General features: G+C 57.7%; 50 protein-coding genes and 1 pseudogene (2 of these 51 only partly in view). 12 read left to right on the top strand and 39 right to left on the bottom strand.

All coding sequences use genetic code 11. The annotated features are described in order from the left end of the window. Together ACGK9W_RS01475 and ACGK9W_RS01470 are read right to left on the bottom strand one after the other, a co-directional pair. On the bottom strand, window positions 1-454 hold the 5' portion of the coding sequence (locus ACGK9W_RS01475) for a glutathione S-transferase N-terminal domain-containing protein (protein WP_053115543.1). The gene continues 317 nt to the left of window position 1, outside the view; the window shows 454 of its 771 coding nt (coding positions 1-454); it begins with the start codon at window positions 452-454; its stop codon lies beyond the left edge, outside the window. Between the two features lie 32 nt (window positions 455-486). Then, window positions 487-960, bottom strand: a complete 474-nt coding sequence (locus ACGK9W_RS01470) for a sterol desaturase family protein (RefSeq protein ID WP_041645015.1) — start codon at window positions 958-960, stop codon at window positions 487-489. Between the two features lie 329 nt (window positions 961-1,289). Between ACGK9W_RS01470 and dacB the strand changes: the two genes are divergently transcribed. Further along, a complete protein-coding gene (dacB, locus tag ACGK9W_RS01465) occupies window positions 1,290-2,846 on the top strand; it encodes a D-alanyl-D-alanine carboxypeptidase/D-alanyl-D-alanine-endopeptidase (RefSeq protein ID WP_405418835.1) in 1,557 nt (518 codons plus the stop codon). A gap of 64 nt (window positions 2,847-2,910) precedes the next feature. Here the strand turns inward: dacB and ACGK9W_RS01460 are convergent, their stop codons facing one another. Next, entirely contained in the window at window positions 2,911-3,951 is a 1,041-nt protein-coding gene (locus tag ACGK9W_RS01460; RefSeq protein WP_008176092.1) for a fasciclin domain-containing protein, read from the bottom strand. 155 nt (window positions 3,952-4,106) lie between these two features. Then, window positions 4,107-4,295: pseudogene (locus ACGK9W_RS01455) on the bottom strand (DUF2798 domain-containing protein). A 195-nt stretch (window positions 4,296-4,490) separates the two neighbouring features. On the opposite strand from ACGK9W_RS01455, the gene ACGK9W_RS01450 reads away from it, so the two are divergent. After that, complete coding sequence (locus tag ACGK9W_RS01450) at window positions 4,491-5,369, top strand: DUF6279 family lipoprotein (protein WP_008176096.1); 879 nt, start codon at window positions 4,491-4,493, stop codon at window positions 5,367-5,369. A 71-nt stretch (window positions 5,370-5,440) separates the two neighbouring features. Here the strand turns inward: ACGK9W_RS01450 and ACGK9W_RS01445 are convergent, their stop codons facing one another. From ACGK9W_RS01445 to ACGK9W_RS01425, 5 genes are all read right to left on the bottom strand, one after another. Further along, complete coding sequence (locus ACGK9W_RS01445; protein ID WP_008176098.1) at window positions 5,441-6,211, bottom strand: SDR family oxidoreductase; 771 nt, start codon at window positions 6,209-6,211, stop codon at window positions 5,441-5,443. Between the two features lie 17 nt (window positions 6,212-6,228). Beyond that, window positions 6,229-6,918: a histidine phosphatase family protein gene (locus ACGK9W_RS01440; RefSeq protein ID WP_405418832.1), complete on the bottom strand. Its 690-nt coding sequence runs from the start codon at window positions 6,916-6,918 to the stop codon at window positions 6,229-6,231. Beyond that, window positions 6,918-7,982 (bottom strand): phosphotransferase family protein, encoded by a 1,065-nt coding sequence (locus tag ACGK9W_RS01435; RefSeq protein WP_008176102.1) that lies wholly within the window; start codon window positions 7,980-7,982, stop codon window positions 6,918-6,920. The genes ACGK9W_RS01440 and ACGK9W_RS01435 overlap by 1 nt, the downstream gene beginning before the upstream one ends. 52 nt (window positions 7,983-8,034) lie before the next feature. After that, entirely contained in the window at window positions 8,035-8,853 is an 819-nt protein-coding gene (locus ACGK9W_RS01430; RefSeq protein WP_053114653.1) for an SDR family oxidoreductase, read from the bottom strand. A gap of 172 nt (window positions 8,854-9,025) precedes the next feature. Next, window positions 9,026-10,237 (bottom strand): acyl-CoA dehydrogenase family protein, encoded by a 1,212-nt coding sequence (locus tag ACGK9W_RS01425; RefSeq protein WP_405418829.1) that lies wholly within the window; start codon window positions 10,235-10,237, stop codon window positions 9,026-9,028. 153 nt (window positions 10,238-10,390) lie between these two features. On the opposite strand from ACGK9W_RS01425, the gene ACGK9W_RS01420 reads away from it, so the two are divergent. After that, entirely contained in the window at window positions 10,391-11,284 is an 894-nt protein-coding gene (locus ACGK9W_RS01420) for a LysR family transcriptional regulator (protein WP_104270190.1), read from the top strand. Between the two features lie 3 nt (window positions 11,285-11,287). Here ACGK9W_RS01420 and ACGK9W_RS01415 read toward each other — a convergent pair whose 3' ends face one another. Next, window positions 11,288-11,644 carry a hypothetical protein gene (locus tag ACGK9W_RS01415; protein ID WP_227499699.1) on the bottom strand — a complete coding sequence of 119 codons (357 nt, stop codon included), beginning with the start codon at window positions 11,642-11,644 and terminating at the stop codon, window positions 11,288-11,290. A gap of 29 nt (window positions 11,645-11,673) precedes the next feature. Next, window positions 11,674-12,444, bottom strand: coding sequence for an EAL domain-containing protein (locus tag ACGK9W_RS01410; protein WP_175497333.1), 771 nt, complete (start codon window positions 12,442-12,444; stop codon window positions 11,674-11,676). Window positions 12,445-12,637: 193 nt separating this feature from the next. Here ACGK9W_RS01410 and ACGK9W_RS01405 point away from each other — a divergent pair, with 193 nt between their 5' ends. Continuing rightward, entirely contained in the window at window positions 12,638-13,792 is a 1,155-nt protein-coding gene (locus ACGK9W_RS01405; RefSeq protein ID WP_053114650.1) for an isocitrate/isopropylmalate dehydrogenase family protein, read from the top strand. Between the two features lie 7 nt (window positions 13,793-13,799). Here the strand turns inward: ACGK9W_RS01405 and ACGK9W_RS01400 are convergent, their stop codons facing one another. From ACGK9W_RS01400 to ACGK9W_RS01390, 3 genes are read right to left on the bottom strand one after another with little or no spacing between them, the layout of a single operon-like run. Further along, the gene (locus tag ACGK9W_RS01400) at window positions 13,800-14,372 is read right to left on the bottom strand and encodes a DUF1439 domain-containing protein (RefSeq protein ID WP_053114649.1); all 573 of its coding nucleotides are present in this window, start codon (window positions 14,370-14,372) and stop codon (window positions 13,800-13,802) included. Then, the gene (locus ACGK9W_RS01395) at window positions 14,365-14,556 is read right to left on the bottom strand and encodes a CPXCG motif-containing cysteine-rich protein (protein ID WP_008176119.1); all 192 of its coding nucleotides are present in this window, start codon (window positions 14,554-14,556) and stop codon (window positions 14,365-14,367) included. The genes ACGK9W_RS01400 and ACGK9W_RS01395 overlap by 8 nt, the downstream gene beginning before the upstream one ends. A 9-nt stretch (window positions 14,557-14,565) precedes the next feature. Beyond that, window positions 14,566-15,792, bottom strand: a complete 1,227-nt coding sequence (locus ACGK9W_RS01390; RefSeq protein WP_008176120.1) for a pyridoxal phosphate-dependent aminotransferase — start codon at window positions 15,790-15,792, stop codon at window positions 14,566-14,568. A gap of 239 nt (window positions 15,793-16,031) precedes the next feature. Between ACGK9W_RS01390 and ACGK9W_RS01385 the strand changes: the two genes are divergently transcribed. Beyond that, window positions 16,032-17,015 (top strand): D-2-hydroxyacid dehydrogenase, encoded by a 984-nt coding sequence (locus tag ACGK9W_RS01385; protein ID WP_169702130.1) that lies wholly within the window; start codon window positions 16,032-16,034, stop codon window positions 17,013-17,015. Between the two features lie 75 nt (window positions 17,016-17,090). Here ACGK9W_RS01385 and ACGK9W_RS01380 read toward each other — a convergent pair whose 3' ends face one another. From ACGK9W_RS01380 to ACGK9W_RS01365, 4 genes are all read right to left on the bottom strand, one after another. Continuing rightward, window positions 17,091-17,756: a response regulator transcription factor gene (locus ACGK9W_RS01380; RefSeq protein ID WP_008176124.1), complete on the bottom strand. Its 666-nt coding sequence runs from the start codon at window positions 17,754-17,756 to the stop codon at window positions 17,091-17,093. A 44-nt stretch (window positions 17,757-17,800) separates the two neighbouring features. Continuing rightward, window positions 17,801-19,750, bottom strand: a complete 1,950-nt coding sequence (gene acs, locus ACGK9W_RS01375; protein WP_053114647.1) for an acetate--CoA ligase — start codon at window positions 19,748-19,750, stop codon at window positions 17,801-17,803. 306 nt (window positions 19,751-20,056) lie between these two features. Next, entirely contained in the window at window positions 20,057-21,592 is a 1,536-nt protein-coding gene (locus tag ACGK9W_RS01370; protein ID WP_092030262.1) for a fatty acyl-CoA reductase, read from the bottom strand. Between the two features lie 222 nt (window positions 21,593-21,814). Then, window positions 21,815-23,140, bottom strand: coding sequence for an AAA family ATPase (locus tag ACGK9W_RS01365; RefSeq protein ID WP_092030381.1), 1,326 nt, complete (start codon window positions 23,138-23,140; stop codon window positions 21,815-21,817). A 207-nt stretch (window positions 23,141-23,347) separates the two neighbouring features. Between ACGK9W_RS01365 and ACGK9W_RS01360 the strand changes: the two genes are divergently transcribed. The 4 genes from ACGK9W_RS01360 to ACGK9W_RS01345 all read left to right on the top strand — a co-directional run bounded on the left by ACGK9W_RS01360 (window position 23,348) and on the right by ACGK9W_RS01345 (window position 29,475). Next, window positions 23,348-25,333 carry an HDOD domain-containing protein gene (locus ACGK9W_RS01360; protein WP_008176131.1) on the top strand — a complete coding sequence of 662 codons (1,986 nt, stop codon included), beginning with the start codon at window positions 23,348-23,350 and terminating at the stop codon, window positions 25,331-25,333. A 24-nt stretch (window positions 25,334-25,357) separates the two neighbouring features. Continuing rightward, window positions 25,358-27,532, top strand: coding sequence for an EAL domain-containing protein (locus ACGK9W_RS01355; protein WP_092030265.1), 2,175 nt, complete (start codon window positions 25,358-25,360; stop codon window positions 27,530-27,532). A gap of 233 nt (window positions 27,533-27,765) precedes the next feature. Continuing rightward, complete coding sequence (locus ACGK9W_RS01350; RefSeq protein ID WP_092030267.1) at window positions 27,766-28,419, top strand: class I SAM-dependent methyltransferase; 654 nt, start codon at window positions 27,766-27,768, stop codon at window positions 28,417-28,419. A gap of 48 nt (window positions 28,420-28,467) precedes the next feature. Then, window positions 28,468-29,475: a DUF2156 domain-containing protein gene (locus tag ACGK9W_RS01345; RefSeq protein WP_008176138.1), complete on the top strand. Its 1,008-nt coding sequence runs from the start codon at window positions 28,468-28,470 to the stop codon at window positions 29,473-29,475. Here ACGK9W_RS01345 and murI read toward each other — a convergent pair. Further along, the gene (murI, locus tag ACGK9W_RS01340; RefSeq protein WP_008176140.1) at window positions 29,453-30,316 is read right to left on the bottom strand and encodes a glutamate racemase; all 864 of its coding nucleotides are present in this window, start codon (window positions 30,314-30,316) and stop codon (window positions 29,453-29,455) included. The genes ACGK9W_RS01345 and murI overlap by 23 nt on opposite strands. Next, window positions 30,313-31,128: an NAD(+) diphosphatase gene (gene nudC / locus ACGK9W_RS01335; RefSeq protein ID WP_273069288.1), complete on the bottom strand. Its 816-nt coding sequence runs from the start codon at window positions 31,126-31,128 to the stop codon at window positions 30,313-30,315. The genes murI and nudC overlap by 4 nt, the downstream gene beginning before the upstream one ends. Window positions 31,129-31,281: 153 nt before the next feature. Here nudC and plsB point away from each other — a divergent pair, with 153 nt between their 5' ends. Continuing rightward, window positions 31,282-33,750 carry a glycerol-3-phosphate 1-O-acyltransferase PlsB gene (plsB, locus tag ACGK9W_RS01330; RefSeq protein WP_273017380.1) on the top strand — a complete coding sequence of 823 codons (2,469 nt, stop codon included), beginning with the start codon at window positions 31,282-31,284 and terminating at the stop codon, window positions 33,748-33,750. A 6-nt stretch (window positions 33,751-33,756) separates the two neighbouring features. Here the strand turns inward: plsB and ACGK9W_RS01325 are convergent, their stop codons facing one another. The 6 genes from ACGK9W_RS01325 to ppc all read right to left on the bottom strand — a co-directional run bounded on the left by ACGK9W_RS01325 (window position 33,757) and on the right by ppc (window position 40,768). Continuing rightward, window positions 33,757-34,596, bottom strand: a complete 840-nt coding sequence (locus ACGK9W_RS01325; protein ID WP_062785521.1) for a class I SAM-dependent methyltransferase — start codon at window positions 34,594-34,596, stop codon at window positions 33,757-33,759. Next, on the bottom strand, window positions 34,596-34,958 hold the full coding sequence (locus ACGK9W_RS01320) for a UDP pyrophosphate phosphatase (RefSeq protein ID WP_273017379.1): 363 nt from the start codon (window positions 34,956-34,958) through the stop codon (window positions 34,596-34,598). The genes ACGK9W_RS01325 and ACGK9W_RS01320 overlap by 1 nt, the downstream gene beginning before the upstream one ends. 133 nt (window positions 34,959-35,091) lie before the next feature. Continuing rightward, window positions 35,092-35,787 carry a tRNA (adenosine(37)-N6)-threonylcarbamoyltransferase complex dimerization subunit type 1 TsaB gene (tsaB, locus tag ACGK9W_RS01315; protein ID WP_405418821.1) on the bottom strand — a complete coding sequence of 232 codons (696 nt, stop codon included), beginning with the start codon at window positions 35,785-35,787 and terminating at the stop codon, window positions 35,092-35,094. A gap of 31 nt (window positions 35,788-35,818) precedes the next feature. Further along, window positions 35,819-36,472: an adenylate kinase gene (adk, locus tag ACGK9W_RS01310; protein ID WP_008176153.1), complete on the bottom strand. Its 654-nt coding sequence runs from the start codon at window positions 36,470-36,472 to the stop codon at window positions 35,819-35,821. Window positions 36,473-36,673: 201 nt separating this feature from the next. Continuing rightward, window positions 36,674-38,044, bottom strand: coding sequence for an HDOD domain-containing protein (locus tag ACGK9W_RS01305; RefSeq protein WP_273045787.1), 1,371 nt, complete (start codon window positions 38,042-38,044; stop codon window positions 36,674-36,676). A 78-nt stretch (window positions 38,045-38,122) separates the two neighbouring features. Further along, on the bottom strand, window positions 38,123-40,768 hold the full coding sequence (gene ppc, locus ACGK9W_RS01300; RefSeq protein ID WP_075267667.1) for a phosphoenolpyruvate carboxylase: 2,646 nt from the start codon (window positions 40,766-40,768) through the stop codon (window positions 38,123-38,125). A gap of 104 nt (window positions 40,769-40,872) precedes the next feature. Here ppc and ACGK9W_RS01295 point away from each other — a divergent pair, with 104 nt between their 5' ends. Further along, window positions 40,873-41,106, top strand: coding sequence for a hypothetical protein (locus tag ACGK9W_RS01295; protein WP_008176161.1), 234 nt, complete (start codon window positions 40,873-40,875; stop codon window positions 41,104-41,106). 32 nt (window positions 41,107-41,138) lie between these two features. On the opposite strand, the gene ACGK9W_RS01290 is transcribed toward ACGK9W_RS01295, so the two are convergent. The 5 genes from ACGK9W_RS01290 to cysM form a co-directional block, all read right to left on the bottom strand. Further along, on the bottom strand, window positions 41,139-41,483 hold the full coding sequence (locus ACGK9W_RS01290; protein ID WP_008176163.1) for a hypothetical protein: 345 nt from the start codon (window positions 41,481-41,483) through the stop codon (window positions 41,139-41,141). A gap of 136 nt (window positions 41,484-41,619) precedes the next feature. Then, a complete protein-coding gene (mazG, locus tag ACGK9W_RS01285) occupies window positions 41,620-42,477 on the bottom strand; it encodes a nucleoside triphosphate pyrophosphohydrolase (protein WP_008176166.1) in 858 nt (285 codons plus the stop codon). Further along, window positions 42,474-44,711, bottom strand: coding sequence for a GTP diphosphokinase (gene relA / locus ACGK9W_RS01280; RefSeq protein ID WP_008176168.1), 2,238 nt, complete (start codon window positions 44,709-44,711; stop codon window positions 42,474-42,476). The genes mazG and relA overlap by 4 nt, the downstream gene beginning before the upstream one ends. A 57-nt stretch (window positions 44,712-44,768) precedes the next feature. Further along, window positions 44,769-46,118: a 23S rRNA (uracil(1939)-C(5))-methyltransferase RlmD gene (gene rlmD / locus ACGK9W_RS01275; RefSeq protein WP_008176170.1), complete on the bottom strand. Its 1,350-nt coding sequence runs from the start codon at window positions 46,116-46,118 to the stop codon at window positions 44,769-44,771. Between the two features lie 26 nt (window positions 46,119-46,144). Next, on the bottom strand, window positions 46,145-47,038 hold the full coding sequence (gene cysM / locus ACGK9W_RS01270) for a cysteine synthase CysM (protein ID WP_008176171.1): 894 nt from the start codon (window positions 47,036-47,038) through the stop codon (window positions 46,145-46,147). Window positions 47,039-47,263: 225 nt separating this feature from the next. Between cysM and ACGK9W_RS01265 the strand changes: the two genes are divergently transcribed. Next, on the top strand, window positions 47,264-50,137 hold the full coding sequence (locus tag ACGK9W_RS01265) for an ATP-binding protein (RefSeq protein WP_405418816.1): 2,874 nt from the start codon (window positions 47,264-47,266) through the stop codon (window positions 50,135-50,137). A gap of 12 nt (window positions 50,138-50,149) precedes the next feature. Here the strand turns inward: ACGK9W_RS01265 and pdxJ are convergent, their stop codons facing one another. The 8 genes from pdxJ to ACGK9W_RS01225 form a co-directional block, all read right to left on the bottom strand. Then, window positions 50,150-50,890 (bottom strand): pyridoxine 5'-phosphate synthase, encoded by a 741-nt coding sequence (gene pdxJ, locus ACGK9W_RS01260; RefSeq protein ID WP_088557922.1) that lies wholly within the window; start codon window positions 50,888-50,890, stop codon window positions 50,150-50,152. Continuing rightward, window positions 50,880-51,608 (bottom strand): DNA repair protein RecO, encoded by a 729-nt coding sequence (gene recO / locus ACGK9W_RS01255; protein WP_008176179.1) that lies wholly within the window; start codon window positions 51,606-51,608, stop codon window positions 50,880-50,882. The genes pdxJ and recO overlap by 11 nt, the downstream gene beginning before the upstream one ends. 7 nt (window positions 51,609-51,615) lie before the next feature. Continuing rightward, the gene (era, locus tag ACGK9W_RS01250; RefSeq protein WP_008176182.1) at window positions 51,616-52,533 is read right to left on the bottom strand and encodes a GTPase Era; all 918 of its coding nucleotides are present in this window, start codon (window positions 52,531-52,533) and stop codon (window positions 51,616-51,618) included. Continuing rightward, window positions 52,533-53,222, bottom strand: coding sequence for a ribonuclease III (rnc, locus tag ACGK9W_RS01245; RefSeq protein WP_008176185.1), 690 nt, complete (start codon window positions 53,220-53,222; stop codon window positions 52,533-52,535). Before rnc ends, era begins: the two co-directional genes overlap by 1 nt. Beyond that, window positions 53,219-53,608: a DUF4845 domain-containing protein gene (locus tag ACGK9W_RS01240; RefSeq protein ID WP_008176189.1), complete on the bottom strand. Its 390-nt coding sequence runs from the start codon at window positions 53,606-53,608 to the stop codon at window positions 53,219-53,221. The genes rnc and ACGK9W_RS01240 overlap by 4 nt, the downstream gene beginning before the upstream one ends. Before the next feature lie 26 nt (window positions 53,609-53,634). Then, complete coding sequence (gene lepB, locus ACGK9W_RS01235) at window positions 53,635-54,441, bottom strand: signal peptidase I (protein WP_008176192.1); 807 nt, start codon at window positions 54,439-54,441, stop codon at window positions 53,635-53,637. A 12-nt stretch (window positions 54,442-54,453) separates the two neighbouring features. Continuing rightward, complete coding sequence (lepA, locus tag ACGK9W_RS01230) at window positions 54,454-56,256, bottom strand: translation elongation factor 4 (protein ID WP_008176193.1); 1,803 nt, start codon at window positions 56,254-56,256, stop codon at window positions 54,454-54,456. Between the two features lie 104 nt (window positions 56,257-56,360). Then, window positions 56,361-57,671, bottom strand: the 3' portion of a protein-coding gene (locus ACGK9W_RS01225; RefSeq protein ID WP_405418812.1) for an EAL domain-containing protein. Its footprint extends 1,416 nt past the window's final position; the window shows 1,311 of its 2,727 coding nt (coding positions 1,417-2,727); its start codon lies off the right edge, out of view; its stop codon occupies window positions 56,361-56,363.

Raw genomic sequence — 57,671 nt, 5'->3', positions numbered from 1 at the left:
TGCCCTGGCTGACCCTCAGCCCCCGCATGGCGCTGGTTACCGAGGCTACAGAGCCCAGGACCGGCTGCCAGACCCGACCACGATAGTAGGACGGTACCGACCGGCCGGCATATTGCCGGAACAGATACTCGATGATCTCCTCGGATTCGTACATGACCGTGCCCGTGTTCTGGTCCGCCAGCAAAGGGAACTGTTGGCGGCCTCCCAGCGCTTCCGCCTGGGCCCGGAAAACCGACCCGCCCTTCGGGCAGGGCCGGATTTCCACATCCAGATTAAGGGCAGTCAGGGCTTCACGAACGCGACGGCAGTACGGACAGCCTTCCATGTCATAGAGCACGATCGGCTTTTCCGGCTGGGGAACATTTTTTACCACCAGGCAACCACGCCAGGCAGTGAGCGACGATGTGGCGACCGAGCCCAGCACGTGGACGTTATGAGAAAGCATATTCGACATAAACAAACCTTTTTTTGGAGACCACGCCATTATCACGCAATCTGACGATTTTCCATTGGCTCCCGGGTACCCATGATGTGATCAAACCAGGGTTTGGTCACGCACCAGTTGGCATTGGGGTTGGGTCCCATATGATGATCATAGTGCCAGGGCAAGTTCTTTCTCGCCCATTCCGGGTCCAGATGTGAGCGCTTATGTACCCGGTAGTAATTCCAGGCGCTGTAGTAGAGAGTACCCACAAAAAAGGGTGCGAATGGCAGCAGCGGGGTGACTGCTGCAGCCCCCGCAACGAGGGCAGCCACCTCCTTGGTTTGGGCATTCCAGGTCAGGGGCGGTCTGCGATAGTCGTCATCCAGGAAGCCATTTCGCCGGACATTTCGGTGATGATCGTGCCAGTGAAACGACCAGAAACTTGCCCGGTTCCGGCCCAGCTCATGAAGAACGTGTTTATGGAATACCCATTCCACGCCATTGGCGGTCAAAAGACCCAGTGGAATACCAATCATGGTGTCCTCCTTTTATTGTTTTCGGAACACTTGGTTACACATTCATCAGGAAACGCCTTTTTGGCCGCGAATTCCATGACTCAAACGCCGGAAAAAGCACCCATAAATCCGATAGAAAAGTCATTGACAACCCGAAGGTTAATTTTTATCCACCTAACTCCATGATTCGCAAGGGCACTTACATCGCGTCACAAAAGTTCAATACAAACAACGACACTACTGCCATTTTTTAACGTCATGTAGAGCTTTTCTGCATAGTACAAACCGGCAGGATGGGCTATTGTTGGACTATAGGAACTCACTGGATAGCGATCATGGTAGCCCCGGGTATGCGGCGTTCTGAAAGTAGAGAAAAAACAGGTTCTGGATTCAGACGGTCTCTTTTGGCATCCCTCACGGCCCTTGCCGTGATTACCACCCCGTCCGTTGTGGTCGCCGAAGACGATAATTCCGGTTTCTCGGGAAATCGCCTCTGGACGAACCAGCTTCAGGATTACGCGCTCAAGTCCCTCCAAAATGAAGACGCCATGAGCATGGCCGCCATTCCGCTGAATGGGCCCGGCATCAATCAGTACATCAATGCCGATGCGCTGATGAGCCCCGGTTCCATCATGAAGCTGGTGACAACCTTTGCGGCGCTGGAGGTTCTCGGGCCCAACCACCATTGGGATACCGATTTCCTGACCGACGGTGTCATGGTCGGCGACACTCTCAAGGGTAATCTCTACGTCCGCTTCGGAGGCGATCCCAAGCTCACTATTGAACGCCTCTGGACCACACTGGGTGAGCTTCGCAGCATGGGAATTACCAGAATTGAGGGCGACCTGATTCTTGATGGCACCTACTTTCAGGTAGACGGTGGTTTTCCTGCGTTCGAAGACAACGGCGATAACCCCCACGCGCCCTTCCTGGTAGAACCTTCCGCCTACCTGACCAATCTGAACCTGATGCACTTCCAGGTGCGCGCCGACGAGCGCGGCACCCAGGCCTGGAGCACGCCTTCCCTGGGCGAAGTGGTCATCGACAACCGCGTGGTTGCCACCGCCGAGGGCCCCTGCCCGTCGCGACGAAACTTCGAATGGGAGCCCATAATTCATGAAGACCATCGGGTGACTGTGCGGGTAACCGGCGAGCTGCCCCAGGGCTGCCGGAGCACCACCTACCTGTCGCTGCTGCCCCATGAGCAGTACAGCGCCTCGTTGATCCGTTCCTTGCTGGCAGACCTCGGGGTCGTGGTCTCGGGCGGCGATCTGAACGGAGTCACGCCGGAAGATGCACGGCTGGTGATGAAAACCACCTCGCCAGACCTGGTAACCATGGTGAGAGACATCAACAAGTGGAGCAGCAACGTCATGGCGCGCCAGCTGCTGCTCACCATTGGCGCCGAGAACCGCCTGGAAGATGAGAACGATGACCGGGTTGCCGGCATTCGTGTGATCTATGACTGGCTCGAAGACAAAGGCATTAACACCGCCGGCATGGTGATCGACAACGGCGCCGGTCTCACCCGACACGGCCGCATTACCGCCCGCCAGGGCGCACAGATCCTGCAACATGCCTGGAACAGCTCTTACTCGGCAGACCTGATGGCCTCCATGCCCATTATTGCGATGGATGGAACCATGGCACGCCGCCTGCGCAATACCGGCATGGACGGCGAAGGGCGCATAAAGACGGGTTATCTGGAAAACGTAAGGTCGATCGCCGGATTCACCCGCGACTCAAATAACACCACCTGGGCCGTCGTAGGCATGGTCAATAATGATCCGGCCTGGAATGGCCAGGCCGTGCTGGACCGGATTCTGTATTCGCTGCATTTCCGGCCGCCGACCGGGACTGCGATTTCACATGCATCTTCCGGCACTTCTGATACCAGTATTCAATAAAAAAGCCGGCTGAAACAGCCGGCCCAGCAGTCATGCTTTGAGCAACGAAACAATGCTTCGACTACTAGTCGACTGCAAAAATCACTTTGTCGATCACATGAATCACGCCGTTGGACGCCTCAACTTGGGCTTCGGTGACGTTGCTGCCCTCGATAACCAGAGCGTTGTTTTGTATATCAACGTTCAAAGTGGTGCCAGCCAGGTTCGCTACCGTACCGCCATTCGAAGCGTATGCCGTGAGAGAGTCTATCGTTGTTCCGAGAATATGTTGCTCGAGAATGCCTGGCAGATCTGGGCTGGCAAGCAATTGCTCTGCCGTAAGACCCTGATCAGCTAACAACGTTGCAAAGGCGGCATCTGTTGGCGCGAACACAGTCAAGGCCGCATCCGGGTCCGAGGCTGCAGCGACCAGATCGGTAGCGCCCATTCTTCCGCTTGCTTCTAGGAGTGCATCTAGCAGAATTGTGAACTCAGCATCTTGTTCAGCGTTTGCGAGCGCCGTTACGATCTCCGCAATCGTTGAATCTGTATCACTGAGATCGCTCGGTGGGGGAAGAAGTACTTTGTCGATTAGGTGAATAACACCATTAGTCGCATCGACATCAGTTACCGTTACTCGAGAGGTGTTTACGTATAATACGTTTTCACCACTTTCCTCAGAAATTGAAAGCGCGACGTCTTTACCGTTCACTGTTGGAACGAGACTTTCTGCAGGAGCGTTTTGAGCGACGCTAATAGCAGAGTCTGCCTTCACTTCACCTACTGACGTTGCGAGCACGTGGTAAGGCAGAACCGCGTTTAATAACGCTGTGTTGGCCAACAACTCTTCAGCCGTGATACCCAAGTCATCTAACAGAGCTTGAAAGGCAGCGTCTGTCGGCGCGAACACGGTTAACTCGTCATCTCCACCAAGTAGTTCAGCGATAGTCGGGTCTGCTGCAAGAACGGCCTCTTCAAGGATCGTCGTGTTTTCATTTTCAACGGCGATTTCCAGAATAGTTTGCGTTGCAGCATCTGCTGAGTCGTTATCATCGTCATCAAGCCAACACCCGGACAGCATAACACTGCCCGCCAAAACCATCGGTAAAGCGTATTTTGTATTCATTGTTTCAACTCCCCACTTGTAGAGGTTGTTTACCAGGATTTGAGTGGTTCGAACCTGCACAAATTCAGTCCTTGAATCATGCGTCAATGCATGTACGGGGAGTCAGAAAGAACGGATTTGCATCTTTTAACATTTAAGCTTACATCTGTACGCAGTCAGTGAAGTCTGCGAATGGTGAACTCGGTCATCTTCCCGGCAAGCGGAGCGATGAAGGTTACCAGAGGGAAAGCAACGGCCCAGGCGACCAGGAAAGCCGGCTCCTATCTGTAGTGGAACTCACTGTCGATGCCCGTATTGATGAAAGTGATCACTCCGGACATCAGCAGGGACATGATTCCGGACATGTAAAAGCCGAAGATCAGCTGGTGTAGACGTGAAAGTCTCATTTTGCTCATGACTTCTCCTGAACAGTGCTCCAGCGTTCCTCGGAGCAGCATCTGAAAGGCGTGATATGTCGTACACTGTTAACCAATAAGCGCCGAATGATAGTGAGCTTGCAACCCTTTTTCGATACGCCTTTTTACCAGGACAGGTGAGCCATGGATACCGGTCACGAGAGCGCAAACAGTTTTGCCAAATCCTTTGTTCTCATTCTAGTGCTGGCGTTTGGTCTGGTTGGCTGCAGTTCGACCAAGGTAGCTTATCGATATGCGGACTGGGGAATCGTATGGTGGGTTGAGGATTATGTTTCGCTTACCGCCGACCAGAAGCAGCAACTCAACAACGATATTGCACAACTACGACAGTGGCATTGCAGTGCCGAGCTGCCCCGTTATCAGGCCTGGCTGGATGAACTCGAGTCTGACGTATCTAACAACCCGCCCGATCAGGCCACTGTCGAATACCATCAGCAGCAGCTTTTCAGTTTCTTCCCGAGTCTTCTGGAACGGGCAACCCCGGTCGCAACAAACCTTCTCTCCAGCCTGAGCGATGAACAGGTACAGGAGTTGGCGGACAACATGGCGCAAAGCCAGCGGGAAATGGAAGAAGAATTCCTGGCCGATTCCCCGGAGGCGACAGCCGAGGCCCGGGCCGACAGAACCGCAGAGCGGGTCGAACGTTGGCTGGGGGAGCTGAACAGCGAGCAACGAAACATCGTGCGGCAATGGTCAGCCAATCGAGGCGCCCAGACTGAAATCTGGCTGCAGGGCCGCAGGAACTGGCAAGTGGCACTACTGGAAATACTGGAAGGAAGAGACGAGCCCACGTTCGAGGCGGAACTGGAATATCTGATTCTCAATTCCGAGGAAGTGCGGGGAGAGGCCTACAAAGCCATGATGGCGGAGAGTCGCGTAGCCATGGCGTCCCTGATGCATGATCTGATCCTGGCGGGTGACAACACAACACTGGCCCATCTGCAGAATCGGGCAGTAGAGCTCAACAACGACTTTGAAGCATTGACCTGCTCACCGGCCTGATATCCCGGACGAATTGAACCAGGGGCCGGATGAAGACTTTCATCTGGCCCCTGCCTGCCCTGAGACTACACTTAGATCGTCAGGTAACCACCATCGGCGTTGATGCAAGCGCCTGTGGTATAGCTGGAAGCATTGGAAACCAGGTACAACACAGTACCCGCCATTTCACTTGGATCCGCCACCCGCTTCATGGGTATGTGAGCCATCGCCTGCTTCTTAATGGCTTCGTTCGTAGTCAGGGCGCTGGCAAACTTGGTATCGGTCAGCCCTGGCAGCAGCGCATTCACGCGGATTTTCTGCTGACCCAGCTCCATGGCAAAGGACTTGGTCATGGAAATCACGGCGGCCTTGGTGACCGAGTAGATGCCCTGGTAGTGGCCCGGATTTACACCGTTCACGGACGCCACGTTCACAATCGAGCCGCCACCGGCTTTCTTCATCATCTGGGCGCCACGGGCGCACATGAAGAAATAGCCCCGGATATTCACATCCACGGTCTTGTTGAACGCTCCCAGGTCGGTGTCCTCTACCGGCCCGAAGTAAGGGTTGGCGGCAGCGTTGTTCACCAGAATGTCCAACTTGCCGTGGGTTTGCTCAATGTGCCCCCAGATACTTTCAATCTGGTCCATATCACCAATATGGCAGGCGTAGGCTTCGGCGCTACCACCGGCATCCCGGATACTGCTGGCAACGGCCTCGCAACCGTCAATCTTGCGGCTGCTTACGATCACGTGGGCGCCATACTCGGCCAGAGTCCGGGCAATACTCTCGCCAATGCCGCGGCTGGCACCGGTAATCAGGGCAACCTTGCCAGTCAGATCAAACAGATTCTTGCTGCTCATTCGTTCACCTCAATTCGCTATCGGAATGTCACCAGGGCGGGATCATCCGCTTCCAGGTGGCTGTAGTTATTAAAAACGGCCAGGCTGCGCCGGGGGCCTGAATAAAGGACCCGCGACACACTGGTGTTGGCGATCACCTCGTTCAGACCGAGTGCCCGGGCGTCATCAAGACCGAGCAGGTGCTGGGCGATCACGGAAATCGGCCCGCCGGAGGTCGCCACCAGCACATCGCCGCCATCGGCGTAGTCAATCATTTCCTCGAAGGCCGCCATAACGCGGGCCTTGAAGTCCGGCCAGCTTTCCTCGTACTCGTGGTCAAACTCGCCCGAGGCCCAGCGATGCACCGCGTGCACAAAGGCCTCCTGGAACGCTTTGGCCGGTTTGGGAAACGCCTTGAGGTCCCGCGCCATCACCGCGCGGTCACTCCACTCCGGGCGGTACCGGGCCACCACAGTGGTGTGATCAAACTCGTTGAAGCCGGGAACCACCTGCATATCGGGCAGTTTGGATCCGTACCCGGTGGCGATGGCTTCAACGGTTTCCCGGTGGCGTTCCAGATCGCCTCCGAAAACCGCTGCCGGTTCCACTTTGCCCGCCAGCCAGCGGCCAAGCACCCTACCCTGCTCCCAGCCCGTGGGAGACAGTTGATCGTAGTTTTCTTTCCCGAAACTGGCCTGGCCGTGACGAACCAGATAAATCGTCGCCATTACAGGGAGCTCTCCGCAATCAACCGCTGGCAGCGCTTTTCGAGATAATTAGCGGCATGGCCAAAGGCGGCGAAACGCTTGTCCTTGGTCTGGCCATGGTAGAAACGGTAATAGATCTGCTGGATGATCACTGCCAGCCGGAACAGGCCGTAGATCTCATAGAAGTCGAAGTTGTCGACCTTGAAGCCGGACTGCTCCATGTAATATGCCACCACTTCCTTGCGGGTAAGCATGCCCGGGCGATGGGTCGGTTGGCGGCGCAGCATCTGGAACGGGCCTTCGTCGTCCGCCTCAATCCAGTAGGCCAGGCTGTTTCCAAGATCCATCAGCGGATCACCGATGGTGGCCATCTCCCAGTCCAGTACGCCAATAACCTCGAACGGGTTGTCCGGGTTCAGCACCACGTTGTCGAAGCGGAAATCATTGTGGATCACCACCTGGGCAATGTCGTCGGGCATCTTGTCATTGAGCCAGCTCATTACCTGCTCAAAGTCACCCACATCGTCGGTGCGGGCCTTGCGGAAACGGTCGCTCCAACCGCCAATCTGGCGCTGAACGTAGCCCTCGCCCTTGCCCAGCTTGTCCAGGCCTGCTGCCTTGGCATCCACACGGTGAAGATCCACCAGTTTGTCGATCACGTTCAGGCAAAGCTTACGGGTATCGGCTTCACTGAGCTCGAAATCCTTGGGAAAGTCCTGGCGCAGGATAATGCCCTTCAACCGTTCCATCACGTAGAAATCGCAACCCAGCACGTCGTGATCATCGCAAATGGCAATGATGTTGGGTACGTAGGGATAAACCGGTTTGAGCGCCCGCATGACCTTCGCCTCACGCAGCATGTCGTGGGCAGACTTGGCAATCTTGCCAAACGGCGGCCGGCGCAAGACGTAGGACCGGTCGCCGTAATCCACCTGATAGGTCAGGTTTGAGGCGCCACCCGGGTATTGACGAATCTCTGGCTCGCCTTGCAGATCCGGGATCGCCTCTTTCATGAACCGGTCTACGGCGCCAGTGTCCAGCTCCTCGCCTTCCCGGATGTCCACGGCCTCGTCGATCTGGGTCATTCAGGACTCTCCTTTTGAATCTTCAGTTTAAAACAGTAAAAAAACCGCGCATTCAGGCCTTGCTGCCACCCATCTTGCTCATCCAGCGCTTGCTTTCCTGATGCATCAGCCAGTCGAAAGCCTTGGGCGCATGGCGTTTGAGCATCCACATGCGGCGCTCCTTGGCGTGGGGCAGTACCCAGAAGCTCTTGTTGTTGACCGACCGGAAAATATCCTCGGCCACGTCCTCGGCGGTTACCGTGGAGCGCTTCATCAGCTTGTTCACGTTCTGCTGAATGCCGGGGATATCTGAACGCATGCTGCTGGTCAGATTGGTCTGGAAAAATGCCGGGCATACACAGCTCACATGAATACCGGCATCCCGAAGTTCCTGGCTCAGGGTTTCAGACAGGGCAATTACCCCGGCCTTGGTCACATTGTAGCTATCCATCAACGGCGCCAGCATCAGCCCGGCCATGGAGGCCACATTCACAAATGCCCCGGAGCCCTGCTGCTTGAACTGCGGCGTGAACGCCTTGCAGCCGCGAACCACACCCAGCACGTTGATATCGAGAATCCACTCCCAATCCGCCATGGTGGTATCTTCAATGGAACCGGCAGAGGCAACGCCAGCGTTGTTCACCACCACATCAACGCCACCCCATTTCTTCACAAGATCATCGCGTACCTTTTCGAAATCGGTCAGGCGTCGAACATCGCACTCAACGAAGTAGCCCTCGCCTCCGGCTGCGGTAATCTCTTTCTCAACGCCAACACCCTGCTCCGGATTAATGTCGCCGATGCAAACTTTGGCGCCTTCTTTGGCATAACGCAGTGCGATGGCTCGGCCAAGTCCGCTTGCGCCACCCGTGATGAATACTCTCTGTGTCATGGTGATTCCCGTTGTATCGAATTTTTAGTCAGCTTAACTCACAGGTATACGAGAGTGGGCGGGGCTGGCCTTCTGAAACTGTGCGGAGCCATGGATGGCGTAGCCAAGCGTACATGGACGTATTCACAGCGTGTTTCAGAAGGCCAGCCCCGCCCGCTCCAACACCGAGCTATCAGTTCTTGTACTTCCGGAGCTCCAACCGGGCAACCATAGCCCGATGTACCTCATCAGGCCCATCGGCCAGACGCAAGACACGAGCATAGGCGAACAACTGAGTCAGCGGGAAGTCATCGTCGCTGACTCCGGCACCACCGTGAATCTGAATGGCCTGATCCACAATGTTCTGCAACATGGACGGAATCACCGCCTTGATCATGGAGACCTCCTGAAGCGCCCCCATGATGCCCTTCGTATCCAGTGCCCAGGCGCATTTCAGCGTGAGCAGACGCGCCTGCTCAATGGCCATGCGGGCATTGGCAATGATATCCGGATTGCCGCCCAGCTTGGCGATCGGACGCCCGAAGGCCTCACGAGTCGTTGCCCGCTTGATCAGAATCTCCAGCGTGCGCTCCGCTGCGCCGATGGCCCGCATGCAATGGTGAACTCGTCCCGGCCCAAGGCGACCCTGGGCGATCTCGAACCCGCGGCCCGGACCGGCAATGAAAGCGCTCTTGGGCAACCGGACGTTGTCGAACAGAACCTCGCCGTGGCCATAAGGCTCGTCGTATTCACCGAATACCGGCAGCATACGCTCGATCTTGACCCCCGGGGTATCCAGCGGCACCAGCACCATCGAGTGGCGACGGTGCTTGTGGGCATCGGGATCCGTCAGCCCCATGAAGATGGCAACCTTGCAATCAGGGTGTCCGATGCCGGTACTCCACCATTTGCGACCGTTCAAAACAACTTCGTCGCCTTCAATAACGGCGGTGGCTTCCATATTGGTGGCATCGGAGGAGGCTACCGCCGGCTCGGTCATGCAGAAGGCGGAGCGAATCTCACCACTGAGCAGCCGCGGCAACCACTCGGCTTTCTGCTCCTCAGAGCCGTAGTGAATCAGCACTTCCATATTGCCCGTATCCGGCGCGTTGCAGTTGAAGATCTCCGGCGCAATAAAGCTGCGCCCGGTTTCCTCGGCAATCAGTGCGTAGTCGGAGTTCAGCAGGCCGCAGCCGTATTTTTCGTCCGGGAAGAACATGTTCCATAGGCCCTGGGCTTTGGCTTTCTCCTTCAGCTCCCGGATGATCGGAAGCACAACCCAGCGGTTATCCAGTGAGGCAAGCTCCTTGTGGTACTGCTCTTCGATGGGAAAAATCTCATCCTTCATGAACTGCTTCACGCGGTTGAGATAATCCTGGCCTTTCTCGGAAATATTGAAATCCATCGCCGTCTCCTCGCTAACGGTTGCACGGTGGCGTGCACGGAATCATCACGTTGAGACCAGTCTAGGGATAACTTAACTATTACGCGACTGAATTATTCTTATCGTTTATTATTAACCAAACTTATTCAAATTCTCCAGAAACGGATCCCGCTCATGGCCCTCAACCGCCTGGACCTGAACCTGTTGCACGTGTTCGACACCATCTACCGGGAGGGAAGCCTGACTCGTGCAGCCAAGTCACTGCATCTCACTCAGCCGGCTGTCAGTCATTCCCTGTCGAGGCTAAGGGACCATTTTGACGACCCCCTGTTTACCCGTCAGGGCAACCAGATGGTGCCAACACCACTGGCCCGGCGGTTCCTTGAGTCCATGCGACCGGGGCTCACCCAGATCCAGGGCGCGGTAAACCAGTTTCATGCCTTTGATCCGGCCACCCAGCGTAAAACCTATTCGCTCGGGCTACGTGACATTCTGGAATCGACCTTCCTGCCCCGCCTGATGGCGCGCCTGGACGCCTATCCGGAACTGGAAATTGTCAGCCAGAGGATCGCGAGGCGCGACATGGAGACGCAACTGGCGGCCGGCAAACTGGATTTTGCCGTGGATGTGCTGTTGCCCGTGAGTAACCAGACGTCCCACGAACTCCTGAGGCGCGACCGTCTGGTGGTTCTGGCCCGGGAGGGGCACCCGCTGGCAACAGAGTCGCTGGATATGGAAGGGTACCTGTCCGCAAAACACGTGCTGGTATCCTCGCGGACCGAAGGACCCGGGATTGAGGACTTTGAACTATCGCGACTGGGGGTACAACGGAGTATCCGCTTGCGGTGTCAGCACTACTATGCCGCCTGCAGAGTGGTGGAAGAGACCGATCTGCTGCTGACCATGCCGGAAGCTTACGCCAGAATTATCGCCGAGCGGGCCAACATCCGGATTATGGATCCGCCGGCGGACCTGCCGTCTATCGACGTGCACCTGTATTGGCACAAGGCTTACGAGCGGGAGCCGGCGCTGATCTGGTTCCGGGAGCAGTTGAAGGCAATCAGTTGAGCCTCAGTAGGCGCCAACCACCATCAGGAAACCGAAGAATCCGATAGCCGTGATCCCCAGGGACGCCATTACGATGCCGAGGCCCCACCAGACGGCGGCACCATCGGATATCTCCACATCGTGGCCCCTCAGGGTTCGGTAGAAAGCCCAGGGGCCCAGGACAAATGCACCAACCACCGCGAATACCAGTCCGACGCTGATACCGGCAAAGGTCCAGGTGGCCAGAACCATGGCCCGGTCTTTGACCTGGTCGGTGACACCGTGGTGCTCAAGAAATTTCTTGCAGAAAAACCAGATCAGAGCGAACAGGATGATGACAAAAACCAGTCCGCCGACAATGGTGATCATTCGGTATAGCAAGGTGTCGTTCCTGTCAGTTTAGAGGCCCGTCAGGCCGGAAACACGGGCTCCGGGAGGCACTCGAACCCCGGTTTGGCGAATAGATAGCCCTGGTAGAGATTGATCCCCTGGGAGCGCAACCAGAAGTATTCTTCCTTGGTTTCGACGCCCTCAGCAATGATCTGGCCGCCAAGCTGAGTCATCATGGTAATGATGCCTGCAACAACGGCCTGCTTGTTCGGCTGCCGATCAATATCACGGATCAATGCCATATCCAGCTTCAACAGATCGGGCGGACTGGCCATCATGACATTGTACCGTGAGAAACCGGCCCCGAAATCATCAATGGCTGTGCTGAAACCCATCTCCTGATAAGCCTCGATAATCGACACGAGGTGGTCGACAGATGTGGAGGTCAGTTGTTCGTCCTCAGTAAGCTCGAAAATGATTTTCCGGGTATCAAAATTGTAGGTCTTGGCAGCCGCCAGGGTCGTGCGAATACAGTACTCGGCCCGGTACACCGCGTTGGGCATAAAATTAATGCTGAGCATCGGCTCCATGTTCAGCCTGGCGGCAAGCTTGACCGCCTTGACCCGACAAACCTGATCGAAGGCGTAGCGATTCTGCTCGGTTACCTTCGAGAGGACACTCATCGCCCCCTGACCCTCGGTGCCTCGCACCAGCGCCTCGTAGGCGTAAACAGATTTGTTGAGAACGTCAACAATGGGCTGGAACGCGAAGGTAAAGGAAAAATCCAACCCCTCTCCACATGCACATTGCTCGCAACGAGACTCGTCAAACAGTACGGCGGGTTGGTTCACTTCAACTCCTGAATTCACTTCTGGCGGTTTTGCTATGTTTATATGGCGTATTTTTCACCCAATATAGCCGCGATCCCCTCCCCGGTAAAACCACTTTCTGGTTAAAGCGTGTCAAACGGTGGCATCCCCTGCCTACATGACTAAACTGGGGTTTGTCGTTTATACGTGTCTGTCCACAAAAGGAGTTTCCCTAATGGCCCAAACTACCCGCATCGCTGTAACCCCGGGCGACGGCATAGGTCCTGAAGTGGTTGCCGAGGCTGTGCGCTGCCTCGAGACCCTGCGCGCCAAACACGGCCTGGACCTTGAGTGGACTCGATTCCCCTGGCCATCCCACGCCTGGCACGAGGAGCATGGCGAATCCATGCCCGCGGATGCCCTGGCGCAGTTACAGAAGTACGATGCCATCCTTCTGGGTGCCCTTGGCGATCCGGGCCCTATGGACGATCCGGACCGATACCTGCTTCCAGACAGCATCTCACTGGCGCCACTGCTGGACATGCGCAAAGGGTTCGACCAGTGGGTCTGCGAACGTCCGGCCCGGCTTCTGCCCGGTGCCCGCCAGTACCTGGCCGATGAGCGCGCCAAGGACATCGACATGCTGGTGATTCGGGAAAACTCCGAGGGTGAGTACGTCAGCCAGGGTGGACGTCTGCGCAAGGGCACGCCGGATGAAGTGGCCACCCAGATGGAGGTGTTCACACGCAAGGCAACCGACCGGATCATCCGCTATGGGTTTGAACAGGCCCGAAACCGCGCCGCAGACCGGGTTTCGGAGGGTCGCACACGGACATTCAGGACCCTGGATGGCAGAACCTGTGAAAGCCAGGTGTGCCTGGTCACCAAGCGCAATGCCTTGCGCTACTGGGGCGACATGTACACCGAAGCGTTCGAGGAGATAAGCAAGGACTACCCGGACGTGGCCACGCATCATGAGCTGGTGGACGCGGCCTGCATGAAGTTCGTGCAAAGCCCCTGGGCCTTTGACGTGGTCGTCGCGAGCAACCTCCAGGGGGACATTCTTACCGACCTAGCTGCGGTTCTGTCAGGTGGCATGGGCGTGGCACCCTCCTGCAACCTGAACCCGACGGATCCGGATATGCCGTCCATGTTCGAACCTACCCATGGCAGCGCACCGGATATTGCCGGCCAGGGCCTGGCTGACCCCACCGCCATGCTCTTTACCGCCGCCCGCATGCTCGAGTGGCTGGGCCGCAAGGACCCTGCCATTGCCGCAGCTGGCAAGGAGCTGTTCGATGCAGTGGCTGCAGACCTTGCCGAAAACTCGGGCAGCCGACGAGGCACCCACGAGATCGGCTCTGCAATCTGCGAGCGGCTGTCCCGATAGATCAGGGTTACTGGTCGGCCATGACAAATTCGAGCCGGCCAGGCGCTACCCGCACATCTACCGGCATCATACCGAACATACGCTGGGCGAAGTCGGTTTCGTCCAGTCGGTACACCGGCATGGTCTCCAGCATCTGGGCAACCAGCCGCATGACCGTATCGGTTACAGGCTTCAAATCCCCTTTGAAGAACGGAGAGTCAATACTGCTTTCAAGAAGCTGCAACCGCCGTATGAAGATGGCTTTCTCGGTGCTGTCGTAAACCGGCGCCCCTTCGACCTTCAAGGCAATGTCCACGGGCAGCTTCGTCATCAGCGCATTCAGTGCCACCTGACCTCTCACATCGATCACCGCCACATCGCGACCATCTGGCCCAAGGGTAATGTCGGCGTCGTCGAGACTCAGACTCAATGGCGAACCACTATTCAGCTGGTTGCGGTCGAAGTCGCGAACCACATCCTGAAGGTGCCGTTCCAGCTCGCCTTCGGAGATGGAATAGGGCGACAGACTGGCGCAACCGCTGGCGAGCACCAGCAGCAGGGCCAGAAGCGCACGGAGGGCGTAAATCGGCGTTCTATTCATTTTCGGCCCGGGCCTCGACATGAGGCGTAAGAGTGTCGTCAAAAACCACGTGTATCAAGATGGGTCTGCAGCAGACCTGGCAATCCTCGACATACTCCTGTTCCGGTACCGACGGGTCGACGCTGACATCCAGCGTCTCCCAGCAGTACGGGCACTGAATCAGTACCGAATCCAGGGCGGACATGGCATCACCTCAGAACTGTTGCTTGGCCATCCAGGGGATGACGCGATCGAACGCCTCTTCCAGCTTCTCGCAGGTCGTGGAGAAACTGATCCGAACGGCGTTGGTGCATCCCTCGCCAAAGGCGTCACCGGGCACCATGCAGACGCCGGTTTCCTTCAGCATTCGCAAGGCCAGATCAGAGCCATCGACATGAGGTGGAAGGTCAGGGAAAGCAAAGAAGGCACCGCCAGGCTTATAACCGGTCATGTAGGGGGTCTGATCGACCAGCTCGACCACCTTGTCCCGGCGCTCACGGTAGATATCTACCATATCGCGAACGCACTGCTGGTCACCGGTCAGTGCAGCGACGCCGGCAAACTGGGACGGCGTGTTAGCCACGGAGGTGGTGAACATGTGGAAGCGACGCAGAGACTTGATGGCCGCCTGACTGGCAATCACCCAGCCAACCCGCAGACCTGCCATGCTGTAGGTTTTTGAAAAACTGCTGATGCACATGATGTTGTCCAGATCCATCGAGCAGTTCAGCACGCTGGCGAAGTCTTCGTCATCAAAGATCAGGTGGTCGTAGACTTCATCGGCATACACCTGAATTCCCCGATAGGCACATTCCTCCAGGATGGTCTCCACGGTGCTACGCGGGTAAACCGCCCCGGTCGGGTTGTTGGGGTTGTTCAGGATCAGCGCATAAGTCCTGGGCCCCATGGCCTTGATGACCTCATCCGGATCCAGCTGGTGGTTATTCTCTGCCCGGGTCTGCACAAACTTTACTTCACCACCGTTCATGCGAATCAGGGGCGCATAGAGCAAAAACGACGGGTCCGTCACGATAAACTGCCGCCCGGGCGCAGAGGTGGCTGAAATAGCCAGGTACATGGCTTCTGTAGCGCCGCTGGTGATCAGGATATTGTCCCGGGTCAGTTTCCGGTTGTAGCGCTTGCCGTAGTAGTCGCGCAGGGCAACCAGCAATTCAGGCAGGCCGGCATCCATGGTATAGCCGGTCTGCCCCGCGTTGAGCGCATCGATGTAGGCATCGATGACGTGCTTTGGGGTCGGCAGATCAGGCTGACCGATGGAAAGATGAATAACATCCTTCATGGTGGCCGCCATATTCACCATGCGACGGATACCCGGCACCGGGATCGCCTGCATGGCAGGGTTCCAACTGGCCTTGGTTTTCCGGTACTTCACTCTACGCGGTTTTTCCTGACCAGTTTCTTTGTTGGCGGCTTCTGCCATAAACACCTCCTGCAAACGGGGCAAATAAGATCTACCCCTGCAGGTTAGTCAGTATGGATGGCCTCTACAAGACAAAAAATCATATAGATGATGTACGTGAAAGTACCGCCATCAACGCTGTGAGCGGAAATTCCGGTGCCTCGCAAGTTGACCCGACAGAGCCTGCCGACCAGACTGTTATTACCCCTCGGGGCAACGACCAGTTCAACGAAGTCATTCATCAAAAAGGCGGAGGCTCAATGACTCAGCACAGCAAACCTGTTGTTACCGTTCTCACCGCGCCGGGAGAGCAGGAACCGCCGGGAATGGACGCAGTCAGGGCCCGCGCCGATGTGCGCTTTGCCTGTGACGAGCCCACCCTTCGCGACACCCTGCCGGGCACCGATATCATGATGGTGACGGACTTTCGCACGGAGGCCCTCGCGGCCGCCTGGCACACCGCAGACAAGCTCCAATGGATTCACGCCACAAGTGCCGGCGTCGATGCCCTGATGTTCCCGGATCTGATCAGGGGCGATGTAACCGTCACCAACGCGCGGGGCATTTTCGACCGTACCATTGCCGAATACGTGCTGTGCACCATCCTCATGTTCGCCAAGGATTTCCCGAATTCCATCCGGCTGCAGATGAAGCACCAGTGGAAACATCGGGACACAGAGCGGGCAGAGGGCAAGCAGGTTCTGGTTGTTGGCGCAGGCTCGATCGGCCGGCAGATCGGCCGCCTGGTCGGCGCTGCCGGTTTAAAAGCACACGGCATCGCCCGCAAGCCCAGGAAGGAGGACCCCGATTTTGTGGCGGTACACGGCAATGACGATCTTTACGAGCAGCTCGGGCATGCGGACTTTGTAGTGATTGCGGCGCCACTAACACCCCAGACCGAAGGCCTGTTTGACGAAAAAGCCTTCAAGGCCATGAAAAATTCCGCCCGTCTGATCAACATTGGACGTGGCCCGATCGTCAAAACCGATGACCTGATCACGGCCCTCGAAAATGGCGAAATTGCCGGCGCAGGACTCGATGTCTTCGAAGAGGAACCGCTGGCGGAAGATCATCCGCTCTGGGACATGGAGAATGTCACCATGACCGCCCATATGGCCGGCGACTTCATCGGCTGGAAACGTGCACTGACGGATCAGTTCCTGGAGAACTTCGACCGCTGGCACAAGGGTGACGAGCTGTTCAATTTGGTCGACAAGGAATTGGGTTACGCTGGCAGCAAATAACCGTGCCCGGCACTCATCCAAAAACAAAACGGGAGCCAAAAGGCTCCCGTTTTATATTCGAACCATCAAAACCAATCAGCTACCAGACAAGGACTGATCCGATGGATCAATCTCCATCTGCTGGATCGCAATCACCGCCTGAGTGCGGTTCCGCACCCCAAGCTTCCGGAACACCGCCGTGATATGGGCCTTGATGGTGGCTTCCGACACATCCAGATCATAGGCGATCTGTTTGTTCAGAAGCCCCTCGGCCAGCATACCCAGCACCCGGAACTGTTGAGGCGTCAGCGATGCCAGCTTCTCGGAAAAGTCGGTGGCATCTGAATGCATTCGCTCGATCTTGTCGGCCACTCCCTGCGGCAACCAGACGTCGCCTTCCAAAACCGCCTGAATCGCCTCGGTAATGGTTGGCAGCGGCGCCGACTTCGGTATGAAACCGGAAGCACCGTAGTCAATCGAGCGACGCATTACCTGCAATTCCTCGGATCCTGACACAACCACCACCGGCAGCCCCGGGTACTGGCCTCGCATGAAGACGAGCCCCGAGAAGCCGTGGGCACCCGGCATATTGAGATCCAGCAGAACCAGATCCGCATCCGGGTGCGACTCTACCGCCGCCTGCAGTGCCTTGATGCTGTCGACTTCCACCGTCTCGGCATCGGGCACCGCCTGACTGACCGCCTGCTTCAATGCTGCGCGAAACAGCGGGTGATCATCAGCGACGATAATTGTTTGTGCCATTCAACAGATTCCTTACAGGTACATGGCCTGGTAACACACAGGCGTTACTGGTTCGCACGACCGCTGATCAGGTCATCGACTACACCCGGATCTGCCAGCGTAGAGGTATCACCCAACTGGTCGTGCTCGTTAGCGGCAATCTTACGCAAAATACGCCGCATAATCTTGCCAGAACGCGTTTTAGGCAGTCCAGGTGCCCACTGGATCACATCTGGAGAGGCGATGGGGCCAATCTCCTTGCGCACCCACTGGACAAGCTCTTTCTTCAACTCGTCAGAAGGTTCCTGTCCATGTACCAGTGTTACATAGACATAGATGCCCTGACCCTTGATGTCATGCGGATAGCCAACAACGGCAGCTTCTGCGACCTTCTCGTGGGAAACCAGGGCGCTTTCGACTTCGGCGGTACCCAGACGGTGACCTGACACGTTCAGAACATCGTCGACACGACCTGTGATCCAGTAGTACCCGTCTTCATCGCGACGGGCGCCGTCACCGGTAAAGTACATGCCCTTGTAAGTGCTGAAATAGGTCTGAGCGAAACGCTCGTGATCCCCATAGATCGTCCGCATCTGGCCCGGCCAGCTGTCCAGGATGACGAGGTTACCCTCGGTCTTGCCCTCAAGGATGTTGCCGTCATTGTCTACCAGTGCCGGCTGAACACCGAAGAACGGCACCGTGGCTGAGCCGGGTTTCAGATCAATCGCGCCCGGCAGCGGGGAAATCAGGATGCCACCGGTTTCAGTCTGCCACCAGGTATCCACGATGGGGCACTTGCTGTTGCCGATAACCCGGTGGTACCACTCCCAGGCTTCGGGGTTGATCGGCTCGCCCACGGAGCCCAGCAGTTTCAGGCTTTCACGGGTAGTGCCGTTCATGCAGGACTCGCCTTCCGCCATCAGGGCACGAATTGCGGTCGGAGCGGTGTACAGGATGTTGACCTTGTGCTTGTCGACAACCTGCCCCATACGAGAACTGTCCGGATAGTTGGGCACACCCTCGAACAGAACGGTGATGGCACCGTTAGCCAGCGGGCCGTACAGGATATAGCTGTGGCCTGTGACCCAGCCGAAATCGGCAGTACACCAGTACACGTCGCCTTCATGATAATCGAACACGTACTCGTGGGTCATGGAGGCATAGACCATGTAGCCACCGGTGGTATGCAGAACGCCCTTGGGCGCACCAGTGGAACCCGAGGTATACAGCATGAACAGCGGATCTTCGGCGTTCATCGGCTCTGGCTGGCAGTCGGCAGAGGCGGACTTCATCAGGTCTTCGTAACGCTCGTCGCGGGCGTCATTCCAGGGCACTTCGGAATTGCCGGTCCGGGTAACAACCACCACCTTCTCGACATTGGCGGCATCTTCATTCTTCAGGGCCGCGTCCACGTTCTTCTTCAGCGGAATCTTGCGGCCGCCACGAACGCCTTCGTCAGCGGTGACTACGAAGCGGGATTTGCCGTTCACAATCCGGGCACCAAGCGCTTCCGGAGAAAAACCGCCGAACACCACGGAGTGAATCGCGCCGATACGTGCGCAGGCCAGCATGGCGACGGCTGTCTCAACAATCATCGGCATGTAAATGGTGACAACATCACCCTTCTTCACGCCCAGACCTTTAAGGACGTTGGCGAACTTGCTGGTTTCCTCGTGCAGTTCGCGATAGGTCACGTTGCGTGAATCGGCGGGATCATCGCCTTCAAAGATGATGGCTGTCTGGTCGCCGCGCTTTTCCAAATGACGGTCCAGGCAGTTGGCTGAGGCATTCAACTGGCCATCTTCGAACCATTTGATGGACAGATTGTTGTAATCGTAGGTCGTGTTTTTCACCTTGGTGTAAGGCTTGATCCACTCAAGGCGCTTGCCGTGCTCACCCCAGAAGGTATCCGGGTCTTCGACTGACTGACGATACATTTCTTCATACTGTTCCCGGTTCAGAAGGGCCTGTTTGGCCACTTCCGGGCTTACCGGATATACCTGTTTACCAGTCATTGTGCTCCCCCTTTAGTCAGAGTCTGTTGTCATTGTCGGTTTTGGAATTCAGACGTTGAGGCCTCTCCGGCCCTTTAGACGGATAGTGGTAGTTCACCATGCTAGCCACTACACAATGAATTAGACTAACGTCCTAATCCGCCTGAACTTTTAGCCCAAAAAGGTCGGTAACCCGCAAGAAAACAACGGTAAATTGCGCCGAACGAGAAGCTTTTTAAAGGATAGTTGGATTGGAGCCGATGGCAAACCCGGGAAGGAAACGACCACGCATAAAAAAGCCCGGTCGTTGCGACCGGGCTCCTGGGTTCACGCTGCCTTTTTTCGGGCCTTGGCAGAGCGCAGGCTGTAAACCTTGCGCTCCTTGAGGGCGTATCGGTTCAGGCCTGCCAGGTGGATCTTGCGCAGATAGACCGACCAGTCAATCTGGCGGGCATCTACCGGGAACAGCACCTTGTCCAGCTCACCCATCCTCGATGCCAGGGCCAGCAGATCATCATTCCTGAAGATATAGTCTGGCGCGGTGTAGAAACCGAAAATGGTCGCCAGCGAGCGTGTCGTGTCCAGATTCCGGAGCACTTTCAACTCGCGATTCTGGCCCAGCATGCGCAGAACCTTCCCGGTAATGCTCAGTGGAATGCGCACCCCACCTACGACGGCATCGAAAAGTCTGCGATTGACTGCAATGAAGGGTTTGGTCGGCTGTCGGTAGAACAGCTGATCGTATTCGGCGAAGTTGGCTTTGGATTCCGCCATAAGGTGGTCAATAAACTGCCCAAGGGAAACCGGGTTGGAGCTGCCACTGCAACACTGGTAAATCCGGTGACGTGGCGAATCAGCAACGGCTTCAGCCGCCGCCAGGATGATGGCATTGGCCACCAGATCCACGGGAATAACATCGATGACCCCAGCGCGTTTGCCAGGGAAGAGCGTAACCTTCTCGCGGGCATACGCAAGGATAATGGCATCCGCCACCTTCACGCCTTCAATCCAGCCTGGCGCGGGTTCCTCGAGTGCACTTTCAATAATGGATGGGCGCACAATGGTCAGTGCCCGCCCGGACAGGGCCTTGAGCAGGAGTTGCTCACCGAGCCACTTGGTAAAGGTATAGGTATCACTCCAGCCATAATGGTTGGCTTCACGGATGCCAAGGTCCACCAGCTTCTTTTCCAGTGCCTTGCCGGAGTATCGGGAACGCACGTCCGCTATCTTGTCCTCCAGCAGCCGGACAAGTTCTTCGATCTCATAGTAACCTTCAGTGCTCCGGGGTATGGCCTCACCTGCCGGCTTGATCACGGTCTCCGTGATCTGTCCGGAATTCATGCCGTTTACATAGCAGGTGGAAACCTGCAGCACCGCCAGCGACTTGTTCTGTCGCGCAAGCTCGGCCACGTTGTCGAGGCAACGGGTATTGATGGCAAGCGCTTTATCGAGCTCTTCCCGGAAGTTCACACTGGCTGCGGAGTTGACAACCACATCGATGCCGCCAGCCAGCTTTCGGAAACGGTCAGCGGACAGACCAAACAAAGGCTCGGTCACTTCCCCGGTTACGCAATGCACACGATCTTCAATAAAAGTTTCGAAAGCCTCGTTGTCGTCCTGGCGAAGACGATCGAAGACTGACGACGTGGCGATCTCCTCAAAAAAACGATCCCGCGCATCGGGGTGACGTTTGTTTCCACGGATCAGCAGATGAATGCCGCCTATGTCCGGAACGGCGCGAATGAGCTTTTCCAGAACCACCTTGCCGAGAAAGCCCGTGGTGCCGGTAATCAGAACGTGCTTGCCCCGGAGCCGCTCAAGTACTTTTGATGACGCCTCGGGATTCAGCTGCTGTGTTGCCATGGGAGAACTCCTTCTCATTTCAATTCGTTGTCGCCGCATACCCGCCAACCAGAGGAAAGTTTGCGAATCAGATTCGACAGATGTGCTGCATATTGCGGGCCACGATTCAGATTTGTGCTCAATCCTTGCACAACTTTGGTGACAGAGCGGTGACACACAGCAAACTTACGCTACAAAAAGTGTAAAAAAAATGACGGAAAAGAAGGTAGGTTTTTCTGCCTATCAGGAGCTGCTTTGGTCATTGCCGGAGAGAGATCGCAAGAGCTGATCCAGCGAGATATCTGCAGGCTGTTCCTTCAGTATGCGCACCAGACGATCCTGCTCACCAAAGCTGATGCGATCGTAAAACGGCTCGCGGAGGACGGATTGGGGCGGCTCGGCAGGCTCCGCTTTATGTTCGAGGGGTGAAATCTGGTCCGCCAGCTCGCGAAGATGAATGGCCAGATGATTCTTTCGCTCGGGGCTGAGACTCTCCCACTGGAACGACCCGAGACCGGTTTGCACAATCTCGACGGCATCACTGTCCAGCGTGCTCCCCAGCAGTGCAAAAAGACGGGTAAATGCTTCATAACGCAGCATAGGATCGATCGGCCCCGCATTAAAAACAGACTCAATCTCACCCACGGCCTGCAGGCACCGATCTTTCAGGGTATCAGCCTCACTTTCGGTTTCGGGCTCCGGCTTGGTAACTGTTTTGAGCGGGCTCTCGGATCCTCGTTTGGACACCTTGTGCCAGTAGGCTGCAATACCAGCCTTTCGTCTCGGCAACTGGGACAGCCGCACATCAAGCATATCCGCGAGGGTATGAAACTGGCGGCAGGAAGGGTCTGAAACAGGCAGAAGCGCGACCGGCTTCTGGTTGAGAACCGACTGCCGAAGGGTCTCGTCCCGCCAGATACCACCCATATAGTGGAGCGAGATTCCCAGGTGGCGCTGGGCAGCGGCGTCCAGGCGCTGGAACACGGACCGTGCCTGACTGGCGCCCTGGGCCATATTCACCAGAATGCTCGGAATCCGGTTATAGCCCCTGCGCCGGAGAACCTTGATCAGCGAAAAGGCGTCGGTAAGGGACGCGGGGTCCGGGGTCACCACCATGCAGGCCAGCTCTGTCGCGGCAATCATATGCAGCCCGGCAGCCTGAAGCCCGGCAGCCGTGTCGGTAATGACGTAATCGTAGCGGTTTTCCAGGTTATACAGTGCCCGGAGTATGCGAAGGCTCTCCGTTGGCCCCATATCCATGCATTCCTGCACGCCGGAGGCCCCCGGAACAATATGCAGGCCGTAGTCGGTCTTCAAGATGATGTCCTCAAGACGACACTCTCCGGCCATCACATTGGCAAGGGTTTTTCTCGGATAAAGGCCAACCATAATGCTGACGTTGGCCAGATCGGTGTCGCCATCCAGCAACAGAACGCGGTTATCCTGCCTTGCGAGGGTGAGCGCAAGATTCAGGGCGACCGAGGTCTTGCCCACCCCACCCTTGCCACCCGTTATGGCGATGGTGCGAGGTTGGTTCGGATTGTGCTTGACAGGTTCTCTGGCGTTCATCACCGGCAATCTAGGTCCCTGATTTTTCGGTTTTCTGTATTTTAACCTGTAAAAATTCTACACACATCACGAATCAGATAATATATTGCTTAAAAAAAGAGCAATAAGTATTTAATAACGACGGATTATTGTCTAAGCTCTTTTCCGACAATAAGAATGAACGCTTCGTCAGTTAATGAATTGATTCGCCCCACGGCAGGTAAGCCTATGCACATTGCGCCTGATCTACAGCTACCGAGTCTTCCGGAAGTCACCTTGCGGGCGCTCGAGGCTTGCCATCAGGACGAGAGCTACCGGAAAATCAGCGAAATTGTGTCTGCCGATACCGCACTGGTAGCTCGTATCCTGGCACTGGCCAACTCCGCCCTGTACGGCCCTTCTACTCCGATCCGCTCCGTCGACCAGGCACTCCTGAGACTCGGCACCCGACGTTTTCACACGCTGGTCCTGACCGCAGCACTGCGCCAACTGCTATTCGAGCTGGGCGGTGACGAATGGCAACAACTCAGAGATTTCTGGCGACACTCGCTGACCACCGCGTTGACCGCCCGGGCCCTGGCAACGCTGACCCGTTATCCGGAGCCTGACGAAGCCTTCATGTTGGGCATGCTTCACAACATTGGCGAGCTGATCGCTATTAAAACGCCAGCCACCGAGGCGAAGCAACACTATCTTGATCATCAGTCCGACATCGCAGCGGAACTCGTTGCCTCCTGGGGGCTGGGGCCAATGGCCGCCGATGCCATGCGCTACCAGCAGGCACTACCGTCGGAGCTACGGGATGCCGGACATCTGGTGAAGCTGATCAGCCTGGCCACCCGACTGGCACTCTCCGATGCCGCCGGCATTGCAGCGGCAGGCACGGTATTCGGGCTGAACGAGGAACTGACCCGGGAGATAAATCGCCGCATCGGCCACGAAGTCTCGGGTATGGCTGCATCGCTGGGGATTCCTCTGGATGAGAATTACTGCGGCGAGAGCGCCTCGCGACAGCTGAAACAGACAATTCTGCGCCAGGCCATGGCAAACCAGGCGATCAACCTTGCCGATCTGACCGGAGAAACCGAGGACATTCTCGCCGAGACGGTCAACAGCCTCACGCTGATCACCGGCTTGCCGGCGCTGTGCTTTGGGCACACAGGCGAAAACCTTGTGCTCCTGTCCGGGACCATTGGCGACATCCCTGACCTGGCGGTCACCGCCAAGCCCGGCGGCAGCGTCCTTACGGAAGCCTTTATTTCTGGCCTGCCAGTCAGCCTTGGTGATCGATCCCCAACAGTACTCGACCGACAGTTGCTGTCACTGCTCCATACGCCCTCCATACTTGCCGTACCGGTTAACAATGGCGGGGACTGCCCTGGTGTCTTCGCCCTGGGCACAGACAACGAGCATCTGCCAACAACCCTGGAACTGGCCGATATCTTCACGGCTCAGTTGGCATCGGTACTGGCAGACCGGGTGCCGGCCCAAACCGATGCCGAAGCCAGTACAGAGGGCCTGGATCAGGAGATCGCCCGCGACCGGCTGCGTAAACAGGTTCACGAAGTCAGCAACCCACTGACCATAATCCGACAGTATATTTACCAGCTGCGAGGCAGGCTTGAAGATGCTGGTGTCCAGCAGGAGCTGGACGTAATCCGGGATGAGCTGGATCGGGCGGGCAATCTTTTACTGCAAATGAGCCATACTGACTCCGTGGATCAGGGCGATGACGGGGTTGAGCTCAATGCCGAACTGGAAAGTCTGGCTCGTATCCTTGAAGATAGTCTGTTCAGCTCAGATAGCCGCAGCCTTCGGTTATCGCTTTGCAGCGAGCCAACGCGGGTTGCGGCTGGCCCCACGAGGATTCGGCAGATTGTGATCAATCTGGTTCGAAATGCGGCGGAAAGCCTGGCGGATGATGGCGGCACGGTTGAAATACGGACGTCTTCGCCAGTGTGGCAGAACCACCGAACCTGGGTTGAGCTGGAAATCTCGGACACAGGCAGAGGAATACCCGGTGAGGTCAGGGACGCCCTGTTTTCACCGGTGAAAACCACAAAGGGAGAGGGCCACAGCGGTTTGGGCCTGAGCATTGTGAAACAGCTCGTTGATGACATGGAGGGCATCATTGCTTGTCGCACGGGGCAGGAAGGGACCACCTTCAGGATTCTGCTTCCAGCGGCCAGCCACAAAAAGAATGAGACCGACTGACGCAGAAACAACGGACACAGACCGATGGCACCTGAACATACTGATCAGCCTTTCAGTCACGGGTTAACGGCACGGATACTGGTAGCAGATGACGAACCCCGCCTGCTCAATACACTGGCTTCGCTGCTGCGTAGCCGGGGTTATGACGTTGCGGAAGCTCACGGGGGCCGAAAAGCCTGCGAGCTGATCGACCAGCAAACCTTCGACCTGGCCTTGCTGGATCTCCGGATGCCCGAGGTCACAGGTTTCGACGTTATGGCACACCTTGCCATCGGACAGCCGGATTGCGGCGTGATCGTGGTCAGCGGCGAAAGTTCGTTCAGTGCTGTGAGCCGCGCACTGCGGCGGGGCGCCCTGGACTACATCCGTAAACCCTTTGATCCTGAGGAACTGCTGGCCACCGTTGAGAGCGTGATCGGAAAAAAGTCACTCCTCGAAGCCCACGAGCATATCCAGATGCGGCTGGAGAAATCCGAGGCGCTGCATCGTTACATCGTTAACAGCTCTCCTGACATCGTGTTCATGCTTGATCAGGACGGTCACTTTTGCTTCGTGAACAGCAAGGTAGAAAGCCTGCTCGGATATAAGCCAGCGGAACTTTGCGGCCAGCATTTCCGCCACATTCTCGACGACCGGGACGTGACCCGCGGGACACTGGCCCTGAAGGGACCAAACATCACTGCAGATAACCCTCGAACCCTGGAAGTCCGCCTTAAAACCCGTGGCAGCCGGCGAGCAACCCGTCATTTCGAGATAACCGCTTTTCCCATCGATCCGCAAACCTGGCCGCACTCCGGTAACACGCAAGGAGGCGGCAGTGGCAACGGCGCCACCTATTATGGGACCGCTCGTGACGTTACCGAGAGGAAGGAAGCCGAGGCCTTCATCAATTTCCAGGCCTACCATGACCTTTTAACGCGATTGCCGAACCGTGCACTTTTCAAGGACCGACTTGAGCTGGCGATCACCCACGCCAACCGTGGTGGCCAGAAGCTGGCGGTTATGTTTCTGGACCTTGACCGTTTCAAGGTCATCAACGACACCCTCGGCCACGCGATGGGAGATCGGCTGTTGCAGGCAGTGACTCACCGGCTCGAGAAATGCCTGCGCAAGGGCGACACCCTTTCCCGGTTCGGTGGCGACGAATTTACCCTGCTCCTGCCCTCCATCCACAATCACGAAGACGCGAGACAGATCGCCAAGAAGCTGATTGATGCCCTGCGGGCACCTTTTCAACTGGGGGATCACGAAGTATTTGTAGGTGTCAGTATCGGCATCGCAATCTTCCCCGAGGCCGGCGAGACCATGGATCAGCTGATCCAGAACGCCGACATTGCCATGTACCACGTCAAAGGCAAGGGCAAGGACGGTTACCGCTTCTATTCCGACAGCATGAGTATCGATACGGCCAACAGGCTGAACCTCGAGCGGGATCTGCGTCAGGCCCTTGAACGGGACGAGTTGCGAGTGTTCTATCAGCCCCAGGTGTGCTCAACAACCAACCGGGTCGTGGGTCTTGAGGCCCTGGTTCGCTGGCAGCACCCGGAGCGGGGACTGCTTTACCCGAGAGACTTCCTGCCCCTGGCGGAGGAAACCAAACTGATAGGCCTGCTCAGTGAGCGTGTTCTCGACCAGGCCTGCCAGGATGTCGGCCGCTGGATCCGGGAGGGCCACACCCACCTCCGGTTGGCCGTCAACCTGTCCCCCATCCAGGTTGAGCATCCGCAGTTTGTAGAAACCCTGATGCAGCAGGTAAAGGCCCACAACTTCCCGGCCGGTAACCTGGAAATCGAAATCACTGAAAACGTGATCATGAACGATCTGGAACAGATCTCCCAGAAACTCCGGGAACTGGCAGCTTTGGATGTCCGGATCGCGATCGACGATTTCGGCACAGGCTATTCGTCACTGAATTACCTGCATCGCCTACCCATTCACACCCTCAAAGTCGACCAGTCTTTCGTGAAAGCCATCCGCAGTGGCGACGACGGTGCATGCATCGTAAACGCCATTGTCGCCATGGCCCATGGACTCAAGCTGGAGATCGTTGCAGAGGGCGTGGAAACCGACGAGCAACTGGATTATCTGCGGAGCCTGGGTTGCCACCAGGTCCAGGGTTTCTTCTACGGCCCTGCCAGGCCCGCCGCCGAGATTTCCAGAACTCTCGGATCCACCAGGGCCAAAGCTGCCTCATTCTGACATACGATTATCGATTGTCAGACACTCCGATATAAAAGCGCGATAGGGTTTGCAAAGTATTGCAGTACGTTACTTTATGTATCCTGAAATGCGCATTACTGCACATATTTCTCCCACCCTGTTCTCTAAGCTCGAATCCATAGGCGCTGATTACCGGAATGTCCGACATTCTCGGACCAATAACGACAAAAACGGTGACAGCATCCAAGGAACAAGAACAGGCAGCAGTCATCATGCGCGACAAGTACAAATACATCGGTCCCGTCTACGATTTTCTCAGCAATCTCTATAGCGGCAAGAATATTCACCGCTGCAAAACCGCCATGCTGGATGTGGAAACCGTCCGGCCCGGAGACAAGATTCTGTTTGCCGGAGTTGGCCATGGCCGGGACGCCATTCGGGCGGCCGAGCTAGGTGCAGACGTGACCGTGGTGGATTTGTCCGAAACCATGCTGCGGAAGTTTGCCGAAGCTCAGGAAAAAGAGGCGCCACACCTCACGATCCGACGCATCCACAGCGACATCATGAAAGTAGATGAGTTCGAGCAGTACGACATGGTCGTGGCCAATTTCTTCCTGAACGTGTTCGATGAAGACATGATGGTCCGGGTCCTCGAACATCTGATACGGCTGGGCAAAGCCGACGCCCGGGTCGTTGTTGGTGACTTTTCCTACCCCACTGGCAACCTGCTTTCCAGAATGTTCAAGAAGCTTTACTGGTACATGGCCGTCTTCATTTTCTGGCTGTTCGCCAACAATGCATTCCACAAAATCTACAACTATCCCGAGCACATGCAGCGGCTGGGCCTTCAGGTCACGGACAAGAAGCACTTCAAGCTTCTGAACATGAACTGCTACTGGTCCATTCTCGGACGCAAGCAGGCCTGAGCACTTTGCTAGAGATTCACCCAACAAAAACAATCAGGGAGCAGCAGCATGTCGGATCAGATACTCGCACTGGACAGGGTTGGCACACTTGAGAGCGGCTCATTCACGTTTACCGAGCGGGTCGGCTTCCTGAAGAAGTACGGTACCCATTCCCAGTCGTTTTCAACGCTCCAACCGGGCATGCAATATTTTGATGTACCGGGCATGGGGTATATCGCCTACATGCGCAAATGGGGCGGCACCTTCGTGCTCTCGGATCCCGTCTGTGCGCCGGAAGACTTTGGCAACCTGCTGGAGAGCTTCCACCAGCGCTTTCCAAACGCCAGTTACATCCAGGTCTCCAAGCCCGTCGTCGATTTCCTGCACCTGCGATTTGGTCTCTACGGCACCCAGTTTGGCAGCGAATCCCGTATCGATCTGGGCCGCTGGTCACTCAGCGGGAAGAAAAAACAGATCCTGCGAACCGCTTTGAACCAGGCAGAAAAAAACGGGATTACGGTGAAAGAGCGTTTCAGTGACGATCACACCCGTGAAATATCCGAGGCCTGGATTCGAACCCGCAAATGCAAGAGCAATGAAATCCGCTTTCTGATCCGTCCCATGGAAATGGACTATCGCGAAAACGAACGGCATTTCTACGCCTATCAGGACGACAAGGCCGTAGGGTTTATCTATTTTGACCCGATTTATCGCAACAACGAGATTATCAGCTACGTGCCCAATATCTCCCGGGCCAACGCCGATTTCCGACAGGGCATTTTCTATACCCTGATGGCTCATGCGATGGAGGTCTTCAAGGCGGAAGGCGTGCCTTATCTGGATCTCGGACTGATACCCCTGTCACTGGATCCTGCAACAGAGCATCAGGAGAGCAGGCTGTTGAAACGCCTGTTGCACGGGCTCTACGAGAAGGGCAATTTTCTATACAACTTCAAAGGCTTGGAGTTTACAAAGTCGCGCTTTAGGGGAGACAACTTCAAGACCTACTGTTGTCACAAACGGTCGATTCCGGCGCTGGAGTTTTTCGCCATGTTCAAGCTGACCCGGTTGCTGTAGCCCCCAGGGGCTCTCCAGGCCAGTGTTCGCTCACCCGTTTGGCCTCCAGCCCCAGGCCCGCCATGAAGGGCGCGATGCCCTTTGGTGCCGGCCCTGAAAACAGCGCAGCGCTCACAGGTTGTTTCCCTGCGCTGGCAACTGGGCCTTGAGCAACATCAAGCCGACCGGTCTGTTCCAACAGCCAGGCTACCCGTCGGGCAATGGCCTCACCCGAGTCCACCCAGAAACGAACCGTCGGCAGACTCGCCCTCAGACTCTCCAGTAACAGTGGATAGTGAGTGCAACCAAGCACCACGGTGTCCACACCGGCCTCTTTAAAAGGCCTCATGGCTTCGCTCAGCTCGGCAAGCGGAACCTCGATTCCGGAAACCAGGTCCTCTGCCCAGCGCACCAGCCCCGGATGGCCAATACGCTCAATCCTGCAATCGCCAGCGAATTCCTCGACCAGCCTGTCGAGATAAGGTCTGCGAACCGTTGCCGGTGTCGCCAGCAGCCCCATTCGCCGATTCACGGACTTTGCTGCCGCCGGTTTGATGGCCGGCACCACCCCCACAACCGGCACCGCCGTCATCGCACGTAAATGCGGCAGGACCACGGTACTGGCGGTATTGCAGGCCACCACGATGGCGTCTGACGGGTAGAGCTCAAGCGCTCTGGTGATCAGACCGCAACAACGGTCGATCACAACCGCCTCGGATTTGTCGCCATAGGGAAAGCCTGCGTTGTCTGCCAGATAGACGATCTCCAGTCCCGGCAGTTGCCGGTGAATGCAGGCCGCAACGCTCAGACCACCGACACCGGAGTCAAACACCAGAACCCTTGGAGGTGACTGCCTGCTCAAACCGGAATGCCTCCCCGGGAAATCTCGTGTTCCATGGCCCGGATCAATCGGCCAGAAATGGTGGTTTCCGGTGGTACCGGTGGCGTATCGCCCGGCAGGAACCAGTCGGCATCGGCAAGCTCGTCCTCCTGGAGAACCAGCTCGCCTCCTGCGTAATCGGCGAAGAAGCCGACCATGAGCTGATGGGGGAATGGCCAGGGTTGCGAGGCGTGGTAGCGGATATTGGTGACGTCCAGCCCGGTCTCCTCTCTCACTTCACGGTGCACAGCGCCTTCCAGACTCTCACCCGGTTCAACAAAACCGGCGATGAGGCTGTAGAAGTGCCGTTTGACCCGCGAGGACTTCGCGAGCAGAAGCCGATCATCCCGGCGTATGACGACAATCACGCAGGGCGCCAGCCTCGGGTACCAGGGAATGCCACAGGGTTCGCACCACTTGGCCCGCTCACGCGGATGGAAACCGGTTTCCTCGCCGCAGCGGCCACAGAATCGGTGGTCGCGCCACCATTGCCAGACCTGAAAGCCGGTACTGAGCATATCCGCCGGCGCATCGCTAACCATCAAAAGCGCATCCCGCAGCGGTACAACCTCCTGATTACCGACGTCGCTGTCCGGCAGTTCGGTCACGAATACACCGCACCCATTGTAACTGCCCAGAGATACGGAATCGGACAATTCGCCCCGGAAAAGGCTGCTGTCGCCGCTGTGCAGCCAGCCGTTATCGGGCTTGACCACACCCGATCCCGACAGCGCAAGGATCAGATCGCCGTTTTCCGGCCGGCGGGTCGTCCAGCCCGGTATCCACTGAGTCATTGCGATCACCATTCGATGCATCAACTGGGTTATTGGAAGATCAATCGGGAATGTACCACATTGCCGCACCGGCCAAGAATGAAAGGTCCACCTTTCCGCACTGTACTCAACCAAGTAAACTTGGCACCTGTTTCGTCAACGGAGTTGCCATTTATGCGTCTTTACCAGGGCATTCGCAGCCTGATCCTGACCCTTTTCCGAAAGATACTGTTTATCTGGGTCCGGACTGATGTCAGCGGCAACAGCGTTGAAGCCCTCGCCCTGGATCCCGACAAACCGGTTTGCTACGTGCTGCAATACAGCTCGCTGTCGAGCCGCCTGGTTCTGGAGCAGGAAGTTATCCGTGCAGGACTTCCTGGCGCCACCGAAGCCCTTCCGGTGAAGAACGGCCCGTCCCACTCCTTCTTTTTCCTCTATCGCCGGATCGGTGGCTTTTTCAGGGGGCGTCAGGCGCCGGCACCCACGAACGAGTTTCAGGCCCTGGTTCGCTACGGTCTCGAACATCCGGACCAGGACGTACAGATTGTTCCAGTGTCCCTGTTCTGGGGGCGCTCCCCGGACAAGGAAAAGTCCCTGGTAAAACTTTTGCTGTCCGACACCTGGTCCATCGCCGGCCGGCTTCAGAAGTTACTGATCATCATGGTTCATGGTCGCAACACCTACGTTCAGTTTAACCAACCGCTCTCACTGAAACAGGTGATCGACGAATACCGGCACAGCGAGGAGCGGGCCAACCGCAAGCTGGCCCGGATCCTGAGAACCCACTTCCGCCGGGTTCGCCAGGCGGTACTGGGGCCAGACTTGTCCCATCGCCGTACCCTGGTGGCAGGTCTGGTGCGCACCCAGGCGGTCAAGGAAGCCATCCGGGAGACCGCTGCCAGAGACGACATACCACCTGAGAAAGTCCGCGCCAAGGCCTACAAATATGCGGATGAGATTGCGGCGAGCATGTCCGTTGTCACGATTCGATTCATGGAGGTGCTGTTGTCATGGCTCTGGAACCGGATCTACAACGGCATTGCCATCAACAATATCCGGGTGGTGAAGGAAGTGGCGCAAGACAATGCCGTGGTTTACGTGCCCTGCCATCGTTCACACATCGACTACCTGCTGCTGTCCTACGTGCTTTACAAGAATGGCCTGATGCCTCCGCACATCGCCGCAGGGATCAATCTCAACATGCCCATTGTCGGCCCGATCCTGCGCCGTGGCGGGGCGTTCTTTATGCGCCGCAGTTTCAAGGACAACCCGCTGTACGCCACCGTGTTCAATGAGTACATGCACGTGATGTTCTCCCGGGGCTATTCCGTCGAGTATTTCATCGAAGGCGGCCGAAGCCGCACAGGCCGCATGCTGCAGCCCCGCCCCGGCATGCTGGCAATGACCGTACGCAGTTTCCTTCGGGACCATCGCAAACCCATCGTATTCGTGCCCGTGTACATCGGCTATGAGAAAGTGATGGAAGGCCGCTCCTACCTGGGTGAACTTCGTGGCAAGAAAAAGGAAAAAGAAAGCGTATTCGGTCTTGCCAAGACCGTTCGCAAACTCAGTAACTCCTTTGGTCGGGTTTCAGTCAACTTTGGCGAAGCCATTCATTTGTCTGAGGTTCTGGACGATGTTCACGGTAGTTGGCGCGACGAGGCCTACGACGCCGAGTATCGTCCGAAGTGGCTTAACAGCGCGGTTTCAGAGCTGTCCTTCCGGGTAGCGTCGAACATCAACGCGTCAGTTGCGGTAAACCCGATCGGCATGGCCGCCACGGTTCTTCTTGGCACCGAGCGACTGGCCATGGACGAGGGACAGTTGATCCGCTTGATGGATCAATACGCCGCCCTGCTAAAGGCTTTCCCGTATGCGGAAACGGTAACCCTGCCCGAGGGGGCCGGCAAAGACTGGATCGCCTACTGTGAAGGCATGGGCCTGGTGACGCGCCAGCCGCAGAAGCTGGGTGACATTATTGCCCTCGAAGGCAGCAACGCAATCCTGATGACCTATTACCGGAACAACATCCAGCACCTATTTGCGCTGCCCTCACTGATCGCCAGCCTTTTCGAGAACAAGGATTCGCTGGGCCGGGACAAGATTGTGTTCCTCGCCAGCGTAGCCTACCCCTACCTGCAATCGGAACTGTTCCTGAAATACCAGCCCGATGAAGCCAGGAAGGTCATCAATCAGTGGATTGATGTTCTCATCGAACATGACTTGCTGAAGCCCCTGGACGATGACCGGATCGGTCGACCCGAGGAAGGTACCGAAGCCATGCTGAGGCTCAGGGTTCTGTCCCGCTTCATCATCCAGACGGTAGAGCGCTACCACATCGCTCTGGGCATTCTCCGCAAATACGGCTCGGGCAAGATCAGCGCCGCCGAACTGGAAGAACAGAGCGCGCTGCTGGCCGAGCGGATGTCGATCCTGTTCGGCCTGAATGCGCCGGAGTTTTTCGACAAGAGCCTGTTCCGCAACTTCATTGCCAATATGCAGAACAATGGCGTTATCACCACCGATGACAATGGCCTGCTCTGCTATGGGGAGGGGCTGGATGAGGTGGCGGACGATGCCCGCCTGGTGCTGAGTGTCGAGAAGCGACAGGCAATCCAGCAGGTCACCATGCTGGGTGCCTGATGGCATTTACTGCGGTGGCAGCGCCCGGATGGCGTACACATCGTAGCGGCTGCTCTTGCCCTCAATGCGGGTGGTTGGCTCCGCTCCCTCAATGGCCGATGCCTTACGGGGCCGCTTGACCACCACCCGGTAACGGGCGCGCTCCAGAGCGGCCGCGAGCAATTGTGCGGAATCCTCGTCGTCTCCTACGATAGTGCGGAAAACCTGCATTTCCTTTTTTACCAGGGCCGACTTGTCCCGATGCGGAAACATCGGATCCAGGTAGACAACATCCGCCGCCTCGGTGCCTGGTCGGGCAAGCCATTCAATACTGCTGCCCTCAAGCAGTCGCATGCGCTCGACAATGGCCGCACAATCCACATTCAGGGCTGCGCGCGCAAGACCATCGGCCAAGAGAGCGTGAATGACCGGGTTACGCTCGAACAGGGTAACCGTGCAGCCAAGGCTGGCAAGCACAAAGGCATCCTGGCCAAGCCCTGCCGTCGCATCAACGATATGCAATGCGGCCCGTGTTTTCTGCAAGCCGACCGCCTTGGCCACCAACTGGCCCGCGCCACCGCCGTGCTCCCGCCGATACCCCATCTTGCCGGTCACGAATTCTGCACGCACCGGTCCCGGCGCACCTTTGCCAGTCATCTGCAGGCCAAGGCCCTGCTCATCCAGGAACAGTAAAACCGGGAAGTCGCGGATGTCTCTGGGGCGGACGACACCAAGATTCGGGACCCCGAGCGAATCGGCAAGAGCATCGGCCTGCAATCGGTCACCCAATGCACTGCGGGCAACAGCGACGATGTTCTGGAAACGTTCAGAGCGGGCGTACGGAGCGGACGGGGACGAGTCAGGCATCAGACCAGAATATCAATTCCGGCCAGGCTACCATTGCCGCCAGTTTCCTGACCGGCTGCGGCAACAGAGGCAAAGGTCGACAGCGCCCTGGCGGCTGGCAGGGACACTTCGTCTGCGCGGAACCGCTCCAGACGGGCGTCTTCAGCGGCACGACGGGCTTCTACACGCCGCTCGAGGCTTTCGGTCGCATTGCGGTCGCTGACAACACCCTGATTGCCATCGGCAAGGTCACGGCGGGCCGCGTCAGGTGTTTTTTCGGGCGTTGATGCCGGCGCACGGGCCGCATCGCTGCGCTCCCTGACCAGACTGTTGTTGCCGGTCTGGAAATTTAAATTGTTACCCGGGTTAATTCCGCCAATCATGTTCAGATACCGCTGGCCGGATGACAGGAAAACGTGAAATGGAAGTATGGAAGATTATCGCACGGAAGAAAAGACAGCTGGTCAGTTTTTACCCAAAGCGGTTTGCCCGGATCAGACCGGGCGGCCGGGGTCACTATCGACCAGGCAGTTTTTTCCAGGCCACTTCATCCCTGATGTAGACAGGTTGAGCCTGCTCCGCCGGCACCGCCTTGCCCTGCCCGAATGCGATCACCGCCAGGCGCGCGACCCAGGCTGCTCGCAGCACCAGGGTTTCATCGATGGGATCAACGCGCCCTGACACCTCCGCTGGCATGGCAGAGCGGTATTGCCAGCCCGGCCCTGCTCCGCACCAGCGCTCGGGGCCCGCTGGCAGTGTGACTGCCTCGGGTGGACACACCTGTTCCGAAGCCAACGCCTCAGGCAGTCCTGCCCGGGCAGCGAAGCAGCCCCAATACACCTCGCCCATGCGGGCATCGAAGGCTACCGCAATACCGGTTTCCTCGTGAGGATCCAGAGCATCCATGGCACCCAGCGCCACGGCCTGCAGTGAAGACACCGGCACCACCGGAATGTCCAGCCCCCAGGCAAGACCCTGCACAACACCGGTCGCGATCCTGACACCGGTAAAAGAGCCCGGCCCGCAGGCAAAGGCCAGGGCATCAAGCTCTGCCGGAGCATGATTCTTCTCCGCCAGAAGCTCCCGCACCATCGGCATCAATAGCCGGGTATGGCCTCTGGGGGCAAGCTCGAAGCGTTCGGAGATCTCGCCATCAACAAGAAGGGCTGCCGAGCAGCCCTCCGATGACGTATCCAGTGCCAACAGTTTCACCGGTGTGAAAACCTCAGGTCAGGATGCCAATTTATTTGAGTTCAGACAGGATCTGGTCGCGAATGCTGTCCAGACTGCCAACGCCCTCGACACGGACGTATTTCGGTGCCGCGGCCGGCTCTTTCGACGCCCAGTCCTGGTAGTAGCCAACCAGCGGTGCAGTCTGGTCGTGGTAGATTTTCAGACGCTTGCGAACCGTCTCTTCCTTGTCGTCCTCACGTTGAACCAGCGGTTCTCCGGTCTGGTCATCCTTACCCTCGACCTTGGGCGGATCGTATTTCACGTGGTAGATACGACCGCTTCCCTCGTGCACCCGGCGACCGGACAGACGGCTGACAATTTCTTCGTCATCCACGGCAATTTCGACCACATAGTCGATGGCAATTCCCTGGTCTTTCAGAGCTTCAGCCTGGGGGATGGTCCGCGGGAAACCGTCGAGCAGGAAACCGTTCTTGCAATCAGGCTGTTGAATACGCTCTTCGATCAGCGCAATGATGATGTCGTCAGACACCAGGCCGCCCGTTGCCATGACTTCCTTTACCTGCTTGCCCAGCTCGGACTCGGCTTTCACCGCCGCACGCAGCATGTCACCGGTGGAGATCTGGGGAATATCAAACCGTTCAGTAATGAACTGGGCCTGAGTTCCCTTGCCTGCGCCCGGCGCGCCTAACATGATGATTCGCATAACGCTGTGCTCCCGTTTTAGTCATTATCATTTGAAAAGCTGTGGCAAAAACCCGTGCCTTTGCGACAGCCTCTCCTGCACGGAACAGGTGTCAGCCGAAATCGGCGAAGGCGCATTATACGAAGTCAGCCACGTCAGAGAAAGTCGACCTCCGTATCATGCACCGGAAGTCCGTATTTCCCAGCGAATAACGACAGGGTGTCAGGATGACAGGGAGCTGGCCAGTGCGTCCAGATCCGGAGCCACACGATCCAGTTCAGCATTCAGTTCTTCCACAACATTGGGCGTCAGTCCCAGGCCTTCCAGCAAAGCGGGCACGTCGTCGGCATTGAATTCATCGCCAATACCGCGGTCCTTCAACAGGGCGTTGGCCAGCTGTACCATCAAAACATAGTTCTCGTGCTCGCCATGGTAACCCGATTGTTGATGCACGCCAGCCGCCTTGACCACAGGATCAGGCAGTTGCCATAAACGGTGGAGGATACCGCCAATAGCGCCATGGCCCACCGACAGGATTTCCTGGCCATTGCCCTGCCCGAACACCTGCTGCTCAAGCGAGTGCATGCTGGCTTCAGGATTCGCTTCGCGAAGCTCATTGAGCTCATCAAATTCGGCCGGGAACAGATGCCCGACCAGCAACAGGCCAAAGTTGTGCAACAGGCCGCAGAGATAGCCCAGCCCCTTTTCGGCGCCACATCGCGGCGCAATGATCTGGCAAAGGAACGCGCAGTACAGGGAGTGGCGCCAGAAATTGTCCATGCCGAGAATGCCGTGACGGGGTACTTCAAAGGCACGAACGGAGGCGATGCCCAGGGCGATGTGGGCCACACGATCGAAGCCCAGCACACGGGTGACCGCCTCCTGCACCGAATTGACCTGGCCGGGATAATTGAACAGTGCAGAACGGGCGTAACGCATGATCTGGGCCGTGAGACTGGGATCAAACTCGATCAGCTCTGCCAGCTCACGAGCCGTCGCATCGGTGTTGGCAGTCAGCCGCAAAATACGCAGCGCCAGGGCCGGCATGGGGGGCAGACGGTAAAGTTTCTGTAGCTTGTCGGCCACTTCCTCGAGCGTCAGCGCCTCGCGGTTGCCGTTACCCGGCCCCCGGATAACCAGGTGGCCCGCCCTGGCACCGGCCAGGGCCAGACGGAAGGATCGGCCATCCATCTCTAGCAGGGAATGATCAGTGCCACTGGAAAACACGACCTGATCCGCCAGCATCACATCCTCGTCCACGATAACGGGCAGCTCGTAAGCCTGTCCGATGGGCGGGGTGAAGCCGGGATCACAGTCACTGAACAGGCGCATGGTCTGCCGTGCGGTCAGCGGCTGAAGACGGCGACCGGTCAGCTGGTGAACGGCATCCGGGTCCAGGGAACTGTCGAACTTGTGCACGGCCATCACGACACCGGTAATGTCGATCAGCAGAGTGGCCTGTACAAAGCTGTCCTGAGACATCCCCGAGGCAATCACTGCCGCATCCAGGCTGGTGACCTGATCTATCGGCAACTCCCGATAAGTGATGCCCTTGCGGGCGAGAAAACGTTCCAATCGTGCAGCCAGAGCCACAGCTTACTCCCTTTGTTCTTGGTCGGTGGCCAGACTACCCGGCCTTGTCCCGGCACTTTTTTCTATTCTGCTGCAAGATCAGCCAGTATTCCGCATGCCCGCAGCGATACCTGCCATGGTGACTTTCAGTGCTCTTTCCACCAGTTCCGGCACCTCGCCCTTGCCTTCACTTTCCCGGTCCCGCCGTAGCAATTCGGCCTGAAGGTAGTGCAGCGGATCCGTGTATGGGTTACGCACCCTCATCGAATGCGCAAAGACGGGCTCTCCCTCCAGCAGATCCGTTTGCTCCTTGAGTTCCAGAAGTCGCTCGATACAACCCTGGAGGCGCACGCGAAGACTCTCCCCAAGGGCTTTCAACCGATCATCGTCCAGCAGCGTCTGCTCATAATAGCTGGCGATGCGCAGGTCTGCCTTGGCCAGCACCATTTCCAGCATATCCACATAGGTGCGGAAGAACGGCCAGCCCTGCATCATCTCACGCAATACTGGGAGCCGGTGGTCCCGGGCCGCCTCTTCAAGCGCCACGTCACTGCCCAGCCAACTGGGCAGCATCAGCCGCATCTGGGTCCAGGCAAATATCCACGGTATGGCCCGAAGGCTTTCCACGCCGCCGGTGGCCTTCCTCCGGGCCGGGCGACTTCCGAGTGCCAGTTTCCCCAGGGCCTGTTCCGGCGTGACCTGGCGGAAATAGGGCACGAAGTCGGGATTTTCCCGGACCACATCGCGGTAGGCTTTCAAGGACCGCTCGGTAAGCCAGTCCATGGTTTCACGCCAGCTGTCTTCGGGCTGTGGTGGCGGGGCCAGGGTAGCTTCGATAACCGCCGTGGTGTAGAGCGTCAGGCTCTGAACCGCCAGCCTCGGCAAACCGAACTTGAAGCGGATCATTTCGCCCTGCTCGGTAATCCGGAAACTGCCGTTTACCGAGCCCGGCGGCTGGGACAGTATCGCCCGGTTGGCAGGTCCGCCGCCACGGCCAACGGTACCGCCACGGCCGTGGAACAGGGTCAGATGCACGCCATACTGGCGGGCAACGTGGGTAAGTTTCTCCTGGGCCTGGTACTGGGCCCAGGCCGCCATCAGCTGGCCGGCATCCTTGGAGGAATCCGAATAGCCGATCATCACTTCCTGCCTGCCCTGGCAATACTCCCGATACCACTCAACCTCGTACAGCGCAGACATGCTGTCTGGAGCACCACGCAGGTCATCCAGGGTCTCAAACAGGGGCACGACCCGCATCGGAAACTTCATTCCGGATTCCCTGAGCAGCAAAATCACGCTCAATACATCAGAGGGCTTGCTGGCCATGGAGATAACATAGGACCCGAGGGCTTCCGGCGTTTGCTGCGCCACCACTTCACAGGTTGCCAGCACCTCGCCGACCGATTCGGAGGGCTCCCAAGTTCGGGGGACCAGTGGGCGCCGGCCCTGAAGTTCCTTCACCAGGAATGCCTGGCGCTCCTGTTCTGACCAGGACAGATAATCCCCCAGGCCAAGATAATCGACCATTTCGGCAACCGCCTCCGCGTGGCGGCTGGCCTCCTGGCGGATGTCCAGACGAATCAAAGGCAGGCCAAAAGTATGCGCCCGGCGGATGGTATCCAGCAGCGGACCATTGGCGATGTCCTCGAGTCCGCACTCAACCAGGGATCGGTAACAGAGCTCCAGGGGACCGGTGAAATCCTCGTTCTCAAAGAGAATACCGTTGGCATCCGCGGTCTCGCCGTTGACGCTCGCCTCTGCCCAGTCCCGGGTTCTGATCAGCCGCTCACGGAGTTCGGCGAGCACATGGCGGTAGGGTTCCCGGGAATCACCAACAACGGCCTTGAGCTCGTCGCTGGCCTGCCACATGGACAGTTCGGCCCGCAGCGCCTGAATATCACGAAGATAGAGATCCGCTGCCATCCAGCGGCCAAGCAGGAAGACCCGGCGGGTCACCTTGTGGGTGACATTCGGATTGCCATCACGATCACCGCCCATCCAGGATGCAATGCGGATGGGGGATGCCTGCAGGGGAAGGCCCTTTCCGGTCGCGTCTTCCAGCGACGTATCCAGGCTCCTCAGAAACTGTGGCAGGGCCTGCCACAGACTGTTTTCAATAACCGCAAAGCCCCATTTGGCCTCATCCACTGCGGTTGGTCGCTCCTGACGAATCTCGTCGGTGTGCCAGGCTTCGGTAACCAGTTGAGACAGGCGATTGACGATTTCCTCCCGTTCAGCAGGCATGAGGTCGTCATGGTCCAGACGCGCCAGGCAGTCCGACATCTCGTCGTATTTCATAATAAGGGTGCGACGCGCCACCTCGGTGGGGTGGGCCGTCAGCACAAACTCGATTCGTAGATCCGCCACCCTCTGATGCAGTTCCTCCGGCGTGACATCACCTTGCTTGAGCCGCTCAAACACCTCCCCGAGCGATTCGACCATCAGATCAGACTGGTGCCCGCGTTTCCGACGAATACCATGGTACTGCTCGGCAAGGTTGGCCAGGTTCAGGAACTGGTTGAAGGCACGGGTCACCGGAAGCAGCTCATCATCGCTCAACTTGCGCAGCAGATTGACAAGTCGCTGGCCGGACCCGCTTTCCTGGCGACGGTCGGACTTGGCAGCCGCCCGGATTTCCTCAATCAGCTCGTAGCATTCCTGTCCGGGATATCGCCGTATGCTCTGGCCCAGAAGTTCACCCAGCATTCGTACGTTTTCTCGGAGTTCGGGATGTAGCTCAGTCACATTGACGTCCTTTTGAATTGACGGAGGCGAAGTAAACTTACGATACTAAGGAACAGTCGAGAAAGTCTATTGGCGATTCAAGCCTGTAGCTGCAAGGAGTTATCATGAAGGTCACTGATTTGCCCAAACACTGGGAACAGCAAAAAGAGCCCGTGGAGCGCACCCACGATTATAACCTGCGCCTGCCGCTGGAAGATGCCGCACGCGTGGCCGCACTGGCGGAACTTTACCCGGACCGCAGTGAAAGCGATATTCTGAACGACATGATTGGTGCAGCTCTGGACGATCTGGTACGCCAGAGCCCACTGAAGGACAAGCTGGAAGGGAAAGACAAGTAAATAGCGGCGGGCAGCTTTAGCTGCCCGTGTCGTCAGGCGACTGATTCCAGTTGACGGGCCTTGAGGCGCTGGATGTGCTTCTGGCTCAGGCTGACAAACTTGGGAGTCAGGCCCTGATCTTCGTAGATCTCGAAGCCATCCTCGTCGTACGCCACCACTTTGGTGCCCTGAACATACGGAAAGCTGGTCTCCATTTCGTCCAGTGCTGCAGAAATCAGATCCCGCATCAGATCCTGAGGTGACTTCATCGGATAGAGCGCTGCGAGTTTCTCGAGACGCTTGTGATGCTGGTCAGACAACGCCATGAAGTAGGCGTCTCGGGTAAGCCGACCACGTGCATGCTTGTCCCAGTAGTTGACCAGATCTTTGATTTTCATGGTGCCTTCACTCCTGCATCTTATTGATGGCGCACGGCGCACGAAAACTGTGCATCCGTTTCCGGAAGTGTAGACGAAGCCGTCGGTCCGGGGGCGAGAAAATTGGTAACGGATTGTACTTACCGATCCGCCATTTTCAGTGCTCGTTCTCTCCCCGCTCCACGCCTTTCACCGCCTGCCACACGGCATCCAGCGCCTCCAGAGATTCTTCGTCCATATCGCGGCCCTCCCGTTCCAGCACACGTTCAATCGCCCGGAACCGGGCGTCGAATTTATGGTTGGTTCGATTGAGTGCCTGCTCAGGGTTAACTTTCATGAACCGTGCCAGGTTCACACAGACGAACAGGAGATCGCCGAGCTCATCTTCAACGGCATCGGGATCACCGGCGCCCGTCTGTGCGGCTTCCCACGCCTCCTTGAGCTCGTCGATTTCCTCGTGAAGTTTGTCGAAAACCGGGCCAACATTTGGCCAGTCGAAACCGTGCCTGGCTGCCCGTTTCTGGAGCTTCTCGGCCCGAGCCATTGCAGGCAGGGTCCGGGCAATGCCGTCAAGCCGACTTACTGGGGCGCTGGCTTCCGGTGCCGGCTTCATTGCCCGCTCCTCGGCCTTGATGCGCTCCCAGCTTTCCTTGATCCAGGCCTCATCCGGCCGATTATCCGGATCAATGCTGCTTTCCAGGGTCCCTTCCGGAAAAACGTGTGGATGCCGCCTTACCAGTTTGCGCACCAGATGATCGACCACACCGTCAAAATCGAAATGGCCATCTTCCCGACCAAGCTGGGTGTAGAAAATGACCTGGAACAGCAGGTCCCCCAGCTCGTCTTTCAGATGCGGGTAATCCTCTCGCTCAATGGCATCGGCGACTTCGTAGGCCTCCTCCAGCGTGTGCGGCACGATGGTCCTGTAGGATTGCCTGGTATCCCATGGACAGCCCGTCTCCGGATCCCGAAGCCTGGCCATCAGGGTTTTCAGATCCTCGATGGTATAGCTCATCCGCGTTTACGCCTTACATCAATGATATTGGGCAGGTTGCGAATCTGCGCCAGCAACCGCGCCAACTGCTCCAGACTGGAAATTTCCACCGTCACGGTCATGGTAGCCGTGTTCTCGTCCTTGTTGCTCAGGGTATTCAGTGACAGCACATCACTCTTGGAGGCCGACAACACCTGGGTAATATCTCTCAGCAGCCCGGATCGGTCATAGGCTTCAATTTCAATGTCGACAGGATAAACAGCAGCCTGCCGGCCACCCCAGCTGACCTCAATAATCCGGTTGGGCTCGAACTCACGCAGATTCAGGAACGTCAGGCAGTCCTGACGGTGGACCGTAACCCCACGGCCAACCGTGATGTAGCCACCGATCGCGTCTCCGGGCAGCGGCTTGCAACATTTCGCCACCTGGGTCTTGAGCTTGCCGACGCCCAGGATCTGGATGTCTGATTCCGTATCGTAGGGCTTGCGGCGCTGGGCGCTGAGTTTCAGATCCAGTTGTTCGGACTTGGGCTCCAGCATCTGCTGGGCCACATTGGCGACATGCGTGGGGCGAAGGTCACCGGCTCCGGTGGCTGCAAACATGTCCTCCGCACTTTGGTAATTAACCTTCCTGGCAAGCTCACCAAGATCTACATCGTACAGGGACAGACGCCTGAACTCGTCCTCGAGAATGGCACGACCGTCAACGATATTGCGACCACGATCCTGCTGTTTGAACCAGTGGGTTACCTTGGCGCGTGCCCTGGAAGTCTGAATGTAACCAAGGCTCGGGTTCAGCCAGTCGCGGCTTGGGGCCGGGTTGTTGGAGGTCAGGATAAACACCTGATCGCCGGTTTTCAGTGGATAGGTCAGCGGAACGATTCGGCTGTTCACCCGCGCACCGCGGCAGGCGTGACCGATCTCCGTGTGAACCCGGTAGGCGAAATCCACCGGCGTTGCCCCCTGGGGCAGATCCACCACGTGGCCCTCGGGTGTGAATACATACACCCGATCCGATGCGACATCGGATTTGAGGTGGTCGGCCAGCCCGGACAGGTCGCCCAGCTCCTCCTGCCACTCCAGAACCTGGCGCAGCCAGTTGATCTTGGCATCGTAGCCGGTCGACTTGTTGCCTTTGTCCATGCCCTTGTACAACCAGTGGGCACAAACGCCCAGTTCCGCCTCCTCATGCATCGTGTGGGTTCGGATCTGCACTTCCATGACCTTGCCCTCGGGCCCGATCACGGCGGTATGCAGGGACTGGTAACCGTTTTCCTTCGGGTTGGCAATGTAATCGTCGAACTCGTTGGGGATGTGGCGCCACAGCGTGTGGACAATACCCAGTGCGGCGTAACAGTCGCGAACCTCCGGAACCAGGATACGCACGGCGCGAACATCGTAAACCTGGGAAAAGTCGATGCCCTTGCGGCGCATTTTTCGCCAGATGCTGTAGATGTGCTTGGCACGTCCGGACAGCTCGCCCTCAATGCCATAGGCTTTCAGTTCGGTCTGCAGGGTTTCAATCACCCGCTTGATGTAACCGTCGCGATCCAGGCGCTTTTCGTCCAGCAGTTTGGCGATCTTTTTGTAGGCGGAACCATGCAGGTACCGGAAAGAAAGATCTTCCAGCTCCCACTTGATGTGACCAATGCCAAGCCGGTGTGCCAGGGGTGCGTAGATATCAAACACTTCCCGGGCGACGCGCATTCGCTTTTCTTCTGGAGCATCCTTTACCGCCCGAATGGCGCAGGTACGCTCCGCCAGCTTGATCAGGGCAACCCGGACATCGTCAATCATGGTGACGAGCATCTTGCGGACGTTGTCCAGTTGGCCTTCGCTCTGGCCCAGAACGTTACCCTTCAGCGGGTGGTGGATGGACGAAATGGCCGCCATCTGCTGCACGCCGTTGATCAGGCCCGCCACCTCATCGCCAAATTCCTTGCGGATTGTCTCCAGGGGAACGCGCTCTTCACGCACGGCGCGATAAAGGATCGCCGCCACCAGGCTGGCCTGATCCAGGTGCAGCTCCGCCAGAACCTGGGCCATCTCAATGCCAATCCGGAAGCTGCTGGAACCAGGTGCCCACTGGCGATCCTGCCGGAAAGCCTGAAGATCGATTTCCGCTGCCTTTTCGCAGGCCAACCGGAACTGGTCAGCGTCGTCCAGGTGCGTTTGCGAGGCTATCTGGTTTACCCAGCCCTCGATATCCACCTGGCCGTCGCCGGTCATTGCGTAATCTTCGCGAACTTTTACCATATCAGTCTTGTTATTCCTGATGGTTGCCGCAGCCATCCCTGACTGCCCACCGCATCTTCAGTCGGAATCCCGTTCGAACAACGCGATGGATTCCACGTGAGTGGTGTGGGGAAACATGTCCATCACACCTGCGCGCACCAGTCGATAGCCGTTGCGCGCCATTACGCCTGCGTCGCGCGCCAGGGTGGCCGGGTTGCAGGAGACATAGACTATCTTTTGTGCCCCGAAGGCCGTGAGGTACTTGCAGATCTCCTCGGCACCGGAACGGGGCGGATCAATCAGAATCTTGTCGAACCCTTCTTTGGCCCAGCTCTGGCCCGTGAAGTCACCGTGCAAGTCGGCACCGTGAAAAGCGACATTGTCGAGACCGTTTAGTTCCGCGTTTTCCCGGCCCCGTACGACCATGGTCTCGTCGCCTTCCACGCCAACAACCTGCCCGCCTCGCGTGGCCAGCGGCAGAGTGAAATTCCCCAGACCGCAGAACAGATCCAGGACTCGCTCGCCAGGCTGGACATCCAGCCATTCCACGGCCCTGTGTACCATTGCGCGATTAATGCCTGCATTGACCTGGGTAAAGTCCATGGGATGAAATTTCATGGTCAGGTCGAATTCTTCCAGCCTGTAGCTCAGTCGCTCATCATCCCGGCCAGAGGACTCGGGCCAGATCCGATGAACGGTATCGGGCCCTTTTGGCTGCAGGTAGATATGCAAATCGTGAGCCTGGCCGAAGGCAATGAGCTTCTCCCGGTCACCAGTGGACAGGTCATCCATATTGCGGAACACCATTACCGCCACATCATCGCCACAGGCAACTTCCACCTGGGCGATTCGGCTGTAGGCGTCCAGATCGTGCAGCATATTTCGAAGGGGCAGTATGCGGTCGCCAATGCGGGGATCCAGCACCACACAACGGTCGATGTCGGTCAGGAAACTGTTGCGTTTCTCCCGAAACCCCACCAGGACAGACTCCCGGGCCTTGACGTAACGAACCCCGAGGCGCGCCTTACGGCGATAGCCGAGGCTCTCTTCCGAGCGCAGTGGCTCAATCCACTCCTCGGGTTCGATGCCCCCAAAATGGGCAAAATGCTCCCGCAGGGTATTCTCCTTGAACGCAATCTGGGCATCGCCACTCATATGCTGGAGGCTACAGCCACCGCACAGGTCGGCAAACTCGCAGGGTGGCGTCTGGCGATCCGGCGCGGCTTCCAGAACCTCTTCGGTGCGCAGTTCGTCGAACTTGCTTCGACTGGACACCACTTTCGCCATCACGGTTTCGCCCGGAAGGGCGCCATCGACAAACTGGGTCTTGCCATCCTGACGGGCGATACCCCGGCCGTCATGGCTCAGGGTCTCAATCTCACAGCGCACGGGCTCTTTTGGAAGAACCTTCCTGCGTCGTCTGCTCATACTCGGGTCTCTTGGTGGAATCGTGTTCAGGCGCCGGGAAATACACCGGTGGATAGATAGCGGTCGCCGCGGTCACAGATAATGGCCACGATGATGGCGTTTTCAACCTGCTGCGAGAGCTTGAGCGCGGCCGCGATCGAACCGCCGGAGGAGACGCCACAGAAAATGCCTTCCTCGGAAGCCAGGGCCCGCATGGTGTTTTCGGCCTCTTCCTGGCCAACATCCAACACCTCGTCCACCCGTGCGGCATCGTAGATTTTCGGCAGGTAGGCTTCGGGCCATCGACGTATCCCGGGTATGGACGCACCCTCTTTGGGCTGAAGCCCGATAATGCGAATATCCGGGTTGCGCTCCTTGAGGTAACGGGACACGCCCATGATGGTGCCAGTAGTGCCCATGGAGCTGACAAAATGGGTGACACGCCCCCCGGTCTGCTCCCAGATCTCGGGACCAGTCGTGCGGTAGTGCGCCAGAGGGTTGTCCTGGTTGCTGAACTGGTCCAGCACCCTGCCCTTGCCCTCCGCCTGCATCTTGAGGGCCAGGTCACGGGCAGTTTCCATCCCCTCTTCCCTGGTGACCGTGACAATCTCCGCACCATAGGCGCGCATGGATGCCCGACGCTCCTCACTCATGTTCGCGGGCATGATCAGCACCATCCGGTACCCCTTGATGGCAGCCGCCATGGCCAGGGCAATGCCGGTGTTACCACTGGTCGCCTCGATCAGGGTATCGCCCGGCTTGATGTCGCCCCGACGCTCCGCTTCCTGGATCATGCTGATGGCCGGGCGATCCTTCACCGAGCCGGCGGGGTTATTCCCTTCCAGCTTGGCCAGAATCACGTTACTCGTCTCACCGGGGAGACGCTGCAGGCGAACCAGAGGGGTGTGCCCGACATAATCTTCAATGGTGGGAAAATGCATATGATAACCCTGTGGTACACTTTTGGCTTCGCATGATACGCGTTATCGCCCCGGTCTCCCAATACAGCTTCTCGCTATATCCATGACCGGCGGCTATATCCGACACGGGATTTTCCGGTACCGTCGGGACTGATACCACAGTTATCCCGTTCCGGATCAGCTATTCTTAACACGGACGTTTTCCGCTCTGCGGCGCGGACAAAAGCAATAATTCAGGAACACGGTATGCGACGTTGGGGCATTCGCAAGAAAGTTTTAGTGGTGACGCTGGTTCCCACCCTGCTGACCACCCTGATGCTGGGGCTGTTCTTCACCTACAGCTGGGTCAACAATATCGAAAGTCTGCTGAAGGACCGGGGCGAGTCACTCTCCCGTCAGCTCGCGGCCGGTTCCGAGTACGGCCTTTTCACTGCCAACCGAAGCCTGCTCAGCAGCCTCTCCAATGCCCTCCTGGAAGAGCAGGACGTGCGCTCCATCACCTTCTTTGGCAGTGACGGCTCCCGCCTGCTCCACACCGGGCCCGGAAGCTCGGAGACCGTGCAGTCCGACGAACTCACCGCCGAGCACGCCACCCGGATATCCCGAAAAAACAGCACCCGGTTTATCACCCCCGTGTTTCTGCAGGATCTGATGATCGAGAGCATGCTCGACCCGGATGCCCGCCAGTCCATGTCGAATCTGCGGGAGCCTCTGGGCTGGGTGGTTGTGGAAATGTCCCATATCCGCACCGAAAAAGAGACGTACAAGGCCCTGCTTATTTCCCTGCTGCTCATTCTCGGGGGCGTCATTCTCAGCATGGCCATTGCCCTGCGACTGAGCCGCGCGTTCACCAACCCGGTGTTCGAACTGAACGAGGCCGTTGCCAAACTCAAGGAAGGCAAGCTGGATACCCGGGTCTACACCGGCGCCGGGCCGGAGTTCGAACAGCTGGAATCCGGCCTCAATGCCATGGCCGAAGAGCTGAGCAAGGCCCAGGCGGAAATGCAGCAGAACATCGACCAGGCCACCGAAGATCTGCGGGAAACCCTGGAAACCATCGAAATCCAGAACATCGAGCTGGATTTCGCCCGCAAGGAAGCGCTGGAAGCGAGCCGGATAAAGTCAGAGTTCCTGGCCAACATGTCCCACGAAATCCGCACCCCGCTGAACGGCATCATCGGCTTCACCGAGCTGCTCCTGAAGAGCCCCCTGCCAAGACAGCAACGGGACCATCTGAGCACCATCAGGAAATCCTCGGAGATCCTGCTTACCATCATCAACGACATCCTGGACTTCTCCAAGATTGAGGCCGGCAAGCTGATCCTGGACCGGGTGCCCTTCCAGTTGCGGGATATTGTCGAGGAAGTCATGGTCATGCTGGCGCCGGCCGCCCATGCCAAGAACCTGGATCTGGTGCCACTGGTCTACAACGATGTGCCGGACAACATCATGGGTGACCCCTTGCGGGTCAAACAGGTGATCACCAACCTGGTCAACAACGCCATCAAGTTTACCCAGACCGGCGAGGTAGTCCTGCGGGCGAGCCTGGAAGAGGAAGATACCGATTCCAACCGGGTTACGCTGCGCCTGAGCATCACGGATTCCGGCGTGGGTCTCTCCCGGGCCCAGCAGCAATCCCTGTTCAACGCCTTCAGTCAGGCTGATGCCTCCACCGCCCGTCAATACGGTGGTACCGGCCTCGGGCTGGCCATCTCGAAGCGTCTGGTTGAGGAGATGGGGGGCAAGATCGGGCTCGAGAGCGAACTTGGCAAGGGCTCGACCTTCTGGTTCACCCTCACATCGGAGCTTGCCACCAGCGGTGAGGCCATTGCCCCCCGGGATGCCCTGCGTGGTGAACGGGTCATCTATCTGGAACAACAGAAAACCACCGGCCTGGCCGTGGAACACCTGTTGCGGGACTGGGGCATGGTGGTGGACCGGGTGGCCTCCCCCGGTGCACTGCAGGAACACATTGAGGAAGCCCAGAAAAGCCAGGCCGGTTACGCCGTGGCCATTGTCGGCATTACCCGGCACCTGCTCAATTCCAGCCAGTACTGCGGACTTGTCCGTACCCTGGAGATCGAACGGGATTGCCGGACACTGTTGCTGACCCCCACCCTGGAAACTCACGACACGCCACTATCGGGGCTTGCCAGCGGCCATCTCACCAAACCGGTGTGCCGCGACTCCCTGTACGACGAGCTTCTGCTGCTGGTGCACGGCATCAACTCCAGCGGGCGGGTGCCCGAATACGAGATTTCCGCCAACCGCGTGACCACCGCCAATGTTCCCCGGGTACTGGCAGTGGATGACAACGACGCCAACCTGAAACTGGTGATGACCCTGCTGGAAGACTGCCAACTGGACGCCGAAGGCGCTTCCAGCGGATTTGAAGCCCTGAGCAAGGCCAGACAGAAACCCTTCGACCTGGTCTTCATGGACCTTCAGATGCCCGGCATGGACGGGGTGGAAACCACTGCAAGGCTGAGGGAGATGGATACCGGCAATCACCGGACCCCGATCATTGCGTTGACTGCGCATGCCCTGTCGGACGAGCAGGAACGACTGACAAAGCAGGGCTTCGATGGCTACATGCCCAAACCCATCAGCAGTGGCCAGCTCAACGACATCATTCATGAGTACACCGGCTACGTGTGCCCGAAGAACGGCAGCGACGGCCGGCTTCCCGTTCCGGAAGTTCGCGACACCCGTCGGGCCCTGCGGCCATCAACGCGCAAAATGCAGCAGGACTGCGTCAGCGTGGACGAAAGCATTCAACTGGCCGCCGGCAAGGCGGACCTGGCCGAAGAGCTGTTCAGCATGCTGCTGGAGCAGGTCCACGTGGATCGCGGGCGGATCTCGGAACTCTGGGCCAGCCACAGCATGGATGGGCTACTGGAATGTGTTCACAAGCTCCATGGCGCTACCCGCTACTGCGGCGTACCGGAACTGAGAGCCGCAGCCAACCATCTGGAAACGGCCATCAAATGCTCTGCTCCGGATCTGGAGCACCAGAAAGACCAGCTGCTCTCGGCCATGGAGCGCCTGCAGATCTGGAGCGACCAGACCGATTGGCAGCAGCTGTTCCGGGAACGCCATGAGGCCGCCGAAACGACCTGAGGCTGCCCCGTCTCAGACCCGGCTTCGGGCCTGATCGATGATGGCTTTCATATCCCGGACCGCCTCTTTGAGACCGGTAAAGACCGCGCGGGCTATGATGGCATGACCGATATTCAGTTCATTGATGCCATGGATTGCCGCCACTCGCTCTGTGTTGTGGTAATGCAGGCCATGGCCCGCATTCACAATCAAACCCTTTTTGCGGGCGTAGGCGACGGCGTCGGCAATGGTTTTGAAGGCGGCATTCTCGGCTTCAGGTGTTTCGGCCTCGGCATACTCTCCGGTGTGCAGCTCCACTACCGGCGCGCCACAGCGGACCGCGGCATCAATCTGGACCGGATCCGGATCAATAAACAGTGACACCTCGGCACCAATCCGGGCCAGGCGCTCACAGGCCTTGGCAACCCGGGATTCCTGACCCTCGACATCCAGTCCGCCCTCGGTGGTCAATTCCTCACGCTTCTCTGGCACCAGGCAAACACATTCCGGCCGCACCTGTTCGGCAAACGCCAGCATCGCATCGGTTACCGCCATTTCTAGATTCATCTTGGTCTGGAGCACCTCTTTGAGCAGCAGCACATCCCGATCCTGAATATGACGCCGGTCTTCCCTGGGATGGATTGTGATGCCGTCTGCGCCGGCCTCCTCGGCCATCAGCGCTGCCTGGACCGGATCAGGGTACCGGGTACCTCTCGCCTGACGGAGGGTGGCAACGTGATCAATATTGACGCCAAGCAGTACTCTAGGATTCATGGGATTCTCCCCGAAGGTGAGTGAAAAGGCTGCGACTGTTCAGGGGACGCCCCTGGAGAAGGTAATCGATCAGGACTCGCATGACCCGTTTCGCCAGTCGCCGACAGCGGTCCGATTGCAGATCATCCCGGGCCAGATCCAGTAATACTTCCCCGGGCAGATGCCGCAGGCGCACACCGGCCGACAGCCCGGAAACAATGCCCTGCTCCGGATCATAACAATACTCCCGGTCAGGCTCGACGGATTGCCCTGTATCGGTGGCAAGATCCCAGGCAAAGTCGTAACCCAGGGCGGCAGCAAAAGCGAGTTCGAACCGCCGCAGCACCGGCTCCACGTCTGTGGTGTCGGACAGCTGCCCGATGGCATCTATGTAGGCTGCAAAGAGGGTCGGATGGGGATCGGCGGCGGGCAGAACCCGCTGCAACAGTTCATTCAGGTAGAGGCCACTATAGAGCGACACTGTCCGGGTGATTGTCGGGCCGGTTCGCACATCGACCTGGGTCAGGGTTTTCAGGTCGCCCCGACCGGCCCAGTCCACCACAAGCGGCTGGAAGGGCTGTAGCTGGGCTTTCAGCGGACTTTTGGCACTGTTGGCGCCCCGGGCAATGACGGTCATCCGGCCATGGTTCAGGGCAAAGAGATCCACCATCAGGCTGGTTTCCCGCCAGGGCCGGCGGTGAAGGACATAAGCGGGCTCCTGCAGCTCAGGCCCCTTCATAGCCGCCTCAGAGGTCGTTCATGCCCAGGCTCTTCAGGGCCCGGTCGCTGTCTGCCCAACCGCGCTTAACCTTGACCCAGAGGCGCAGCATGATCTTGCTGTCGAACATGCGTTCCATATCCGTGCGCGCCTCCTGACCAATCCGGCGCATCCGCTCGCCCTTTTCGCCGATGATGATCTTCTTCTGGCCTTCACGCTCGACCAGGATCAGGGCGGATATGTGCAGGGTCTTGCCCTCGCGCTTGAACTCCTCGATCTCCACCGCCACCGAATATGGCAGCTCTGCTCCAAGCTGTCGGGTGATCTTTTCTCGGACAATCTCGGAGGCCAGGAATCGCTCACTGCGATCGGTGATCTGGTCGTCCGGATAGAAATGAATACTCTCCGGCAGGAAACGCCCCACGGCCTCTTCCAGAGGTTCCAGATTGGTCTCTTTCAGGGCCGAAAGCGGAATGATCTCGGCAAACTCGCGCTTTTTCGAGAGCATATCCAGATGCGGCAGCAGGCTTTCCCGTTTTTCGATCTTGTCGACCTTGTTCACCGCCAGGATCACAGGGCATTTCAGGCGACTGAGTTTCTCCAGCACCATCTCATCCGCGGTCGTCCAGGCCAGCTGATCCACCACAAACACCACCACATCGACATCAATGAGCGCCGACGTGGCCGCCTTGTTCATGTAGCGGTTAATGGCACGGGGCTCCTCCTCGTGCATGCCAGGTGTGTCCACATAGATCGCTTGCACCGGCCCTACGGTCTTGATACCCAGCACCTGATGACGGGTGGTCTGCGGCTTGCGGGAAGTGATGCTCAGCTTCTGCCCGAGGATATGGTTCAGCAGTGTAGACTTGCCCACGTTCGGACGGCCAACGATGGCCACAAAACCGCAGCGACTGTCCGGGTTTTCCGGACGGGTGATATCGTTCATTACTGGTTCTCCACGCCCAACTCTTTCAGGGCGTTACGGGCTGCCTGCTGCTCGGCCACCCGGCGGCTACTGCCAGTCCCGGTGGTCTTTCGGTCCAGCGACGGCAGCGCACAGGATACATGGAATGTCTGGTTGTGGGCCTCGCCGTCCACGGAAATGACGTCATAGCGTGGCAGCGGAAACTGACGCGACTGGAGATATTCCTGCAAACGGGTCTTGGGGTCTTTCTGGGTGTCCTGCAGGTCGAGCTTTTCCAGACGGTGCTCGAACCAGCGCAATACCTGCTCCCGGCAGGTGTGAAAATCGCTGTCCAGATAAATCGCACCAATAATGGACTCCACCGCGTCAGCCAGGATGGATTCCCGACGGAACCCGCCGCTTTTCAGTTCTCCCGAGCCCAGTCGAAGGTATGTGCCGAGCTGAAACTCGCGACCAATCTCAGCCAGCGTCACGCCCTTTACCATCCGGGCCCGCAGACGACTCAGCTGACCTTCACGGGCTTTTTCGAAGTGCAGAAACAGATACTCGGCAATAACCATGTTCACAATGGAATCGCCGAGGAATTCGAGGCGCTCGTTATTCTGGTTCCCGTAGCTCCGGTGGGTAAGTGCCAGCAAAAGCCGCTCCGGCGATTTGAACTGATAGCCGATGCGCCGCTGTAACTGATCCAGATCCGGTTGTGAACTCACTTGCCCTTCATCTCATATTTGTGCTTGAAGTGAACCACCGTATCCACGTTACTGAACAGGTTGTTACGCACTTCGTAATCAACATTGATGACGACCAGATCGCCGTCTTTATCGACAGAAATATTCTTGGCATCGAAACCCCGGACATTGTTCACACTGAGCCGTTTGTTAATCAGTGTGCGGACCTGGGCCGGCCCCATCTGAGAGAGCCCTTCTGTGCCATCAAGGCTTTCCAGCGCCTCCTGAATGGTGATGTCATCCAGGTAGGCAGGGCCCAGTTTGATCACCAGCGTCAGCAGGCCACCAAAGAACAGCACCATAACCATCATGGTCAATGCCGAGGCACCCCGCTGACGGCCCATGCCGGAAAGATTGTTTTTCTTCATTATGACTGCGCTCCAGATAGTCCGAGTTACTCGATTCCGCCTACACGATCAAAGGATGGCAGACTGGTAAGGGATTTCCAGTGCATCCAGATAGCAAAGGCCTTGCCCACCACCAGCTCATCCGGGACCGTGCCCCAGTAGCGGCTGTCATTACTGTTGTCGCGATTGTCACCCATGACAAAATAATGGCCTTCGGGCACCAGCCACTCGCCCTCACCACTGCCACCGGGCCGACCCATGGTCAGGAAAATGTCGTGCTCGACTTCACCCAGATCTTCACGGCGCAGCTCCATCGGCGGCAGTCTCGCGATAAATCGCGTTTCGACCTTCTCACCATTGATGAACAACTGCTTGTCACGATAACGGATATGATCGCCCGGCAGACCGATTACCCGCTTGATGTAGTTGGTCTGGCCGTCCTCCGGGTAGCGGAACACCATAATATCGCCTCGCTGGGGGTCGCCAACGGGGATCACTTTGGTGCCGGCAACCGGCAGCCTTAATCCGTAGGCGTATTTGTTCACCAGAATAAAGTCGCCCACCTCCAGGGTGGGCAGCATGGAGCCCGACGGGATCTGGAACGGCTCCACCAGGAAGGAGCGCAGCACCAGGACAATCGCCAACACTGGGAAAAACGATCGGCTGAGGTCGACCAGGTAGGGTTCTTTCGGTTCCTCAGATTCCGCGGAGGAGCTATCGCCTACGTCTCCGGCAGCACCACTGGCACGGTAGGCAGCGAGACGACGCTCACGAAGAAACAGCTTGTCCGCCAGCCAGATCAGACCCGTTGCGAAGGTCAGTACCACCAGTACCAGGGGAAAATCGATATCCATCCAGGAGGCCTTTTATTTATCCACTTTCAGTACGGCAAGAAACGCTTCCTGAGGCACCTCGACATTACCCAGCTGCTTCATACGCTTTTTACCTTCTTTCTGCTTCTGCAGCAGTTTCTTCTTCCGGCTGACGTCACCACCGTAACACTTGGCGGTTACGTTCTTGCGCAGCGCCTTGACCGTGACCCGCGACACCACCTGGTTACCGATGGCGGCCTGAATGGCAATATCGAACATCTGGCGCGGAATCAGTTCTTTCATCTTTTCGATCAGCTGGCGACCTTTGTGATGGGCCTGTTCCTTGTGCACGATAATAGCCAGGGCATCGACACGTTCGCCGTTGATCAGTACGTCCAGCCGCACCAGGTTGGCGCTCTGGAATCGGGTAAAATGATAATCCAGAGACGCAAAGCCGCGACTGGCCGACTTGATCCGGTCGAAGAAGTCCATCACTACCTCGGCCATGGGCAGCTCATAGGTGAGCTGAACCTGGGTCGTCATGAAGTGCATGTTCTTCTGGACGCCGCGCTTTTCCTCACACAAGGCTATTACGTTACCGATGTGCTCCTGGGGCACCAGGATATTCGCTTCCACAATCGGCTCACGCATTTCCTCAATGGAACCAATATCCGGAAGCCGGGACGGATTGTCTACCGACAGGGTCTCACCCTGTTTGGTAACCACCTCATAGATCACCGTTGGCGCCGTGGTGATCAGGTCGATGTCGTATTCACGCTCCAGCCGCTCCTGGATGATTTCCATGTGCAGCATGCCCAGGAAACCACAGCGGAAACCGAAGCCAAGGGCATCGGAATTCTCCGGCTCGAAAAACAGCGAGGCATCGTTGAGGGTCAGTTTTTCCAGGGCATCCCGGAAATCGTTGTAGTCGTCGGCGCTGACCGGGAACAACCCGGCGTAGACCTGGGGTTTGACTTTCTTGAACCCGGGCAGCATTGGCGTCTGCTCGGCGAACTTCTGGTGAACAATGGTATCACCTACCGGCGCCCCGTGAATGTCCTTGATTCCGGCCACCACGAAGCCGACATCGCCGGACTCCAGCAGGTCGGTGTCTTTCGGTTTGGGATTAAAAATACCAACCTTGTCGGCATTCCAGGCCTTCCCGGTAGACTTGATGACGATCTTGTCGCCCTTTTTCAGGGTGCCCTCGGTCACCCTCACGAGCGACACGACGCCCAGATAATTGTCGAACCAGGAATCGATGATCAGAGCCTGCAGGGGCGCGCTTCGGTCGCCCTTGGGTGGCGGGATCTTCTTGATCAGATCTTCCAGAACATCTTCCACGCCCAGACCACTCTTGGCGCTACAGCGAACCGCATCAGACGCTTCAATGCCAATGATATCCTCGATTTCTGCCGCTACACGCTCCGGTTCGGCCTGCGGGAGATCCATCTTGTTCAAAACCGGCACAACTTCGAGACCCTGCTCAATGGCGGTGTAGCAGTTAGCCACTGACTGGGCTTCAACACCCTGCCCGGCGTCCACCACCAGCAGGGCCCCCTCGCAGGCATAGAGCGAGCGGGAAACCTCGTAGGAAAAGTCCACGTGGCCCGGGGTATCGATAAAGTTCAGTTTGTATTCCTGCCCGTCACGGGCGGTGTAATTCAGCGTGACACTCTGGGCCTTGATGGTAATCCCTCGCTCACGCTCGAGATCCATGGAGTCCAGGACCTGCTCGGCCATTTCACGGTCCGTCAGGCCGCCGCAAACCTGGATAAAACGGTCTGCCAGCGTGGATTTACCATGGTCAATGTGGGCGATGATGGAAAAGTTACGGATTCGGCTCAGTTCAGTCACAGACGATGAATACTCAGTTAAGACGAAGGATTGAGCCCGGAAGGGCCGCTACCGGGATCCGGGAACGGCGTGATTTTACCGGTTACCGGCCGCCATTGCCATGATCAGGAAATCAGCGGCCGTTCGTATTGCCGGATAAGGAAACCGATGAGCGCATCCTCGTCCAGCGGATAGCTGAACAGGTTGCCCTGACACTGGGCGCAGCCGTGAGTTTTCAGGAAGCTCAGCTGCTGTGGGGTTTCCACACCCTCCGCAACCACCGTAAGGTGGAGCTTGCGGGCCAGGGCAATCACTGCGGAGGCCACATCCGTGGCACTGACATTGTAGGGAATGTCGCGAATGAACCGGTGGTCGATCTTGATAACATCCAGCGGCAGCTGCTGCAAAGCAACCAGTGAACAGGAGCCGGTGCCGAAATCATCCAGTATCAGACAGACCCCGAGATCATGGAGTGACACCAGCAACTCCCTGAGTATTCGCGGATCTTCATTGAGCAGCTCCGCCGGCATCTCCAGCTCCAGCCGCTCCGGCGAGACGCCCGTCTCGGTGATGACCTGTCGGATCATGTCGAGGAAGCCCGAATCGGTCAGTTGTCGAACAGACAGATTCACCGCCATTTTCAGGGATTCAAAGCCGGCCCGTTCCAGGGCCTGAGCCTGAATACAGGCCTGTCTCAAAGCCCATTCACCCAGGCGAACAATCAGGCCGGTTTCCTCGGCAAGACCGATGAACTGCTGTGCCGACACCAGCCCCTTCTCCGGATGATGCCAGCGCAGGAATGCCTCAACCCCAATCACCCGCTCACTGGCCAGATCAATCTTCGGCTGGTAATGCAGAACGAAGCGATCGCCATCCAGCGCCGTGGCCAACTCCTCCTGTTGCAGAAGCCGCCTTGCCGCCTTGATGTTCATGGCCGGGGTGAAGAACTGGAACGTATTCCGACCCAGCTCCTTGGCACGATACATCGCCAGATCAGCGTACTTCATCAGGGTTCCGGCGTCCTCACTGTCGTGGGGAATCATGGTGATGCCGATACTGACCGTGATGCCGACTTCGTGATCGTTCAGCCGGATTCGCTGGCAAAGACTGCGCAGAATGGTCTCTGCGACCTTGCCGGCAGCATCGGAGTCACTGATCCGGGACAGCAATACTACAAACTCATCGCCGCCGAGCCTGGCAACCGAGTCCTCCTCACGGACACAACCCACCAGCCACTGCGCCACCTGGCACAGCAATTCATCGCCGGAATCGTGCCCCAGGGTGTCGTTGATACGCTTGAAGCCGTCGAGGTCCAGGAACATGAGGGCAGCCGGCTCACCACTCCGGCGACTCCGGCTGACTACGTGATTCAAACGGTCCCGGAACAGTTGCCGGTTCGCGAGGCCGGTAAGCGGATCATAGAATGCCAGCCTGTG

The sequence above is a fragment of the Marinobacter flavimaris genome (genome assembly GCF_045057155.1).
GTDB classification, from domain to species: domain Bacteria; phylum Pseudomonadota; class Gammaproteobacteria; order Pseudomonadales; family Oleiphilaceae; genus Marinobacter; species Marinobacter manganoxydans.
This window is presented reverse-complemented; position numbering and strand designations above follow the sequence as displayed.

What these genes read in the sequence shown, in the direction of transcription:
- ACGK9W_RS01470 (WP_041645015.1), bottom strand. Translation starts at nt 960, where the DNA reads ATGATTGGTATTCCACTGGGTCTTTTGACCGCCAATGGCGTGGAATGG.
- dacB (WP_405418835.1), top strand. Translation starts at nt 1,290, where the DNA reads ATGCGGCGTTCTGAAAGTAGAGAAAAAACAGGTTCTGGATTCAGACGG.
- ACGK9W_RS01460 (WP_008176092.1), bottom strand. Translation starts at nt 3,951, where the DNA reads ATGAATACAAAATACGCTTTACCGATGGTTTTGGCGGGCAGTGTTATG.
- ACGK9W_RS01450 (WP_008176096.1), top strand. Translation starts at nt 4,491, where the DNA reads ATGGATACCGGTCACGAGAGCGCAAACAGTTTTGCCAAATCCTTTGTT.
- ACGK9W_RS01445 (WP_008176098.1), bottom strand. Translation starts at nt 6,211, where the DNA reads ATGAGCAGCAAGAATCTGTTTGATCTGACTGGCAAGGTTGCCCTGATT.
- ACGK9W_RS01440 (WP_405418832.1), bottom strand. Translation starts at nt 6,918, where the DNA reads ATGGCGACGATTTATCTGGTTCGTCACGGCCAGGCCAGTTTCGGGAAA.
- ACGK9W_RS01435 (WP_008176102.1), bottom strand. Translation starts at nt 7,982, where the DNA reads ATGACCCAGATCGACGAGGCCGTGGACATCCGGGAAGGCGAGGAGCTG.
- ACGK9W_RS01430 (WP_053114653.1), bottom strand. Translation starts at nt 8,853, where the DNA reads ATGACACAGAGAGTATTCATCACGGGTGGCGCAAGCGGACTTGGCCGA.
- ACGK9W_RS01425 (WP_405418829.1), bottom strand. Translation starts at nt 10,237, where the DNA reads ATGGATTTCAATATTTCCGAGAAAGGCCAGGATTATCTCAACCGCGTG.
- ACGK9W_RS01420 (WP_104270190.1), top strand. Translation starts at nt 10,391, where the DNA reads ATGGCCCTCAACCGCCTGGACCTGAACCTGTTGCACGTGTTCGACACC.
- ACGK9W_RS01405 (WP_053114650.1), top strand. Translation starts at nt 12,638, where the DNA reads ATGGCCCAAACTACCCGCATCGCTGTAACCCCGGGCGACGGCATAGGT.
- ACGK9W_RS01400 (WP_053114649.1), bottom strand. Translation starts at nt 14,372, where the DNA reads ATGAATAGAACGCCGATTTACGCCCTCCGTGCGCTTCTGGCCCTGCTG.
- ACGK9W_RS01395 (WP_008176119.1), bottom strand. Translation starts at nt 14,556, where the DNA reads ATGTCCGCCCTGGATTCGGTACTGATTCAGTGCCCGTACTGCTGGGAG.
- ACGK9W_RS01390 (WP_008176120.1), bottom strand. Translation starts at nt 15,792, where the DNA reads ATGGCAGAAGCCGCCAACAAAGAAACTGGTCAGGAAAAACCGCGTAGA.
- ACGK9W_RS01385 (WP_169702130.1), top strand. Translation starts at nt 16,032, where the DNA reads ATGACTCAGCACAGCAAACCTGTTGTTACCGTTCTCACCGCGCCGGGA.
- ACGK9W_RS01380 (WP_008176124.1), bottom strand. Translation starts at nt 17,756, where the DNA reads ATGGCACAAACAATTATCGTCGCTGATGATCACCCGCTGTTTCGCGCA.
- acs (WP_053114647.1), bottom strand. Translation starts at nt 19,750, where the DNA reads ATGACTGGTAAACAGGTATATCCGGTAAGCCCGGAAGTGGCCAAACAG.
- ACGK9W_RS01370 (WP_092030262.1), bottom strand. Translation starts at nt 21,592, where the DNA reads ATGGCAACACAGCAGCTGAATCCCGAGGCGTCATCAAAAGTACTTGAG.
- ACGK9W_RS01365 (WP_092030381.1), bottom strand. Translation starts at nt 23,140, where the DNA reads ATGAACGCCAGAGAACCTGTCAAGCACAATCCGAACCAACCTCGCACC.
- ACGK9W_RS01360 (WP_008176131.1), top strand. Translation starts at nt 23,348, where the DNA reads ATGCACATTGCGCCTGATCTACAGCTACCGAGTCTTCCGGAAGTCACC.
- ACGK9W_RS01355 (WP_092030265.1), top strand. Translation starts at nt 25,358, where the DNA reads ATGGCACCTGAACATACTGATCAGCCTTTCAGTCACGGGTTAACGGCA.
- ACGK9W_RS01350 (WP_092030267.1), top strand. Translation starts at nt 27,766, where the DNA reads ATGCGCGACAAGTACAAATACATCGGTCCCGTCTACGATTTTCTCAGC.
- ACGK9W_RS01345 (WP_008176138.1), top strand. Translation starts at nt 28,468, where the DNA reads ATGTCGGATCAGATACTCGCACTGGACAGGGTTGGCACACTTGAGAGC.
- nudC (WP_273069288.1), bottom strand. Translation starts at nt 31,128, where the DNA reads ATGACTCAGTGGATACCGGGCTGGACGACCCGCCGGCCGGAAAACGGC.
- plsB (WP_273017380.1), top strand. Translation starts at nt 31,282, where the DNA reads ATGCGTCTTTACCAGGGCATTCGCAGCCTGATCCTGACCCTTTTCCGA.
- ACGK9W_RS01325 (WP_062785521.1), bottom strand. Translation starts at nt 34,596, where the DNA reads ATGCCTGACTCGTCCCCGTCCGCTCCGTACGCCCGCTCTGAACGTTTC.
- ACGK9W_RS01320 (WP_273017379.1), bottom strand. Translation starts at nt 34,958, where the DNA reads ATGATTGGCGGAATTAACCCGGGTAACAATTTAAATTTCCAGACCGGC.
- adk (WP_008176153.1), bottom strand. Translation starts at nt 36,472, where the DNA reads ATGCGAATCATCATGTTAGGCGCGCCGGGCGCAGGCAAGGGAACTCAG.
- ACGK9W_RS01295 (WP_008176161.1), top strand. Translation starts at nt 40,873, where the DNA reads ATGAAGGTCACTGATTTGCCCAAACACTGGGAACAGCAAAAAGAGCCC.
- ACGK9W_RS01290 (WP_008176163.1), bottom strand. Translation starts at nt 41,483, where the DNA reads ATGAAAATCAAAGATCTGGTCAACTACTGGGACAAGCATGCACGTGGT.
- mazG (WP_008176166.1), bottom strand. Translation starts at nt 42,477, where the DNA reads ATGAGCTATACCATCGAGGATCTGAAAACCCTGATGGCCAGGCTTCGG.
- relA (WP_008176168.1), bottom strand. Translation starts at nt 44,711, where the DNA reads ATGGTAAAAGTTCGCGAAGATTACGCAATGACCGGCGACGGCCAGGTG.
- rlmD (WP_008176170.1), bottom strand. Translation starts at nt 46,118, where the DNA reads ATGAGCAGACGACGCAGGAAGGTTCTTCCAAAAGAGCCCGTGCGCTGT.
- cysM (WP_008176171.1), bottom strand. Translation starts at nt 47,038, where the DNA reads ATGCATTTTCCCACCATTGAAGATTATGTCGGGCACACCCCTCTGGTT.
- ACGK9W_RS01265 (WP_405418816.1), top strand. Translation starts at nt 47,264, where the DNA reads ATGCGACGTTGGGGCATTCGCAAGAAAGTTTTAGTGGTGACGCTGGTT.
- pdxJ (WP_088557922.1), bottom strand. Translation starts at nt 50,890, where the DNA reads ATGAATCCTAGAGTACTGCTTGGCGTCAATATTGATCACGTTGCCACC.
- recO (WP_008176179.1), bottom strand. Translation starts at nt 51,608, where the DNA reads ATGAAGGGGCCTGAGCTGCAGGAGCCCGCTTATGTCCTTCACCGCCGG.
- era (WP_008176182.1), bottom strand. Translation starts at nt 52,533, where the DNA reads ATGAACGATATCACCCGTCCGGAAAACCCGGACAGTCGCTGCGGTTTT.
- ACGK9W_RS01240 (WP_008176189.1), bottom strand. Translation starts at nt 53,608, where the DNA reads ATGAAGAAAAACAATCTTTCCGGCATGGGCCGTCAGCGGGGTGCCTCG.
- lepB (WP_008176192.1), bottom strand. Translation starts at nt 54,441, where the DNA reads ATGGATATCGATTTTCCCCTGGTACTGGTGGTACTGACCTTCGCAACG.